This is a genomic window from Nocardia sp. No.11 (genome assembly GCF_038752175.1).
Taxonomy (GTDB): Bacteria; Actinomycetota; Actinomycetes; order Mycobacteriales; family Mycobacteriaceae; genus Nocardia; species Nocardia canadensis.
In genome coordinates this window covers 1-56,257 of record NZ_JBCGFB010000006.1, presented here as the reverse complement: position 1 = coordinate 56,257, position 56,257 = coordinate 1, and the positions used below count along the sequence as shown (strand labels likewise).

General features: G+C 67.5%; 55 protein-coding genes and 5 pseudogenes. 24 read left to right on the top strand and 36 right to left on the bottom strand.

Annotated elements, in window-relative coordinates; genetic code table 11:
* Positions 1–18 precede the first annotated feature (18 nt).
* The 3 genes from V8688_RS03505 to V8688_RS03495 form a co-directional block, all read right to left on the bottom strand.
* The gene (locus tag V8688_RS03505) at positions 19–216 is read right to left on the bottom strand and encodes a hypothetical protein (RefSeq protein WP_342800154.1); all 198 of its coding nucleotides are present in this window, start codon (positions 214–216) and stop codon (positions 19–21) included.
* A 273-nt stretch (positions 217–489) separates the two neighbouring features.
* A complete protein-coding gene (locus V8688_RS03500; protein ID WP_342800153.1) occupies positions 490–1,875 on the bottom strand; it encodes an ammonium transporter in 1,386 nt (461 codons plus the stop codon).
* 116 nt (positions 1,876–1,991) lie between these two features.
* Positions 1,992–2,408, bottom strand: coding sequence for a hypothetical protein (locus V8688_RS03495; RefSeq protein ID WP_342800152.1), 417 nt, complete (start codon positions 2,406–2,408; stop codon positions 1,992–1,994).
* A 245-nt stretch (positions 2,409–2,653) separates the two neighbouring features.
* Here V8688_RS03495 and V8688_RS03490 point away from each other — a divergent pair, with 245 nt between their 5' ends.
* On the top strand, positions 2,654–4,174 hold the full coding sequence (locus tag V8688_RS03490) for an alpha/beta hydrolase (RefSeq protein ID WP_342800151.1): 1,521 nt from the start codon (positions 2,654–2,656) through the stop codon (positions 4,172–4,174).
* Positions 4,175–4,186: 12 nt separating this feature from the next.
* Here V8688_RS03490 and V8688_RS03485 read toward each other — a convergent pair whose 3' ends face one another.
* On the bottom strand, positions 4,187–4,840 hold the full coding sequence (locus V8688_RS03485; protein ID WP_218719114.1) for a response regulator transcription factor: 654 nt from the start codon (positions 4,838–4,840) through the stop codon (positions 4,187–4,189).
* Positions 4,837–6,006 (bottom strand): histidine kinase, encoded by a 1,170-nt coding sequence (locus tag V8688_RS03480; RefSeq protein ID WP_342800150.1) that lies wholly within the window; start codon positions 6,004–6,006, stop codon positions 4,837–4,839. Before V8688_RS03480 ends, V8688_RS03485 begins: the two co-directional genes overlap by 4 nt.
* A 168-nt stretch (positions 6,007–6,174) precedes the next feature.
* Between V8688_RS03480 and V8688_RS03475 the strand changes: the two genes are divergently transcribed.
* The gene (locus V8688_RS03475; protein ID WP_218719113.1) at positions 6,175–6,402 is read left to right on the top strand and encodes a DUF6480 family protein; all 228 of its coding nucleotides are present in this window, start codon (positions 6,175–6,177) and stop codon (positions 6,400–6,402) included.
* A gap of 109 nt (positions 6,403–6,511) precedes the next feature.
* On the opposite strand, the gene V8688_RS03470 is transcribed toward V8688_RS03475, so the two are convergent.
* The 3 genes from V8688_RS03470 to V8688_RS03460 all read right to left on the bottom strand — a co-directional run bounded on the left by V8688_RS03470 (position 6,512) and on the right by V8688_RS03460 (position 9,006).
* Positions 6,512–7,165: an MBL fold metallo-hydrolase gene (locus V8688_RS03470; RefSeq protein WP_342800149.1), complete on the bottom strand. Its 654-nt coding sequence runs from the start codon at positions 7,163–7,165 to the stop codon at positions 6,512–6,514.
* 389 nt (positions 7,166–7,554) lie between these two features.
* Positions 7,555–8,097 (bottom strand): STAS domain-containing protein, encoded by a 543-nt coding sequence (locus V8688_RS03465; RefSeq protein ID WP_342800148.1) that lies wholly within the window; start codon positions 8,095–8,097, stop codon positions 7,555–7,557.
* 348 nt (positions 8,098–8,445) lie between these two features.
* Positions 8,446–9,006 (bottom strand): hypothetical protein, encoded by a 561-nt coding sequence (locus tag V8688_RS03460; RefSeq protein WP_342800147.1) that lies wholly within the window; start codon positions 9,004–9,006, stop codon positions 8,446–8,448.
* A gap of 253 nt (positions 9,007–9,259) precedes the next feature.
* Between V8688_RS03460 and V8688_RS03455 the strand changes: the two genes are divergently transcribed.
* Positions 9,260–9,640, top strand: coding sequence for a hypothetical protein (locus V8688_RS03455; protein ID WP_255587951.1), 381 nt, complete (start codon positions 9,260–9,262; stop codon positions 9,638–9,640).
* An 89-nt stretch (positions 9,641–9,729) separates the two neighbouring features.
* Positions 9,730–10,284, top strand: a complete 555-nt coding sequence (locus V8688_RS03450; protein WP_342800146.1) for a type 1 glutamine amidotransferase domain-containing protein — start codon at positions 9,730–9,732, stop codon at positions 10,282–10,284.
* A 33-nt stretch (positions 10,285–10,317) separates the two neighbouring features.
* Here V8688_RS03450 and V8688_RS03445 read toward each other — a convergent pair whose 3' ends face one another.
* A complete protein-coding gene (locus V8688_RS03445; protein WP_342800145.1) occupies positions 10,318–10,941 on the bottom strand; it encodes a hypothetical protein in 624 nt (207 codons plus the stop codon).
* Positions 10,942–11,031: 90 nt separating this feature from the next.
* On the opposite strand from V8688_RS03445, the gene V8688_RS03440 reads away from it, so the two are divergent.
* Positions 11,032–11,469 carry a hypothetical protein gene (locus V8688_RS03440; RefSeq protein ID WP_218719107.1) on the top strand — a complete coding sequence of 146 codons (438 nt, stop codon included), beginning with the start codon at positions 11,032–11,034 and terminating at the stop codon, positions 11,467–11,469.
* A 68-nt stretch (positions 11,470–11,537) separates the two neighbouring features.
* Here the strand turns inward: V8688_RS03440 and V8688_RS03435 are convergent, their stop codons facing one another.
* Positions 11,538–12,143, bottom strand: coding sequence for a hypothetical protein (locus V8688_RS03435; RefSeq protein WP_342800144.1), 606 nt, complete (start codon positions 12,141–12,143; stop codon positions 11,538–11,540).
* Between V8688_RS03435 and V8688_RS03430 the strand changes: the two genes are divergently transcribed.
* Together V8688_RS03430 and V8688_RS03425 are read left to right on the top strand one after the other, a co-directional pair.
* Complete coding sequence (locus V8688_RS03430) at positions 12,136–12,312, top strand: hypothetical protein (RefSeq protein ID WP_255587950.1); 177 nt, start codon at positions 12,136–12,138, stop codon at positions 12,310–12,312. The genes V8688_RS03435 and V8688_RS03430 overlap by 8 nt on opposite strands.
* Before the next feature lie 416 nt (positions 12,313–12,728).
* Positions 12,729–13,238, top strand: a complete 510-nt coding sequence (locus V8688_RS03425; protein ID WP_255587949.1) for a MarR family transcriptional regulator — start codon at positions 12,729–12,731, stop codon at positions 13,236–13,238.
* Here the strand turns inward: V8688_RS03425 and V8688_RS03420 are convergent.
* The 3 genes from V8688_RS03420 to V8688_RS03410 all read right to left on the bottom strand — a co-directional run bounded on the left by V8688_RS03420 (position 13,223) and on the right by V8688_RS03410 (position 15,885).
* Positions 13,223–14,212, bottom strand: coding sequence for a hypothetical protein (locus tag V8688_RS03420; RefSeq protein WP_342800143.1), 990 nt, complete (start codon positions 14,210–14,212; stop codon positions 13,223–13,225). The genes V8688_RS03425 and V8688_RS03420 overlap by 16 nt on opposite strands.
* 86 nt (positions 14,213–14,298) lie before the next feature.
* Positions 14,299–14,595, bottom strand: coding sequence for a hypothetical protein (locus V8688_RS03415; RefSeq protein WP_218719105.1), 297 nt, complete (start codon positions 14,593–14,595; stop codon positions 14,299–14,301).
* Between the two features lie 48 nt (positions 14,596–14,643).
* Positions 14,644–15,885, bottom strand: a complete 1,242-nt coding sequence (locus V8688_RS03410) for an oxygenase MpaB family protein (protein WP_218719104.1) — start codon at positions 15,883–15,885, stop codon at positions 14,644–14,646.
* A gap of 434 nt (positions 15,886–16,319) precedes the next feature.
* Here V8688_RS03410 and V8688_RS03405 point away from each other — a divergent pair, with 434 nt between their 5' ends.
* Positions 16,320–16,781, top strand: a complete 462-nt coding sequence (locus tag V8688_RS03405; RefSeq protein WP_218719103.1) for a DUF4383 domain-containing protein — start codon at positions 16,320–16,322, stop codon at positions 16,779–16,781.
* Positions 16,782–16,869: 88 nt separating this feature from the next.
* Here the strand turns inward: V8688_RS03405 and V8688_RS03400 are convergent, their stop codons facing one another.
* Both V8688_RS03400 and V8688_RS03395 read right to left on the bottom strand, forming a co-directional pair.
* Positions 16,870–17,472, bottom strand: coding sequence for a chloramphenicol phosphotransferase CPT family protein (locus tag V8688_RS03400; RefSeq protein ID WP_218719102.1), 603 nt, complete (start codon positions 17,470–17,472; stop codon positions 16,870–16,872).
* 304 nt (positions 17,473–17,776) lie between these two features.
* Positions 17,777–18,187 carry a Rid family hydrolase gene (locus V8688_RS03395; RefSeq protein ID WP_342800142.1) on the bottom strand — a complete coding sequence of 137 codons (411 nt, stop codon included), beginning with the start codon at positions 18,185–18,187 and terminating at the stop codon, positions 17,777–17,779.
* A 78-nt stretch (positions 18,188–18,265) separates the two neighbouring features.
* Between V8688_RS03395 and V8688_RS03390 the strand changes: the two genes are divergently transcribed.
* From V8688_RS03390 to V8688_RS03375, 4 genes are all read left to right on the top strand, one after another.
* Positions 18,266–18,643 carry a helix-turn-helix domain-containing protein gene (locus V8688_RS03390; protein WP_342800141.1) on the top strand — a complete coding sequence of 126 codons (378 nt, stop codon included), beginning with the start codon at positions 18,266–18,268 and terminating at the stop codon, positions 18,641–18,643.
* Between the two features lie 144 nt (positions 18,644–18,787).
* Positions 18,788–19,138, top strand: a complete 351-nt coding sequence (locus tag V8688_RS03385; protein ID WP_342800140.1) for a hypothetical protein — start codon at positions 18,788–18,790, stop codon at positions 19,136–19,138.
* Positions 19,139–19,238: 100 nt separating this feature from the next.
* Positions 19,239–19,541 carry a hypothetical protein gene (locus tag V8688_RS03380; protein WP_342800139.1) on the top strand — a complete coding sequence of 101 codons (303 nt, stop codon included), beginning with the start codon at positions 19,239–19,241 and terminating at the stop codon, positions 19,539–19,541.
* Between the two features lie 46 nt (positions 19,542–19,587).
* Positions 19,588–20,421 (top strand): histidine phosphatase family protein, encoded by an 834-nt coding sequence (locus V8688_RS03375; RefSeq protein ID WP_316574497.1) that lies wholly within the window; start codon positions 19,588–19,590, stop codon positions 20,419–20,421.
* Positions 20,422–20,517: 96 nt separating this feature from the next.
* Here the strand turns inward: V8688_RS03375 and V8688_RS03370 are convergent, their stop codons facing one another.
* The 6 genes from V8688_RS03370 to V8688_RS03345 all read right to left on the bottom strand — a co-directional run bounded on the left by V8688_RS03370 (position 20,518) and on the right by V8688_RS03345 (position 29,570).
* Complete coding sequence (locus V8688_RS03370) at positions 20,518–22,827, bottom strand: arylsulfatase (protein ID WP_342800176.1); 2,310 nt, start codon at positions 22,825–22,827, stop codon at positions 20,518–20,520.
* Positions 22,828–23,361: 534 nt separating this feature from the next.
* Complete coding sequence (locus V8688_RS03365; protein WP_342800138.1) at positions 23,362–24,600, bottom strand: helix-turn-helix domain-containing protein; 1,239 nt, start codon at positions 24,598–24,600, stop codon at positions 23,362–23,364.
* A 136-nt stretch (positions 24,601–24,736) separates the two neighbouring features.
* The gene (locus V8688_RS03360) at positions 24,737–26,899 is read right to left on the bottom strand and encodes an elongation factor G-like protein EF-G2 (RefSeq protein ID WP_342800137.1); all 2,163 of its coding nucleotides are present in this window, start codon (positions 26,897–26,899) and stop codon (positions 24,737–24,739) included.
* Between the two features lie 323 nt (positions 26,900–27,222).
* A complete protein-coding gene (locus V8688_RS03355; RefSeq protein ID WP_316574495.1) occupies positions 27,223–28,449 on the bottom strand; it encodes an AraC family transcriptional regulator ligand-binding domain-containing protein in 1,227 nt (408 codons plus the stop codon).
* Positions 28,450–28,533: 84 nt separating this feature from the next.
* On the bottom strand, positions 28,534–28,890 hold the full coding sequence (locus V8688_RS03350) for a DoxX family protein (RefSeq protein WP_218719094.1): 357 nt from the start codon (positions 28,888–28,890) through the stop codon (positions 28,534–28,536).
* A complete protein-coding gene (locus tag V8688_RS03345) occupies positions 28,887–29,570 on the bottom strand; it encodes a TetR/AcrR family transcriptional regulator (protein WP_342800136.1) in 684 nt (227 codons plus the stop codon). Before V8688_RS03345 ends, V8688_RS03350 begins: the two co-directional genes overlap by 4 nt.
* Positions 29,571–29,767: 197 nt before the next feature.
* On the opposite strand from V8688_RS03345, the gene V8688_RS03340 reads away from it, so the two are divergent.
* On the top strand, positions 29,768–30,016 hold the full coding sequence (locus tag V8688_RS03340; RefSeq protein WP_218719092.1) for a tail fiber protein: 249 nt from the start codon (positions 29,768–29,770) through the stop codon (positions 30,014–30,016).
* Positions 30,017–30,191: 175 nt separating this feature from the next.
* On the top strand, positions 30,192–30,707 hold the full coding sequence (locus V8688_RS03335; RefSeq protein WP_218719091.1) for an OsmC family protein: 516 nt from the start codon (positions 30,192–30,194) through the stop codon (positions 30,705–30,707).
* Between the two features lie 55 nt (positions 30,708–30,762).
* Here V8688_RS03335 and V8688_RS03330 read toward each other — a convergent pair whose 3' ends face one another.
* Complete coding sequence (locus tag V8688_RS03330; RefSeq protein ID WP_342800135.1) at positions 30,763–31,776, bottom strand: LuxR C-terminal-related transcriptional regulator; 1,014 nt, start codon at positions 31,774–31,776, stop codon at positions 30,763–30,765.
* A 272-nt stretch (positions 31,777–32,048) separates the two neighbouring features.
* Between V8688_RS03330 and V8688_RS03325 the strand changes: the two genes are divergently transcribed.
* The 5 genes and pseudogenes from V8688_RS03325 (at position 32,049) to V8688_RS03305 (ending at position 37,473) form a co-directional block, all read left to right on the top strand.
* Positions 32,049–33,521, top strand: coding sequence for an FAD/NAD(P)-binding protein (locus V8688_RS03325; RefSeq protein ID WP_342800134.1), 1,473 nt, complete (start codon positions 32,049–32,051; stop codon positions 33,519–33,521).
* Positions 33,522–33,588: 67 nt separating this feature from the next.
* The gene (locus V8688_RS03320; RefSeq protein WP_218719088.1) at positions 33,589–34,086 is read left to right on the top strand and encodes a MarR family winged helix-turn-helix transcriptional regulator; all 498 of its coding nucleotides are present in this window, start codon (positions 33,589–33,591) and stop codon (positions 34,084–34,086) included.
* A gap of 37 nt (positions 34,087–34,123) precedes the next feature.
* Positions 34,124–35,617, top strand: a pseudogene (locus V8688_RS03315) (MDR family MFS transporter); the annotation flags it as partial.
* Positions 35,618–35,749: 132 nt separating this feature from the next.
* Positions 35,750–36,655, top strand: a complete 906-nt coding sequence (locus V8688_RS03310) for a carboxypeptidase-like regulatory domain-containing protein (RefSeq protein ID WP_342800175.1) — start codon at positions 35,750–35,752, stop codon at positions 36,653–36,655.
* Entirely contained in the window at positions 36,652–37,473 is an 822-nt protein-coding gene (locus V8688_RS03305) for a YceI family protein (protein ID WP_342800133.1), read from the top strand. Before V8688_RS03310 ends, V8688_RS03305 begins: the two co-directional genes overlap by 4 nt.
* Before the next feature lie 53 nt (positions 37,474–37,526).
* Here the strand turns inward: V8688_RS03305 and V8688_RS03300 are convergent.
* Positions 37,527–37,946, bottom strand: a pseudogene (locus tag V8688_RS03300) (CGNR zinc finger domain-containing protein); the annotation flags it as partial.
* Position 37,947: 1 nt separating this feature from the next.
* Between V8688_RS03300 and V8688_RS03295 the strand changes: the two are divergent.
* A pseudogene (locus V8688_RS03295) lies at positions 37,948–38,391 on the top strand (epoxide hydrolase); the annotation flags it as partial.
* Positions 38,392–38,414: 23 nt separating this feature from the next.
* Here the strand turns inward: V8688_RS03295 and V8688_RS03290 are convergent.
* Complete coding sequence (locus V8688_RS03290) at positions 38,415–39,746, bottom strand: hypothetical protein (RefSeq protein WP_342800132.1); 1,332 nt, start codon at positions 39,744–39,746, stop codon at positions 38,415–38,417.
* A gap of 268 nt (positions 39,747–40,014) precedes the next feature.
* On the opposite strand from V8688_RS03290, the pseudogene V8688_RS03285 reads away from it, so the two are divergent.
* Positions 40,015–40,446: pseudogene (locus V8688_RS03285) on the top strand (alcohol dehydrogenase catalytic domain-containing protein); the annotation flags it as partial.
* Positions 40,447–40,614: 168 nt separating this feature from the next.
* Here the strand turns inward: V8688_RS03285 and V8688_RS03280 are convergent.
* Positions 40,615–40,851, bottom strand: a complete 237-nt coding sequence (locus V8688_RS03280) for a hypothetical protein (protein ID WP_342800131.1) — start codon at positions 40,849–40,851, stop codon at positions 40,615–40,617.
* A 428-nt stretch (positions 40,852–41,279) separates the two neighbouring features.
* Here V8688_RS03280 and V8688_RS03275 point away from each other — a divergent pair.
* Positions 41,280–41,534, top strand: a pseudogene (locus tag V8688_RS03275) (helix-turn-helix domain-containing protein); the annotation flags it as partial.
* Positions 41,535–41,806: 272 nt separating this feature from the next.
* On the opposite strand, the gene V8688_RS03270 reads toward V8688_RS03275, so the two are convergent.
* The 3 genes from V8688_RS03270 to V8688_RS03260 form a co-directional block, all read right to left on the bottom strand.
* The gene (locus tag V8688_RS03270) at positions 41,807–42,664 is read right to left on the bottom strand and encodes a type II CAAX endopeptidase family protein (RefSeq protein ID WP_342800130.1); all 858 of its coding nucleotides are present in this window, start codon (positions 42,662–42,664) and stop codon (positions 41,807–41,809) included.
* 207 nt (positions 42,665–42,871) lie between these two features.
* The gene (locus tag V8688_RS03265) at positions 42,872–43,528 is read right to left on the bottom strand and encodes a response regulator transcription factor (protein ID WP_342800129.1); all 657 of its coding nucleotides are present in this window, start codon (positions 43,526–43,528) and stop codon (positions 42,872–42,874) included.
* Complete coding sequence (locus V8688_RS03260) at positions 43,525–44,664, bottom strand: sensor histidine kinase (RefSeq protein ID WP_342800128.1); 1,140 nt, start codon at positions 44,662–44,664, stop codon at positions 43,525–43,527. Before V8688_RS03260 ends, V8688_RS03265 begins: the two co-directional genes overlap by 4 nt.
* A 159-nt stretch (positions 44,665–44,823) precedes the next feature.
* On the opposite strand from V8688_RS03260, the gene V8688_RS03255 reads away from it, so the two are divergent.
* Positions 44,824–45,303 carry a DUF6326 family protein gene (locus V8688_RS03255; RefSeq protein ID WP_218719083.1) on the top strand — a complete coding sequence of 160 codons (480 nt, stop codon included), beginning with the start codon at positions 44,824–44,826 and terminating at the stop codon, positions 45,301–45,303.
* A gap of 12 nt (positions 45,304–45,315) precedes the next feature.
* Here V8688_RS03255 and V8688_RS03250 read toward each other — a convergent pair whose 3' ends face one another.
* From V8688_RS03250 to V8688_RS03235, 4 genes are all read right to left on the bottom strand, one after another.
* Positions 45,316–46,188, bottom strand: a complete 873-nt coding sequence (locus V8688_RS03250; RefSeq protein WP_342800127.1) for a lysophospholipase — start codon at positions 46,186–46,188, stop codon at positions 45,316–45,318.
* A gap of 66 nt (positions 46,189–46,254) precedes the next feature.
* Positions 46,255–47,010 (bottom strand): helix-turn-helix transcriptional regulator, encoded by a 756-nt coding sequence (locus V8688_RS03245; protein WP_342800126.1) that lies wholly within the window; start codon positions 47,008–47,010, stop codon positions 46,255–46,257.
* Positions 47,011–47,275: 265 nt separating this feature from the next.
* Entirely contained in the window at positions 47,276–48,706 is a 1,431-nt protein-coding gene (locus V8688_RS03240; protein WP_342800125.1) for an NAD(P)/FAD-dependent oxidoreductase, read from the bottom strand.
* Positions 48,706–50,439, bottom strand: a complete 1,734-nt coding sequence (locus tag V8688_RS03235) for a DUF3556 domain-containing protein (protein ID WP_342800124.1) — start codon at positions 50,437–50,439, stop codon at positions 48,706–48,708. The genes V8688_RS03240 and V8688_RS03235 overlap by 1 nt, the downstream gene beginning before the upstream one ends.
* Positions 50,440–50,540: 101 nt before the next feature.
* Between V8688_RS03235 and V8688_RS03230 the strand changes: the two genes are divergently transcribed.
* Complete coding sequence (locus V8688_RS03230; RefSeq protein ID WP_316574482.1) at positions 50,541–51,173, top strand: TetR/AcrR family transcriptional regulator; 633 nt, start codon at positions 50,541–50,543, stop codon at positions 51,171–51,173.
* A 525-nt stretch (positions 51,174–51,698) separates the two neighbouring features.
* On the opposite strand, the gene V8688_RS03225 is transcribed toward V8688_RS03230, so the two are convergent.
* From V8688_RS03225 to V8688_RS03210, 4 genes are all read right to left on the bottom strand, one after another.
* Entirely contained in the window at positions 51,699–52,829 is a 1,131-nt protein-coding gene (locus tag V8688_RS03225; protein WP_342800123.1) for a helix-turn-helix domain-containing protein, read from the bottom strand.
* 132 nt (positions 52,830–52,961) lie between these two features.
* Positions 52,962–54,242 carry a lipase family protein gene (locus V8688_RS03220; RefSeq protein ID WP_342800122.1) on the bottom strand — a complete coding sequence of 427 codons (1,281 nt, stop codon included), beginning with the start codon at positions 54,240–54,242 and terminating at the stop codon, positions 52,962–52,964.
* A 984-nt stretch (positions 54,243–55,226) separates the two neighbouring features.
* Positions 55,227–55,628, bottom strand: a complete 402-nt coding sequence (locus tag V8688_RS03215) for a cold shock domain-containing protein (protein ID WP_342800121.1) — start codon at positions 55,626–55,628, stop codon at positions 55,227–55,229.
* A 322-nt stretch (positions 55,629–55,950) separates the two neighbouring features.
* A complete protein-coding gene (locus V8688_RS03210) occupies positions 55,951–56,217 on the bottom strand; it encodes a hypothetical protein (RefSeq protein WP_342800120.1) in 267 nt (88 codons plus the stop codon).
* Positions 56,218–56,257 lie beyond the last annotated feature (40 nt).

Below are 56,257 nucleotides of genomic sequence, written 5' to 3'. Positions count from 1 at the left end.
CGACCGACCAGTGCTCCCTCACCTGCGTCCCCGTTCGGCGAGCACATCGGCCGCGGGCACTGGCGGCGAGATCGGCGGGCAGCGCGAGCGGTTCGACGATCGCTTCGAGGCGGGCCCGAGAAAGAACGGCACCGAGTACCGGTCGACTCCGGCGGGCGGGCTGACCACGCGATGCCGGGTGGCCGTCTGATAGCCCCGGGTGGCGATCTCGAGCATCTCGCCCCGTCCTGTTGCAGCAGCGCGAGGTATCCGTAGTCCTTGTGGGCGCCCACCCCTGGTCGTCGCCGGAGGTGCCCCGGCCCGGATAGTGGATGATCTTGCCGTGGGTGGAGGCCTCCTCGTCGAACCACCGATCGATGTATCCCTCTGTTCCATCGGCGGGGCGAAGACTCCCGCGCGACCGCCGCCCCCGACAAGGGCTTTCGTTCACCGTGAACCCAACACCGATCACCCCACGCAGGCCCCGGTACGCATTCCGGCAACCCGCGGTCACCAGAAGTGGTCGTTGGGCCGCGGAGCGGGACGGGGCACCGGGACACGTGGGGGCCGGGACACCGGCCGAGGCTGGACCGGAGCGGGGGCCAACGCACCGGGCGGGGTGGTCGGGCTGTAAGCGGACTCGGCGTGTTCGGATTCGTCGATGCCCTCGGCCTCGGATTCGGAGTCGACGCGCAGGCCGACGAGCCTGTCGACCAGCCACGCCAGCAGGAGGGTCACCAGGAACGAGTAGGCCATGACGGCCACCGAGGCGATGGCTTGGCGCTGCAACTGGACGAATCCGCCGCCGTAGAAAAGGCCGTTGCCTCCTGCGGGGTTGACCGAGACGTCGGCGAACAGCCCGACCAGCAGGGTGCCGACCACTCCCCCGACCAAATGGACTCCGACCACGTCGAGGGAATCGTCGTAGCCGAAGGTGTATTTCAGGCCGACGGCCAGTGCGCAGCAGATGCCCGCGGCCACCCCGATGCACAGGGCGCCGACAGATCCGACGAATCCGCACGCCGGCGTGATCGCGACCAAGCCCGCGACCGCGCCCGAGGACGCGCCGATGGTGGTGGGTCGCCCGTCTCGGAGTTGTTCGACGACGATCCAGGCGAACGACGCCGCGCCTGCCGCGATGGTGGTGTTGGTGAACGCGAGGGCACCGAGATCGCCTGCGGCCAGCGCGGATCCGGCGTTGAAGCCATACCAGCCGAACCACAGCAGCGACGCACCGAGCAGGGTGAACGGCACATTGTGTGGGCGAGCGATGCTGCGCGGCCAGCCGTGACGTTTGCCGATCACCAGCACCAACGCCAGCGCCGCCGCGCCGGCGTTGATGTGCACCGCGGTGCCGCCGGCGAAATCGAAGGCCCCCAGCCGGTTCGCGATCCACCCGCCGACCTCCGAGGAGGTACCGGAGGAGTCGGTATCGGTGAAACCGCTGACGTGGAAAACCCAATGCGCCACCGGGAAATACACGACGCTGACCCAGAGCGCCGCGAACACGATCCACGACCAGAAACGAGTCCGACCGGCGATCGCACCGGTGATCAGCGCCGTCGTGATGACCGCGAACATCAACTGGAACATCACGAACGCCATGGTCGGAATCTGGTGGCCGGCCGGCCCGGACAACGTCCCCTGAGTCGTGCGCAGCAGCGCGTGCGACATGTCGCCGACGAGCCCGTACCCGGCATCGTCGCCGAATGCCTCGCTGTAGCCGTAGAGCAGCCAGAGCGTCGACACCACACCCAGACAGCTGAAGTTCATCATCAGCATGTTGAGCACACTTTTGCTGCCCACCATGCCGCCGTAGAAGAACGCCAGTCCCGGTGTCATCACCATCACCAGCGCGGCGCAGGCCAGCACCCACGCGGTATCTCCCGAATTCACATTCGTACCTCTTATCCGACGGGATTCCGGCACAGCATCGAGAAGCGCTGTTTCCCGGAACAACCCGCGGTGTTTCGAGTCGATGAATTCAGCGAACCAGGTCGGGCACAGCCGGTTCAGATCCGGCGCATCGTGGCGTCGTAGGCAGCCTCGGCCATGTCCGGACGGTCCGGGTCGGGCAGCCAGGTACCGGTGATCGTGGCACCGTCGGTGCTGATGGTGCCGGTGTAGGTCATGCCGAGTCCGGCATGCACGATCGTGTCACCCCGACGGCTCCACCGGTAATTCAGCGGGGCGCCGGAACCGGAATACACGTGCGCGGCGAAACCCGAGTCGGTGTCGTCCGGCCAGATCAATTCCAGGCTGTGGATCTCGGTGTTCCCGACCAGCATGCGGCCGTCGAGTTGCAAGAGCCCGCCGTCCAGGAGGCGGGTCGCGGTGAGAGTCCCGGTGATGTCGTCGTGATCCGCGGTGTGGCTACGCCCGGTCAGTTCCCACGCGCCGAGCAGTACATCGAGATCGTTGCCAGTCATTTCGCATCCTCATTCGGGTAGGTTGTCCGGCCCTGCCGCCGGCCGTCTTTTCCTAGGTCGAATGGGAGCCCGGAAAATCGACAGACCGCGTACGCCAGAGCGTCCAGGGCGAATCGCACCACCGATGGCCAGGTATCCCCAGCGACGGAGTCCACAGTCGTTCGCCGGGTAGATGCCGGCGGCCACGCCGCTTCCTAACGTCGACTGCCATGAACGAAATCAGGATCGACCGCTACTGGAAAACAATGGCATCGGCAGTCTCGGTGCTCGTCTCCACGGTGATGCTGACCGGTTGCGGTCCCCAGCAGGCCGCGTCGGGAAGCCCCGATCACATCATCGACTGGCACGATTGCCGCACCAGCGCACAGGACACGGTCGGTGCCCGACTGGCCGCGGCGGGAGCACTGTGCGGAGAGTTCCAGGCACCGCTGGACTACGCCGATCCCACGGGTCGGAAGATCACGATCGCGGTAGCGCGCCGACCCGCGTCCGACCCCGCGCACCGGCTCGGCACCCTGGTGGTGCAGACCGGCGGACCGGGACCGTCCCGGGACGGGGTATCGATGCTCATCGACGGGCCCGAGGGCGGTCATCCGGCAACGGCGGCCCTCGCGGAGCGCTACGACCTGATCGGCATGGATCCCCGGTTCTTCGGCGCCGCGTCACCGCTGGAATGCGGTTGGTCCACGAGCGCCTATCTCGGTCTCGCGCAGACCGCGCCGGCGGACCGGCCGGGGTTCGACCGCACCGTCGCACAGGCGCGCGAGCTCGCTCGCCTGTGCGAACCGCAGCGAGAGCTGCTGCCGCACGCCTCGACCCGGGCGATGGCACGCGATATGGACCTGCTCCGGACGCTGCTGGAAGTACCGAAGATCTCGTATCTCGGCTGGTCGTGGGGCACGTACCTGGGCGCCGTCTATCTCCAGATGTTCGGGGAGCACGCCGATCGGTTCGTCCTAGACAGCAGCCTCGATCCCGGTGCGCCGGGCCCGGACCTGACCCGCGCCACCGCACCGGCCGCCGCGGCGGCGCTCGCGGATTGGGCACGCTGGGCTGCCGGCCGCGATGCCGAACTCGCCTGGGGCACAACCCCGGAGGCGGTGCTCGCGGCGATCGACGCGATGTTCGACGCGATCTCGACCGTGCCGGTCGGCATCGCCGAGGTCACCATCACCGCGGACATGGTCGCGGGCCTGCTGCTCACCGTCGACGACTCCGACACGTCCTACACCGACTTCAGCGCCCAATTGCGGGCGCTGTCCGACGCGACCCTCGGTCACCCCGTCGACCCGCCCGCCGGCTTGGCGGCCAAACTCGCGCTGTACGCCGACTCGACGGTGCTGCCCGAATTCGGTTTCAGCGCGACGGTCGCCAATCAATGCGCCGACCGCGCCGCCCGCGACATCGAGGACACCTACGCCGATATCGAGAGCCACCGCGCCGCGGAGCCGATGTTCGGGGCCCTCGCCCGCCGCGTCACCCCCTGCCCGCTGTGGCCGGTGAGCCCCGTCGAGCCCGCGACCACCATCGGAAACCGATCGCCCGCCTTGCTCGTCGGCGCCGAGGGCGACCCGGTCGCCCCCGTCGCCGGACAACGCGCGATGCGCCAGGCACTCCCGGCGGCCCGCGCGCTCACCTTGGACAACGCCTTCCGCCACGGGGTCTACCTGTTCGATCGCTCGGCGTGTATCGACAACGCTGTCGAGGGGTACCTGTTGGACGGCACCCTGCCTGCCACCGACTCCCACTGCGCGCGGGATCGGTAGCGCTGCGCTGATTCAGCCGACGGAGCCGGACCCGAGTCCGGCCTCGTGGGCGAGAATCACTGCCTGGACCCGGTCGCGCACACCGAGCTTGCCGAGGATGTGGCGGACATGGGTCTTCACCGTGCCCGCCCCGACGGCCAGCGTCGCCGCGATCTCGGCATTGGACAGACCACGGGCCATGACCCGCAGCACCTCGGTCTCACGCTGGGTGAGGACGCCGACCTGGCGGCGGGCGGCCAGGTTGACCGGCGGGGCGAGGCGGTCGAGCAGGCGGCGGGTGGTGGAGGCGGCCAGCACGGCATCACCGGCGTGCACGGTGCGGATCGCGGCCAGAAAGTCTTCCGGCGGAGCGTCTTTCAGCAGGAACCCGCTGGCGCCGCCACGCACGGCGGCCACGGCGTAGTCGTCGAGGTCGTAGGTCGTCAGCACCAGCACCTTGGGCTGATGTTCGGTCGCCAGCAAGCGGCGGGTCGTCTCGATGCCGTCCAGATGCGGCAGCTGGACGTCCATGACGACAACATCCGGCGCGACGCTCGCCGCCACCGCGAGTGCGGACAACCCGTCCCCGGCCTCTCCGACGACACGCAGGTCGGGTTGGGAGTCCACCACCATGCGCAAGCCCGCGCGGACGAGAACCTGATCCTCGACGAGCATCACCGTGATCATCGGCTCTCCCACGGGATTCGGGCTTCCAAGAGGTGGCCGCGCCCGGGTCGCGGGCCGAACTCGAGTTCGCCGCCGTAAGCCGCCAGCCGCTCGCGCATCCCGATCAGCCCGTAACCGGCGGGGCCCGGAACGGTGGCGGACCCGTCGTCGGCGATGCGAACACACAGCCGGCCCCGGCCCGAACGCACCGAAATCTCGGCTCGCGCATCAGGTCCCCCATGCTTGACGATATTGGTCAGCCCCTCCTGCACGATGCGGTACACGACCAGATGCACGCCGGAGTCGGGCTCCGCACCGGCCATCTCGATCGTCAGGTCCACCGTCAGCCCGGCGCCACGAACCTCGTCGACCAGGGCGGGCAGGTCCGAAATACCCAGTGCGGGTATGGCATCCGGTCCCCCGCCGTCGTCCTCACGCAGTACTCCGATCGCTCGGCGGGTCTCGACCAGCGCCTCTCGACCTTGAGCGCCGATGGCCTGCAACGCCTCGATCGCCCGCTGCGGCTCCGCGCGCGCGGCGTATCGGCCGCCGTCGGACTGCGCGATGATCACCCCCAGTGAGTGCGCGAGAATATCGTGGATGTCGCGTGCGATCCGTGTCCGTTCGGACAGCACCGCCAGCCGGGTCTGCTGTTCGATATTGGTCTCGAGCAATGCCGCGCGTTCGGCCAGCGCCGCGAACTCCCTTCGCCGGGATCGCTGCCAGGCGCCCCCGAGCCAGGCCGCGACCACCGTGCTCGCCAGAAACGCGCCGACGATCAGATGCGCCAGCGCGGGCATCGGCAGCTGCGGCCAGCTCCAACCCCCGAGAATCGCCCCACCCAGGCCCGCGGCCAGCCCGATCCGGCTCCAGTACCACCGCCCGTACGCGGCGAGGGTGTACACCATGATCGGCACCGCGACGTCCGCCACCAGAGCTCCGATCGTGGCCCGGACCGTCGCCCATTGCGCCAACGCCACCACCGCCACGGCGACCGCCGCCCATTCCGGCCATCGCCTGCGAAACGCCACCGGCACGAGCAACGCGACCGTGAACCCGAAATGCGCACCCCCGGCCCCCACCAGCACCCCGATCAGCGCGCACACCACCCCCAGAACCAGCGCCGAAACCCCATCCACCAGCGCCGTCCGCTGCCGCATCCAGACCACGACCCGCTCGTCGACCACCCGATCACCCTAGATCGGACAGCACACCCCGGCCTCCCCCTGTGGTGTGACATCCGGTCGCCTGACCTCCACCTTCCGGAACATGCCGTCGTCGGGCGTTACCTCCGCGATTGAAAACGACGACAGCGTCTATAGCGGGGAGAGGGAACCCGAAGAAGAGAGGTGCGAATGAACTCGACAGACCCCGACCCAGCCAACACTCCCGATCTGGAACCGGGAGGCGGCGTGCCACCGGGATCGACGCCGCCGGAATCCGCCCAGACCTCGGGGCTCTCTGCGCCGGAGCCGCGCACCAGCCGCCATTTCCCACCGACCGGGGTGGCGGCTGTCATCGTGGCGGTGCTGTTGGTGGCGGTCTTCGTCGTCGCCGCCGTAGGAGTGGTACTCGCTCGGTGAGGAAAGGGACCATTCTCATGCCACCCGCGAACGGACCTCCTCACGAGGAATCCGACAGGAGATCGCCTCGTCGCCGATTCCCGACGCTGGTTCGGTCCGTGGGAGCGCCTCAGACCGTGACAGGCACGCCGACGTCGAGGCGCTGGTAGCGCACCGTCTCGGGCAGCAGGCCGGCCAGCTGGTCGGTCAGGGTGCGGCCGATGTCGTTGAGGTCGCCGTCATGGATGGGGACGACCAGGTCCGGCCGGGTCTCGGCGACATAGTCCACGGCATCGGCGTACCGCATCCACGGCCCACTCACCGGCAGGAACAGCACATCGAGCGCGGTACCGTCGGGCAGCGCGGGGAAGGCGTCACCGGGATGCAGAATCCGGCGGTCGATCAGGTAGGCGACGTTGGGTGAATCCGGCAGGGTCGGATAGATCGCGGCGTGCTCACCCACCATCGCCCGGACCGTCAAGCCCGCGACCTCGAAAACGGTGTCCGCTGGTGCTGTTTCGAGCTGCCGGGCCTCGACGCCGGCGGCGAGCAGCTTGTCGATCACCACCTGCGGAGCCAGCACCCGGGCGCTCGGCTGTGCGGCCAGCGCCGAGGCGATGCGTCCGCCGTCGACGTGGTCGTCGTGATCATGGGTGATCAGGTAGGCCGCCACGTCCTCGAAGGCCGCCGGTGGCGCCAAGACCCCCGGGTCGATCACGACCACACCGTCTGGCCCCGCCAGCCGCACCGTCGAATGCCCGAGCGACGCTACCGACATGCTCATCGTGCTTCTCCCGTCGTCACGAAAACGCACTTGCCCCTCGGCGGCCGCGGGGGCCCGTCGGGTCGGCAGCATCGGTGCCGACGCTGCCGGCTCACAGGATCAAGGCTAGCTGTACCTCGAGTGGCGAACTCTGCGCGACGCGACACCGGTATCGGCGGGCGGCGTTCCGGCAGGGGTCGCCTTGTGTCCGCGCCTGCGGGTGGAGCCCGCGGTCGGGATGACGTGGTCGCCCATGACCTGGTCCCACCACGATTGCAGTGGGCTGGGATCAGGCCAGGACACGAACGAGGCATCGCCGAAGGGGGCCGGGTGGTCCAACTGCGCTGGTCGATGGTCGAGCTCACGGGACATGACGGTTCTCGATTGCGGGAAGAGCGGGCGAAGCGGCTTCAAGAGCGGGCGGTCGGGGTGGAAGTGAACCACGGCCGTCGTCGTCGCCGCGTCCGTCCTTGCGAATGCCCAGGGTGGTGGCTACCGCTGATGCTCTGCGCCAGCGGAGGCGCATCGGTCTTGGTCGCGGCCAACGCGGCAACGAATTCGGGATAGACCGGCAGCCACTGGCTCAGCCCGGCGATCTCGGTGACCCGGCCCGCCATCGCATACGGGTGTGCGTCGACCACGCTCACCGCCACACCTCGTCGGCGCGCGTACCCGGTGCACTCGGCCATCGTCAGGACCGCGCGCAACGACAGGAACTCGACATCGGTGAGGTCGACGATGAGATATCTGCCGCCGTCGGCGGAGGTGGCGCTGATCGTCGAATGCAGCAGCCGCTGCCAACGGGTCAGGGTATAGGCGTCGATGCTGCCGCGCACCGCCAGCACAGCGGTGTGCCCGCACGGTTCGGTCTCGGCGTGCAACCGTCGGCCCGCGCCGACCGGATCGGCGGGCGTCGACTTCAACCAGTGGCGTGAATGGCGGGACGTGTTCATCGATTTCTCGAATTCTTCGGCACCGGCAGACCTGCTACCGCCCGTCCGGCCCTGGTGCGATGTCAAGGCCGGCCGGTAATCCCCATTTCAGCACATCGGCTTGGAGCAGGCAATCGATCGTGACTCACTTGTGGCTGTTCGCGCAGGTACAGGTGGCCGTTTGCCGCCGTTGATTGCCTTGACGAACTTTATCGGTTCTCGACGTGTGGTGCGGCCGGGTGGGGGTATCGCGGCCGTAGGTCGTCGCGACCGCCCGGGCGGATCGCCGATCGAGAACGCGCCCCGTTCAACAACCCAGCAGCGGGGCGCGTTCGCCCCACGAGACGGTCAGCTCGGCCGCGTGTAGTACTAGATCGTGGCGAATTGTGCGTCACGAGCGATGGTGAGCGTGGGGTAGCCGTGCACCTCGTCGCCATAGGGGAGGCTGGCGAACAGATCGATCGCGTTCGTACAGTCGAACTTCCAGTCGTTGTCGCCTGTCCTCGTCGCCGGGTCGAAACCCAATTGCTTCTTCAACTCGGCGCAGGTCACCGGGCGCAGCGGTTGGCGATGCGTGGGATCTGTGTACATCGACCGGTAGTCCGGGAGTTGTTCCGCCGGCGCGACATAGCTGCCGACATAGCCGCACATCCCTGCCAGGGGCGGACAGCCGAAGCGCCGCATGCCGACGAATTCGAACGAGTCGGGAATCTGTATCCGGCGCCGTTCCATGAGTCGTTGCGACTCCGCAGCGGACAGATCCGTGTCCAGCTGCGAGATGACCAGGACGTTGGCACATCCCCAGAGCAGGGCCCCGCACGCCACCAGTGCCGAGACCGACCAGAACCACCGTAGAGGCGAGCGTCGAATCACGATTTCCGCACTCGTCACCGGAGGCATGGCGGGGAAAGCGCCAGGATGCTCGGTCATCGGGGAAGGCCTCCGCGGTCGGTATCGCCGGCGGCACCACGGGAACCCGCACTCGCGCCCTGGAGTCGTCTGCGGGTCCACCCGGTAGCTCCGCCGACCGCGTTGATCGTACCCGAGCGGTCCGCTGTTCGACCTGACGCGGCTGCGCCAACGCCCTCCGGTCGCCAGCGGGCGACTCCCGCTGCGCCCGAGAGCATCCAGGCGCCGATGGACCGAGCGCGCACGCACCGCTCAGGGCCCCGTCATGTTTGGCATGCCCATCCTCGGTAACCCGAAGGGTGAGGTGATGGTCATGGTCGATACCGACAGCCGAGTCGGTAGGCAGGCGCTGTTCTACTCGATCGTCGTGATCGCGCTCGCGGCGCTGACCGCCGTGGTCGCCGCGATCTGGGCCGGCGGCCGGGCGGCCTGTGCCGACGCCGCTACCGCGCTGTGCGATTCGGCGGCCGAGACCGCGGTGCTGCTCGGGCCCACCGTGATCCTGCTCGCGGGCGGGGTGGGCGCCTTCGTGCGGACCTATGTGGAATGGCGGCGGGGACGACGCTGGCCCTTCTGGCAGGGCGCCGGATGGTTCCTGTTCGTTCTGATGATCGTCTATCTGGGTATCGGCGCGAGCGCGGTCGCCAGCAGCTGATCCGGTCCCGACCGGGCCGCCGCCCACCGCGCTGTTTCGCCGGGCGGAGTCGGGTAAGCGCCCCGCAGACCCCGAACGAGGAGATCATGATGTCCCAGCACGCACTGACCGGAAAGCACGTCGCCATCCTCGCCACCGACGGTGTGGAGCAGGTGGAGCTCGTCCAGCCGCGCGCCGCGGTCGAGGGCGCCGGCGCCACCACCGAACTGCTGTCCCTGCGCTCCGGCACGGTCCAGGCGATGAACCACGATGTCGAACCCGGTGACACCTTCCCGGTCGACCGCACAGTCGCCGAGGCGAGCCCGGACGACTACGACGCCCTGCTGTTGCCCGGCGGGACCACCAACCCCGACAAGCTGCGCCAGGACGCCGCCGCGGTCGGTTTCGTCAAGGAGTTCGTCGCCACGGGCAAACCGATCGGCGTGATCTGCCACGGACCGTGGACGCTGGTCGAAGCCGATGCCGTGCGCGGCCGCACGCTCACCTCCTACCCCAGTGTCCGCACCGACATCCGCAATGCGGGCGGCACGGTCGTCGACGAAGCGGTGGTCACCGACAACGGCCTGGTCTCCAGCCGCAACCCCGACGACCTGCCCGCCTTCTGCGCCAAGATCGTCGAGGAGTTCGCCGAGGGCGAGCACTGACCCACGCGGGTGCGGGGTCGGTGCTCGCGATGGTCACACCGGGCGATGGCGTACGTCGGGCTTGCGCAGGTGCGGTTCGGGCGTGGCCGTGTCGTCGGGGACGACCACCTGATCGTCGACGACGACACGATCACCACCGGCCCCCACGACCGCTTCCCGGCGCGCGAACGCGATGTCACGCGCGCTGCGCACCGACAGCCGGCCCAGCGAGGTGGCGGCGAAGAACAGGATCAGCGCGCCGAGCCCGTAGAAGTACGTCAGGTGCAGCAGCGCGCGTTTCAGATCGCCGGTGGCCACGGGTTCGCCCAGATCGCCGAGCCGGAGTAGATCGGCGAGGAACGGCCCGATCACGAACCACGTACCGGCTGCCACGGCCAGCCAGCCACCGGCACTGGCCACCACCCGGTTCCTGCTCATCAGCATGAGCAGCCCGCCGGCGATCGCGACCACACCGGGCAGCACCTCCAGCCAGCCCCGCGCCGAAGTCCACGCCCAGGGATCGTCCGGGGTGAACGCGAAATCGAAGTACGGTCCGAGGAAGGGTATGAGCGCGCCCCACACACCGAGCAGCAGAACCGCCAACCCGCCCACAGCGCCACGACTGCGGGGAATCCGCACGCGGCTGCCGCCCGAGTCGTTCTCGTCGATGTAATTCATGGTGCCTCCGATCATCGACAACAGGGATACCTCGCCAATACCCCCTGCCGGACGGGATACGCAGCTCGCCACCGGCGATAGCCTCGGAACATGACCGACAACACTCAGCCTGCCCAGCGTCACCAGCGGCCCGCCGGCGTCGACACCGCGACCGTGGCGGCCGTCGGAAAACTGTCCGAGGCGTTGGAGACCACCGAACGTGCCCGCGGACACCTCTACAGCTTCCACCAGCTCACCGGCGGCGCCGATCTCGCGCTCGGTGCGGCCGTGGACATGCTGCGCGAGGCCGGGCACGTCCACCTCGCCGAGAAGCTGGCCACCGAGTTGGTGGGCCGCAACGTCCTGCCCGGCCGCTGGACTTTCCAGATCGTCGAGGAATACGACGAGGGCTACTACGCGCAGTTCCGGCGCATCGAACGCGAGATCCGCGGCGAACTCGTCGACGGGCGCACTCACCTCTACGAGGCCGAGATGAAAGAAGCCCGTCGCACCCACGGCCATCCCGGTCACGAAGCCACCCCGGAGTGAGCAGCGCTCGGACGTCGCAGGTCCGCGCGCCCTCGCAAACAATTCGACAGCTTTCCGGAATTAACTATTCAGAGTAAATATCTAATCGCGAATAATGATAATTCCGAGAGGCCCGGATTCACGATTTCGACCCCGGAAAGAGAAGAGCGCGCTATATTTTTCGAACACCCCCATTTGCGGCTCGACAACCCGTCACACCGCTGCTCGATATTTCTGGAGATCGCCATGAGATCGACCTCTTCGCTCTTTTCCGCCGGATTTCTCGCACCGGTGGCCGTCGCCACCATATTCTGCCTGGCCGCACCGGTAAATGCCGCCCCGGTCAGCGTGAATTGGAGCTGCCGGGGCACCGTCCTCGGTATCGGCCAAACCTCGAGCATGAACACCTCGGTCACCGGCACCGCGCCGAGCTCGGTGGCCTCGGGTTCCGCGGTGGCCATCACCATCACGCCGGGCGCCTCGTCGGTGCCCAGCTCGGCGTCCGGCTTCACGGTGAACAACATCAGCAACCTGAAGATGACCATTCCGACGCCCGCGAATTCGACCCTGGTCTCGGCGACCGCCTCCGGCGGGACCGTGGCGGGCACGGTCGCCACGTCGGGCGGGAATGTCGTTCTGACGGTGCCGGGTCCGATCGCGGGCGGCACCAGCTTCACGCCGCCGGCGGTGACCATCAACGTCACCGCCGGTGCCGCCGGAACGCCGATCACCAGCAAGTACGCGGGGACCAGCTATGCCAGTCCCGGCATGACGATGACGACCAACGTCTCCTTCGTGGGCAACGTCGCGACGTCGTGCTACCCGAACCCGTCCCCGACCCTCACCACCACCAATGTGACCTGACCCCGCGCGCGGTCGCGGGCGTGAGCATGTCCACGTGCGCGGCGACACCTCGGGGGGGGGGGGGGGGGGGCCCCCCCCCCCCCCCCCCCCACGACTATCGCCTCCGATACTGCTTGCCCCACTTAGCGTTTGGCGCACAGCAGCCACTTCGACCGAATATTTCGATGCGCGGTGTCGCATCCCCGGCTATGTCGTACAGTGCATGTCCGGCACCGCCACGAATGCTCCGACGGCCGGAGCGGGTGCCGCTTTCGTGATGTTCGTCAGCCGTGGTCCGAGCTGCCGGTCGATCGATTGACAGGAGCCACCATGCCCGATCTCACACCCCGACTCCCCCGGCCGGAATCGGGCGCCCGGCGATCGAGCCCGCCCTGATCGGTGAGTTCTGGTGAGCGGTTCCATGTTTCAAGTGATCGATGGGAAAGCCTGTGTGCCCGACGACAAGCCAACCCGCCAGGATCCCGGCCGAGCTCAAAAGGGCGCTGGAGTTCTATCACGGATCCGTCGAGGATCTGATCCGCGAGCTGATCAGAGTGCTCGGCGTGAACGAGACCGATCGGCGCGCACTGGAGATCGTCCTGCTCGAAGACGAGAAATCCACGACACCCGGCAGGCTGGCCGAACGGCTCGGACTCACCTCCGCCGGTGTCACGATCATGCTCAATCGCCTGGAGAAGCAAGGCTATATCGCGCGCTCCCTGCACCCGACCGATCGTCGGCGCGTGATCGTGATGGCCACCGAACTCGCGGCCCATCGGGTACAAGAACTCGTCGTACCGATGATCGTCGAGAGCTACAAGATGCTGCTGAACTATTACGACACCGCCGAACTGGAAACAATCGCCGACTTTCTCACCCGGGCCGGCGAGTTGCAGCGAATACACCGGCAACGGTTGCGCGAGGTCGATCCCTACTCGAATCCCTGACAACACCCACGCCGACCGCGCTGTGCCGTCGTCGATAACCACGCTCGGCACCGGGGAGAAAGCAGGAGCTGGATGCACACCGTCGACAACACCGAAGAACCTGGGCGATCCGACCGGCCCGACCCGGTGTCATCGGCCGAGCGGCTTCGACGACGACTGACGCGCGCAGGCGTGGCGGCGGCGTTGGCGGCCACGGTCATCGGGACGACCCTCGCCGTCCGGGCGGACCCGGACCCGCCGGCGCGGGCGAACGAGGCGAAGAATCTCTCGTGCGAACCTGCCGTAGTCCCGCCCGATTCCGGCGTGGCCGCCGGCGAGCCGGGCGCACTGCTCCCGAACACAGTCTCCGACACACAGAGCGAGGTCTTCACCCCAGGCGACATCGCCGACGCAGACACCTCGACCACTGATCTCTCGCTCGACCCCGACCCCGAGTCAGAGCCGGACCCGGAGCCGGCGCCTGCGCCTGTGCCTGTGCCTGCGAGCACAGTCGACGAGACGGAGACACCGACGACCCCGCCGTCCGAGACCGCCTCGGACGACTCGCCGACGATCTCGGTGAGCGCGAGTTTCTCTGCCACAGCCAGTGTTTCGCTCGAGAGCACGTCCAGCGCGCCGTCCCCCACGACCTCGACATCCACGTCGGCGGTCCCCCAGACGACGACTGACGCGGGCACCACCACTCCGAGCACGGCGCCGACCACCACCACGATCACGGGCTCGACCGGTTCGCCTACGACGACCACGGGTCCGGCCGGAAAAACGACGACCACGGGTCCGGCCAGTTCGACCACGGGCCCAGCAGCTTCGAGCACGCCGACCACGGGCCCGACCGGTTCGACCACGACGTCACCGACATTGTCCACCCCACCACCGGCGCCGACGACCACCCCGACACGACCCCCGACGACGACCGAGCTCCGGCTGTCGCCGAAACCTCCACCCCCGACGACATCGCGCCCGACTCCGTCCATCGCGCGCCCACCGGCCCGGCCACCCAAGGCGCCGCCGACGGGATAGACGATCGCGTCGGCGGCGCAGGCCTGCCGGTGACGTCGATTCAGTACCGGGTGGGGCTGCAGGGATTGGACGATCCGGCGCCGACAGCCAGGTCGCACACCCCGCCGGTAACCATCTGGATCGGGGTGATCGCCATCAGCACGAGGAATCCGATGAGATCACCCCGCTGAGCGAGTTCGACCGCGGATTGCGCAGCCCTGGAGGCGGAGTCGACGACCGACGAACCGGTGCCGGCATCGGCGACGGGAGCGGTCGGCTGGGCCGCCGCACTCGGGGCGGGGCCTAGAACGGCCGCCGACGTGAGTGCGGCAGCGGCGAGAAAAAGCGTTGGACGCATCGTGCGTCTCCTTACTTCAGGAATCGGAACGGCAAGACAGGGAACGGATCAGCGGTGCGGCCGACTCATGTCGCGGTTCATGGTCGGGATCTCGATACTGATCGGCATCTGCAATTCGGCCAGGTAGATCAGGGCCGCCTTGCGCAAGAACTCGTCGAACAGCCAGTACGGATCGCCGATCGGGGGCACCGCGGTGAGCAGACCTTCGCGGACCGCGATGAACGGGCCCCAGCTGAAACGCAGCAGCGGATCCCAGACCGGTTCGCGGGGAATGGCCAGCCCGTCGGCGATCTTGTCGCCCAGCAGAAAGCGGGTGAACGCGCCGAGGACCGGCTTGCTCAGGATGGCGAAGTCGATATTGGCGCCCAATCCCAGCAGCCGGTCGGCGAGCTTGACCCCTTCTGGTGTCACCGCCAGGATCGGGTCGAGAACCTGCGCGGCCTGACCGTTGGCCTCCGGCCAGGAGTTCGGGATGTACTCGTCGCGGACCCCGAGGAGAGACGCGGCCACCTGCCAGGAATGCAGGAAGCCCTCGGACTCGTTCGCCGGCATCGGCACGTTCCAGGAGAGCAGGTATTTCATCACCGTGGTGGCCAGGCTGTGCCAGGTGACCATGATGTCGTTCTGGCTGATCGGCGTGTCCTCCTCGGCGGAGTGCACCCAGTGCGGCGACTGCGGCAGCAGGTGCCGCACCGCGGCGTGAACCAGGCGGGTCTTCACGCACGTGACGATCATTTCCCCGTCGGGGGCATAGGAATTCGCGGTGCCGATGTCGTAGCCGAGCTTGGCGGTCTTGGTGATGCGGTCCTTGAGATCGTGGCCGCCCTTGGAGTAGTAGACCGCCTTGGCCTCCTTGGGAATGACGGTGCTCATCATGCCGCTGGCGAATCCGTAGAGCACCCCGAGATAGAGGCCTCGCTTCTTGTTGAACTGGATCGCCGCGTCGAGCTTGCCGGGGTCGGTCCACGGCGGCAGCTTGCGCGCGTTCTCCATGAAGTCCCGGAGATCGGCGGGCAGTCCGGCCGGGAGTGGTTGTCCGTTGGTCTTCCAGGTCCGGAGCAGTTCGTTGACCCGGGGGACGTCGCCCCGGTCGATCAGCCCGGGAATCAGGGCATCGGCTTCGGGATCCCACACCGTCATCGGGTCCGCGCCCGAGCCCGAGCCCGCGATGGATCCCTCCGGTGACCAGCTCCACGGTTGCGAGCGTGCGGGCGCGGCGACGGCGAAGGCGCCCGCCACTCCCAGCATCCCACCGAATTTCATGGCATTACGCCTGCTCAGTGCGTCCATGACGCCACTCCTCGTTGAGTATCAAGCAATCCGACCGTCGTCGCACGATGCGTACTCACGCACCGAGTCTGACGGAATGAATATTAACTTAGCATCGCGGTCGCCGTCGGGAGCACGTTCCGATTCACGCTCTCCAACAGTCGAACTATTGCCATTTGCGCAGAGAATGACCGGACATTTTCGGGCAAAACGTCACTTCCCCCGTTCACTCGCCGCTCCGCGACCTGCCCTCAACTATCGGAACGCAAAGTAACTTATCGCCCGTGAGCGCGTCGGGACACTGGCTGTCTTCGCCGCGCCGGTAGAGCGGCCGCCGTCCTGTGACCACGGGATTCGCTGTTTGACCAGCCACGACACGGGCAAGCGACAGTCGTCCGAACAACCGCAGGCGGGTCGGCCCGCGGGTCGGCCTGTCACAGCGAAAGGAGACAGCTGTGTCCACATCCGTAGGACGTAGCGGAACCGCACGTTCGCTGGTCCAACTGGCGGCGCTCGTCGTCGGAGCCGTCTTCCTGGTGGTGGGCATCCTCGGCTTCGTACCGGGTATCACCACCGACTACGAGGACCTGCAGTGGGCCGGTCACGAGTCCGGCGCGAAACTGCTCGGCGTCTTCGCCGTGTCGGGACTGCACAACATCGTGCACATCGTCTTCGGCGTGGTCGGCCTGGTCGCGGCCGCCACCGCCACGGCGGCCCGCGCCTACCTGGTCGGCGGCGGCGTCGTCTATCTGGCGCTGTGGCTGTACGGGCTCCTCGTCGACGAGCACAGCGAAGCGAACTTCGTGCCGCTCAACGACGCCGACAACTGGCTGCACCTCGGCCTCGGTCTCGGCATGGTCGCCCTGGGCTTCGCTCTCCCCCGCCGGACGACGACCACCACGACGCACCGTCCGTGATCGAGCACCACGCTCAAAACGCACCGGGGCGGTCCCGGCGCATTCTGCCGAGCTGAGACCCGACCGCACCGGTCGGCCTCGACGCCCGTCACTCGAGCGGGCGGCTCCCTCGCCCCAGCACGACCCTGGCCAATTCGGCGGGTGTCGCGGTACTCGTGTCGACGACCGTGTCGTAGGGGTAGCCGTGGTCGTGCACTGTACCGAAGTGGCCTCGCGCCAGCCCGATTGTCTTGCCACGCAGCAGTTCCCGCTGCTCAGCCACTGCCAGCGGGCAGGTGACACCCACCAGCTGCACGTCCAGTCCCGCCAGTGCCTCCATCCAGATCGGCAGCAAGTCCGGAGACAGCAGCATCTCGTCGATGACCAGATGATCACCGCCACGGGCGAACTCGGCAGCCGCAGAACACGCCGACCGCAACATCCGGTAGCCGACGTGCCCGTAGCGGATCACCAGGAGGGGGTGACCGCCCGCATCCTGCTCACTCCGGTCATACCAGAATCCGTCGCGACTGAGCGGACCGTCGCGTCCGCCACCCCACTTCGGCGGCACCAGGCCGAACAAGGTGTCGATCCCCCAGTACACGAACGGGACGTCGCTTTCGTCCTGGATGGCCCGGGCCAAGGTGGTCTTTCCCGCGCTCGAGACACCGTTGAGGAAGACGACCGGCGGCGGACGACCTGCGCTTCGCATTCCCCCACGCTAGCCGCTCACCGAAATGTGCACTCTCCTATCATCTTTCAGATGAAGGGTACGGCGTCGAGGCGAGCCGATACGGACGTGTGAGAATGCGCCGTGGCCATGTCACCTGGGCGCCCGTGCTCGCCCGGACCGGGGTCAGCATCGTCGCCGCAGCGGCCATCCAGGACTGACGCTGGCGCCCCACCTCATCCCGCTGACAGTGCCCGCGCAGGCCCGTCCGCCGCAGGGCCGGGCAGTGAGCACCATGAGCCACAACCACTTCGGCGACTTCCGGCACGACCTCGGAGTGGGAAGGTCAGTCGAGGACGGCGGTCGCCTCGACTTCCACACGCACGTCGGCCTCGAAAAGGTAGTCGACACCGATGAGCGAGGCCGGAGGCATCGGAATCGGCAGTCCGATGTCCGCGGCGACCGACTCCACGCCCGCCATGAAATCGCCTATCTGATCGGGACTCCACCCGGTGACGTAGAACGTCAGGCGCACCACATCCGAGAACGAGGCGCCCGCCCCTGCCAAGCCGAGGGCTGTGTTGCGCAGCGATTGAGCGATCTGTCCGGCGAGGTCACCGGGTGCGACAGGAGTCCCGTCGGCCGGCCGGGAAACCTGCCCGCTGACGTGCACGTGCCGCGATCCGGTACCCACCGCCACGTGGTGATACGGGGTCGGCTGCAGCATGCCCTCGGGCGTGAAGTGCTGAACGGTCATGGTCTCGCCTTCCGTTTGACTAAGTATCGCTAAGCTACCTAGTGGAAAGAAGACACTGCAACGAAACCAGGTTTCAGCATGGATACCGCCGGGGAGATCCGCATCGACACCGCGCACCGCGAGTTGCTCGATCAAGTGCTCGACAAATGGTCGCTCAGCGTCCTGAACGAACTCTGCGAACGCCCGTCCCGATTCAACGAACTACGCCGCGCGATCCCCGCGGTCACACAGAAGTCGCTCACCGCGACCCTGCGCCGACTGGAGCGCAACGGCGTGATCGAACGGATCGTCATCGACACCCGTCCGATCGCGATCGAGTACCGGATCACCCCACTCGGCAAGACACTGCGCCAACCCGTCGACGTACTGCTGGAATGGGCGGCTGAGCACATGCCTTCGATTCACCGCGCTCGCGCGGCCTACGACGCACGCGAGGACACCGCAGAACTGGCTTGACCCCACACTCGACCGGCGCACGGGTAGCGGGCGCACGCCTCCACGAACCGGCGCTCGAAAGCGCGGCTCCTCTCGCGATTCCCCGAGGCCGGAGTCGATTCCCTCCAGCTCGCCTCGGCGTGCCGGCCCTGGTTCACTGTGGGTGTGCGTGGACTCCTGGGGCTTCGAGAGCGAACGAGACCCGACGATTGGTGGGGCGACGCGGCACTGGGCTTCCTGGTCGTCGCGGTGGCGGACCTGGTCTGGATGATGAACCGGCCCGGTGTCGAGCTGCCGACTGTCGTCGTCACGATCGGCAGCTTCGCAGCGCCCGCCGCCATCGCCATCGCGGTGTCGCTGGCTGGTGTGGTGGTCAGTCGCAGAGCAGGTCTTCGACCGTGGTTGTCCGCTGTGGCGCTGCGTCTTTCGCTGAGCTTCGTCGCGCTGTGCGGCGTCGGCGCCATCGCCTATGTCGTGCTGATGCTGCGCGGGCTCGACGCCCTGTCCCGGTTCTGATCGTGTGGGTAGCCGAACACCACTGATGGAGTCGGAGGCGCCCGTCTTCCGACCCAAGACCCACCCGATATGACGGGGGGAGGAACTATTCGGTGTTGGCGTGGTCGATCTCGGCCATAGCCTGCCGATCAGCGCCGACCAGCTCGATCAGGCCGCGGCGGCCCACCGGCTCACCATGCCCACCCTGGCGATCGGCGCCCACCCCGTCGGCGACGCGTTGGAGCGACAGCTCCGACCCATCACCGATGACCTCGTCGGTCAGGTCATCCCGGACTGCGGCCACCTCATCCCGCTCGACAGGCCGCACGAACTGCTCGACCTCATGATGCCGTTCCTCATCGCTGAACGACCGGCAGTCGATATCCCGAAGCAGTACACCCCATACACGCAAGAGGCGGGATAGGCACCGAAATCGGTGAACACGGCCATTCAGCGAGAAGGCCGCCGAGATGATCCCGGTCACCGGGAGACCCTCCCGAGGTGCTGTCGAGCCGACTTTAGTGTCCCGAATCGGGCCACAGCGTTCCGTCCCGATCGGCCCGGTTCTCGACGACGAAGGAGTCCTTATGAGTCCGCTGAAATCTCGCCTGTCCGCGACAGTCACCTCGATAGTCGCGGTACTGACACTCGTCACGGCGGGCGGTGGAAGCGCGCTCGCTGCGCCGGCGACCGGTGAAATGACCCTGACTCTTGTCCGTCACGGCGAATCGACGGGCAATGCTTCCGGCCTGATCGACACCACCGTCCCGGGACCCGAACTCACCGCCAAGGGCTGGGAGCAGTCCGCCGCGGTCGCCGAACTCCTCGCCGACTGCAAGTTCGACGGCGTGTATGCCTCGACGATGATCCGCACCCAGCAAACAGCGGCACCGACCTCGCAGCTGTGTGGTCTTCCCACCGTGATCGAAGACGGCATCCACGAGATCGAGGCCGGCATCTACGAGGGCACGCCCGAGCGCGATGCCGGCCGCGACTATTTCGCCGCACCGCTGCAGTGGATTCAGGGCAACCTGGACGCGCGAATCCCCGGGTCCATCAACGGCCACGAATTCAAGAAGCGGATGAATGATTCCATCCAGGACATCCAGGACCGCGGCAGCAAGCGCGCGGCCGTCTTTTCCCACGGCGGTGCCATCATGGTCTGGACACTGATGTCGGTGTCCGATCCTGATCCGAGCAAGCTGCAATCCGATCCGTTGCACAACACCGGCCGCGTTGTCGTGAAGGGCAGCCCGGCGAAGGGTTGGAAACTCGTTTCCTGGGACGGCCACTCGGCAGGCTGAACTTCGGCCCGCGTCCCGCGCAAGCGTCAGGAGCCCGCAGCCCCGGGCTCCTTTCGCTTGTCGCACTTGCGCGTTCGGGCAAGGTATCGGTCAGGTCTACTGCCTCGAGATCGCGACCCTGGCGACCTCGGCGGGGTCGATGAGGTGTGAGTGGTCGTCCGTGCCGACGTCGATCTGGACCACGCTGATGCGGCCGGTGAACTTGCTCGCGCCCGCGTAGTCCTGACTGACCGGGAGCCCGTAGTCCTCGCCGATATCGGTGGTCTCCTCGGCCGAGAACACCATCGGCTGAGTCTGCTCGACCCGGCCCTTTCCGACCGGAGTGCCGTCATAGAACAGCGTCACGTCGCCCCCCTTGGCCAATCCGCCTCCGTCATAGGCGAATTCGGCGCGGACCTGATGGCTGCCTGGTGAGAGGACCTCGCTCGCGGTCGTGATGAACTCGGTCATTCCGAGCAGGTTGTAGACGAACGCCGCGTACCCGTCCTTGAAGTACAGGGCCCAGCCACCGAACCGGCCGCCCTGGGCGATGACCACGCCCTCGGTGGGGCCCTCGGTCGCGATCTCGACCGAGGCGGTCACGCTGAAGGAGCGATTCTTGATATCGATGACGCTGTGCTCGCTGAGTCGCTTCATCCCGGGGAACAACACTTGCGTTGTCCCCTTGATCAGTTGCGGGCGCCCGGCGATGGTCGGGTTGATCCGCTCGAACCGGCGGTCGTCGATCGGCAAGACGTTGTACTTGACCGCCTCGATCAACCACAGTCGCTGGAGCGCGGCGAGTTTGTCCGGATGGTCGGCGACCAGGTCCCGCGCCTGCGTCCAATCGGTGTGACCGTCGTAGAGTTCCCACACATCGTCGTCGAGGGCGGGGAGTTCTTCGTTGGGCAGCCATGGCGTGCTGTGCCGGGTGACCGCGCTCCAACCCTGGAAATAGATGCCCCGGTTGCCCGCCATTTCGAAGTATTGCAGGTTGTGGCGTTCGGCGACGTCGTCGGATTCGAAGGTGTAGTTCATGGCAGTGCCCTCGATAGGCGATTGCTGAACGCCCATCACGAAGGTCGGCTCGGGAATTCCGGCCGCGGCGAGAATGGTGGGTGCCACATCGATCACATGGGTGAACTGCGAGCGCACCTCACCTCGGGCGCTGATCCCGTCGGGCCAGTGCACGACGGCGCCGTTTCGAGTGCCACCCCAGTGCGAGGCGACCTGTTTGGTCCACTGGAACGGCGTGCACATCGCCCACGCCCACCCCACCGAATAGTGGTTGTAGGCGTCGGTGCCGCCGAGTTTGTCCTTGACCTCGGCCATGAACTCCGGCGTCTCGATCGCGGCGAGACCGTTGAAGTTGGCCATCTCGTTGAAGGCGCCGTTGACGGTTCCCTCCGCGGAGGCGCCATTGTCGCCGATGATGTAATAGATCAGCGTGTTGTCCAGCGCGCCGATGGATTCCACCGCGTCGACGAGTCGGCCCACCTGGAAATCCGTGTGCTCCAGGAACCCGGCATAGACCTCCATCTGCCGTTCCAGCACCGGTTTCAGCGCATCGCTCATCTCGTCCCACGCCGGGATCACGGCCGGACGCGGGGTCAGCTCGGCCTCGGCGGGCACCACCCCCAGTTCCTTCTGCCGGGCAATGATCGCCTCGCGCTGGGCATCCCAGCCACCGGCGAACTTGCCCGCGTACCGGTCCGCCCATTCGGCGGGCACATGGTGGGGCGCGTGCGTGGCACCCGGCGCGAAGTAGACGAAGAAGGGCTTGTCGGGCGCCAGCGCCTTCTGGGTGCGCACCCAGTCGATGGCGCGATCGGCGAGGTCCTCGGTGAGGTGATATCCCTGCTCCGGAGTTTTCTCGGGTTCGACCGGGGTCGTTCCTTCATACAGGGCCGGGTAGTACTGGTTGCTTTCACCGCCGATGAATCCGTAGAAGTATTCGAAGCCACCACCGCCGGTCGGCCACGCGTCGAAGGGCCCGATCGGCGACGTCTGCCACGGCGGCACCTCGTGGCATTTGCCGAACTGCGCGGTCGAGTAGCCATTGAGTTTCAAGGTCATCGGCAGCGCGGCCTTGGTGTTGGGGCGCACCCCCGACGAACCGGGCGCCGCCGTCGCCGTCTCGGTGATCATGCCCATCCCGACCGAATGATGATTACGGCCGCTGAGCAGAGCGGCCCTGGTCGGGGCGCACAACGCTGTGGTGTGGAAACGGTTGTAGGTCAGGCCATTGTTCTGCAGTCGTTCGGCGGTCGGTGTCGCTGCGGGTCCGCCGAAGGCGCTGGCCGCACCATAACCGACGTCGTCGAGCAGGATCACCAAGACATTCGGTGCGCCTTCCGGCGGCAGCAGCGGCTCGATGGGCGGAAACGTCGTCTCGGGATCCTTGGCGTCATAGGTCACCAAACCCAAGTATTGGCGATCGGGAATCGGAAGATTCTCACGTCCCGAACTCGACTTGTCCGCCACGGTGGACTCCTTGTTCTGCGATGTCGGTGGAACGCCTGCGACGCTCTCGATCGAACGTAGGACCTGGTCGACCGGCGCGGATCACCCGAAGCGGGTGAACCCGACGGATGCGGCGCAGCACGGACCGCTCGCGCCGTGACGCCTTCTGCGCGTTCTGTTCGCGGCACCAACGAGCCCGGCGGCAGGTGGAGCACATTCCACCCCGGGACGGTCGTCGGTTACCCGTCTCCACTGCGATCAAGGACGCACTGTCGGGCACCGCCGACGCTTACCGGGTCGGCTGCCCGGTGAGCCTCGATCAGCCTGCTTCGGTCCAGCAGGGCAATCGAGACCTGGTCGACCCGGTGGTGCGGCAGGTTGCAAGCTACCCGAACCAGCGTCTTGTGCTGTGGAGTACGAAATCGACTGGCACGTTCATACGCGCTACCCCCGCCATGTCGACGCCGCAGCCGATTTCGTCACCGCGGTGCCGAATTCCTAGGCCTGGCCATGAGACTGGGAGGAGACGAGCCGGTGCACGGTGAGCGCTGCCGCCAGCATGCGCGAATCCGTGGGCTCGGCCGGGTCGAGGCCGGTGAGTTCGGCGATGCGGCGCAGCCGGTAGGTGAAGGTGTTCGGATGGACATGGATGCGACGCGAAGCGGTCTTGCGGTCCGCGCCGTGTCGAAGATGAGCCTCCAGCGCCTCGAGCAGATGCGGGCTCGCGAGCAGCGGAATCACGCGCTGCGCCAATCGTTCTCGCGCCGGACCCGGCCGGGTGAGCTGGTACTCCAGCAGCAGGTCGTCGAGCCGGTAGCTGCCTCCCGGTCGACCGCACAGCCGGGCCAGCTCGGCCAGTTCACCCGCGTCCACGGCTGCCGCCGGAATACCCTCGCGGCGCACGGTGGAGAATTCCCCCAGGTACACCGTGACCCCGAACTGCTGCGTCAGCCGAGCGGCCAGCTCGTCGAGTCGCGCGGCGTCGACGACGTCGGACTCGGAACTGTTGCTCAACAACGCGATCCCGCTGGTGCCGTCGAACGTCGCGGGAGTGATGGCGCCGGTGAGCTGGTAGAGCGCGCTCTGCAGCAATCGGATCCGGCGCCGGGTCACCAGGTTGACGGCGCTACCGGTGCGCGCCGGTTCGCTCACGTGGATTGCCAGCACCGTGTACCAGTCGGCGAGGATGGTGTCCGCCCGCACGGCGAGTTCTTCGGCGGGCAGCCCGCGCACCAACGCCGAACACAATTCGCGCCTGGCCTCCCGCTCGGCGTGGTAGATCGACTGTTCGACCTCGGTATAGGTCTCGACCACGGTCATGTTGATACGCCGCAGCAATTCGAGCAGCCGGTTGAAGACCTGGATGAACTCATCCATCCGCGCGGGGTCGGCGACCGCCGCGGCTTCCGCGAGTACCGCCTGCGCCGACCGGTGGATCGCGCTGATCAGCATCGACAGCGGGAGTCTGTCCTCGGCATGGCGCTCGGCGACCGGGGCCACGAATGCGGTGACCTCCGCACGGGTGAATTCGCGGTCGGCGCCGATCGCTTCGAGTACCGCCCGCCCACAGGCATAGATCGTCGGCAAGACCTCGGCGGTGAAGTGACCGTCGGGCAGTTCGGCGGGCGCGGTGGCGTCCAGGCCCTCGGTCAGCATCCGCTCCGCGATCTGCGGCCAACGACCGAGCAATCGAGCCGTCAGCGGGGACGAGGCAGAAACCGGGTGTTGCACGAGCATGGCTCCGATTGTGTCTCCACACAGCGAGACGGGGGATGCTCTGGTGAACCGGTGAAAAACTTGGTTGCTATGACAATTCCGAGAACGCATTCTCGGTTCACGAGTGCAGCTCACGCCCGGGCCACGGCCGCGACAATCATACGGCCCCCGACACCTCGGGGCTTTCCTTGCGTGCCCGCGCGGCCACGGCGGCCGGCATCGGCTCGTGCCGCAGGTACCCGCGGGCGAACGCTCCCGCGCCGTGGGTGAGCGATCGCAGGTCGATGACATACCTGCTCAGTTCGAGTTCGGGTACCTCGGCCCGGATGTGGGTGCGGCCGGGCTCGGCCGGTTCGGTGCCGAGGATGCGGCCGCGGCGGGTGGACAGGTCGCCGAGGACGCCGCCCAGCTGGTCGTCGGGGACCGTGACCCGCACCGCGGCGACCGGTTCGAGCAGCAGGGTTCCGGACGCATCCGCCGCGTCGCGAAGGGCGAGGGCACCCGCGGTCTGGAAGGCGGCGTCGGAGGAGTCCACCGAGTGCGCCTTCCCGTCCACCAGTGTCACCCGCACATCCACCAGCGGATATCCGGGAGTGACCCCGCGCGCGGCCTGCGCCCTCGCCCCCTTCTCCACCGATCCGATGAACTGTCGCGGCACCACCCCACCGACCACCCGGTCGACGAACTCGAATCCTGTTCCCACCGGCAGCGGTTCCGCCTCGATCCGGCACACTGCGTACTGCCCGTGCCCGCCGGACTGCTTCACCAGCCTGCCGCGCCCTTCGGCCGCGGCGGCGAGCGTCTCCCGCAGCGCCACCCGGTACGGCTCCACGTCCACTCGCACCCCGAACCGCCCGCGCAATCGTTCCAGCGCGACATCCCGGTGGGCCTCCCCCAGGCACCACAGCACCAGCTGATGGGTGTGTTCGTTGTTTTCCAGCCGCAAGGTCGGATCCTCGGCGACGAGCCGGGTCAGGCTCTGCGAGAGCTTGTCCTCATCGGCCTTCCCTTGCGCTCGAATAGCCACGGGCAGTAAAGGTTCCGGCAGCTGCCACGGCGCGATCAGGAGGGGATTCTCGGTGCCGGACAGGGTGTCGCCGGTTTCCGCGTGGCCGAGTTTGCTCACGAACGCGATATCGCCGGCGACGGCCTCGGTCAGTGCCCGCTGTTGTTTCCCCAACGGTGCGGTGACCCCGCCGACCCGGTCGTCGGCATCGTGCCCGGGTCCGCAGACGCGGACGGTGTCCTCGCCGTGCAGCGTGCCGGAGAACACCCGCACCAGCGACACCCGTCCCACATACGGGTCGGACGAGGTCCGGATGACCTCCGCGGCGAGTTCTCCCGCCGGATCGCAGCGCAGCGCGGCGGGCGCGGCGCCGTCGCCGCGCGCCACGGCCGACAGCGGGTGTTCGATCGGCGTCGGGAACCCGGCCGTGACCAGTTCCAGCAGTTCGAGCGTGCCCAGGCCCTGTTCCGCGTCCTCGGCGGCTGGTGCCGCGAACAGCACCGGATGGAAGCTACCGCGCGCCACGGCTCGTTCCAGGTCCGCGACCAGGGTGCCGAGTTCGACGGGTTCGCCGTCGAGGTAGCGGTCCATCAGCGTTTCGTCTTCGCTCTCGGCGATGATCGCCTCGATCAATCGATCGCGAGCCGGGTCGATCACCCCGAGCTGGTCGGCGGAAGGCTCGGTGCGCTCGCGTTTGCCGCTGCGATAGTCGGCGACCTGTCGCTCGAGCAGTTCCAGCAGTCCGATCGCGGGCCGGTGCCCGTCGGGACTCTTCTGCCCGTAGACCGGCAAGTGCAACGGGAGCACGGTATCGCTCGCTCCGTCGGTCAGCAGTGCCTGACAGGTCTCGACCAGTTCCGCGTACTCCGCCCGCGCCGTGTCCAGATGTGTCATCACGATCGCCCGCGGCATCCCCACCCGCGCGCACTCCGCCCACAGTTCCCGCGTCGCCCCCGCCACGCCCTCCACTCCGTCGGCCGCCGACACCAGGAAAAGAGCCGCGTCCGCCGCGCGCAACCCGGCGCGCAGTTCGCCGACGAAATCCGGGCATCCCGGCGTATCGATCAGATTGATCTTCACCCCGCCCCACAGCACCGGGACCACCGACACCTGCACGGATCGGTGCTGTCGCCGTTCGACCTCGTCGTAGTCCGACAGCGATGTCCCGTCCTCCACCCGGCCGGCCCGATTCACCGTGCCGGTCGCCAACGCCAGCGCCTCCACCAGCGTCGTCTTGCCCGCACCGCTGCTGCCGACCAACGCCACGTTCCGGATGCTCTCCGGTCGCTGCGCCCCGTTCGTCCGGTCCACCATGTCGCACGCTCCCTCGGATTAGGGACCCGGCTCCTTCGAGCTTCCCACCGCAGGTGGGGGCACGTCCATGGTTTCCGGGTGATCGATGCCGCGACCCCGCACGGGAGGTGGTTTGCCGGGGCAACCGGTGCGACACCGACCGCCCACGGACACCCCCCTGCCGCCACCTGTCGCGGGAGTATGCACACCGCGACCGGCACAGGCCGCGGGCACCAAGACCTATGTCCCGCGTGACGCGTATCGAGCCCGGCCGCAGTAGACGTTCGACGTCGGGAATCAATCGCAGCGAATCGCTATCCTGTCCAGTGGGCTGCCTGTCGTCCTCACCCCGCGGCGAGCTCGTCGCGAACTGCCAAGGCCGGCAGTCCATGCCAGCGGCGGACGGCCCGGCGCAGCGCGCGCTCATCGCTGTAGCCGACGCGGCGGGCGATCGACCGCATCGACAGGTCGGGATCGCGCAGCAGGTCCAGCGCGCGTTGCCGACGGACTTGTTCGACCTCGCTGCGCCAAGTCGTCTCATGTTCGGCCAGGCGCCGTTGCAGGGTGCGCGGGCTCATCACCAGCCGCTCGGCAACGGCTTCCAACGAGACGATGCCCTGCTCGAAGACGATGTCGAGCGCGACCCGGAAAGCGTCGTACCAGCGCAGCACCGGTTTGGCGGCGGCCAAGGTCAGCTCGGCGTGGTTCTGCAGAATCTTGCCGAGGCCGGGCTGGCATTGCGGCAGCGGCGCGTGCGCGTCGTCCTCGAGCAGGATGATCGAATTGACCGGCGCCTCGTAGTCGATCCGCGCGGTGCCGAAGAACTCGACCAGCCGGCGATGCTCGCGAGGCGCACGATGCGACAGGCTCACCCGCAGCGGAACGACCGGACGGCCGGTGGCCTCGCGCGACCGCTGCAGGAACAGCGCCAGCACGAAGATCTCGATCGCCTCGACCACATCGGGCACCGCGGGACCGGTCGCGTGCCCGATCGTGAACTGGCTGCCGCTCTGCAGCACCCGTGTCTTCTCCGCGCCCGGATCGCCGATCACGTCCAGATAGTTCAGCGCCTGCGGTGTGGTCTCGATCAGACTGGCGCCGGTCGTGTACAGGTAGTCCCACAGTCCGAGGGTGCCCACCGGCGCTTGCTCGGCGACATGCACGCCGATCGCGGTTCCGGCATCGCTGAGTGTGAGTTGCTCCCACAGAGCGATCATGGTCGGCGTCGACACCCGGGCCAGATCATCGGCCAGCACCTCCGGCCGCAGATCCGGCAGATGCGCGAACTGACCCCGATTCATACCCAGGTCTTGTACGACGCCCGAAACCAACCGGGCCAGGCTGGAAGCCACAGTGCCGTCATTCGCGGCACGAGATCTGCCCGAAGTCACCACAATCCTCGATCGATCAACCTTCGAACCGTCTCCGCGTCCTCGGGAGATTCGAGAACTCAGCAGCGTGAAGAGTTCCGAGGTGACTGTAGCGCCAGATTCGCTGAGGGCCCGGTCTCCAGTTCCCGCCTCTCGGGGACGACCAGCCCACGCACTCGGCCCGATCGCGGCGGTGTTCATCCGCTGACTTGTGCGAAGGCTGCCCGGAGTCGTCGCAGGCCACGATCAGGTGGCACCGAGTCGGATTCCGGGCAGCGCTGCCGCTCACACCACGTACGTGATCGTCGCTACCACCGCCAGGGCCAGCATGCCGAGGCAGTTGATCCAGAACTCGTATCCGAGGAACCGGGCGCGATAGTGGGCGTAGGCGGCGCACACGAAATAGCCGATCACACCGACCGCGGTGGCGAATCCGACACCCGGATACTTCAGTCCGACAAGGAGACCCGCGGTGGCCGCCAGTTTGATGGTGATGAGCGTCCACCACCAGTCGCGTGGAAACCGGACGCCGTCGAGGCATCGCTGGATGAACATCGGCGGGCGCACGGACATGAGCGCGTCCGCGAACAGCGAGAGCGCGAGTAGCGCTGGTAGCCACCAGGGTTGGGGAGCGTGGATCATGGGTTTCCTTCCGGAGGCGTGATGACGAATTCGATGGTCTGTCGCAGTTGTTCGGCCGCGTCGGGCATCGCGATGGCACCGCTGGCCGCGGTCATCAGCAAACCGAGGTAGGCGAGATAGATGGTCCGAGCGCCACGACCGACCTGACTGTGGGGCAGCGCTGTTCGGGCGAGCACGGTTTCGAGTTCGCCCAGCAGGGCGAGTGCGAGGTCTCGAAAGATCACCGACTCATGGTTTCCGCGGACGAGGATCGCCAGGTACTCGCGTGAGAGCTCGGAGTCGAGCGCGAAATGTCCGACGAAAGGAGCGAAGAGGTTCAGCACGTCCTCGGCGGTCGCGGTCGTCGCCGAGGGCGCGAGCTCGGTGTGCCTGCTGTTGTGCACCGAGGTGATCCAGTTGTCGTAGATCGAGACGAGCAACGCGTCCTTTTCGCCGGCCGCCATGACAGTCCCGGTGCTCACCTTCGCTTCGGCGGCGATCTGCCGAATGGTGGTCGCTTTGAAGCCCTGGGCACGGAAGAGCCGTTCGGCTGCCGCCAAGACCTTCTGTCGCGTCGCCGCTTGTTGCTCCGACCGCGACTGAACATGTTCACTGAACATGTTCAGAATGCTAGGCCATGGTTGGTCGTGAACGCAAACGCGGGTCCTCGGCCGGTCGATCGCCGCCGCACTGCCGAGCATCGGGCGATCCACCGCCTCGTGATCACCCGACGCTGGGACCGATCCACCGGGCGAGGATCAACGCTCGCGGGCACCACCCGATCGACAGGCGCGCAGGTTTGCCCCCGAAACGAGGTCTGCTGTAGAACTGATGCGGCCGCGTCGTCGGCCGTCGTCCGATCTCGTCAAATCAGTTGCATGAGAGGACTTTTCAGCACATGGATCCGATTCTCGGTCAGATCGCGCTCTTTCCCTATCCCTGGACGCCGATGGGTTGGGCTCCGTGCGAGGGCCAGATCGTGAAGATCAACGACTACCAGGCCCTGTTCAGCCTGCTCGGCAACACCTACGGCGGTGACGGTCGGGAAACCTTCGCCCTGCCGAACCTGAAGGTCGCCGCCGAGGGGTTGGGCGGCACTCTGCACTACGCGATCGCCACCGAGGGCATCTACCCTCAACGCACCTAGTCCGCGCGGGCGTCGAGCACCCGGCTCCGTCGCTCAGGGGTCGGGTGTCGCGCTTTCAGCGCATGCCCATGATGTCGCAGCCGGCCTGACGCACCTGGTACCGCGCGCGGTACCAGGGCCACGGTTCAGCGCGGCGCGCGCGCCTCTGCCCGTCGCGGCGGCCTACGCTTGACAGATGACCACGGCGGCGGAGTTGAAAGCCCGGCAAGCTGGCGTGAAACAGCGCTACCGAGACGACCCGGCGGCCGCAGTCACTCCCCTGCGCGGCGGCGGTTCGTTCGCCGACCCCGGTATCACCTGCACGGTGCGGACCTTCGCCGGTCCGGTGCGCGCCGGCCTGCACCCGGCCACCGGCGGTGACGGTTCCGATGCCTGCTCGGGCGACATGCTCCTCGAAGCGCTGGCCGCCTGCGCGGGAGTGACCTGCCGCAGCGTCGCCACCGCCATGGCGCTGCCCATCACCGGCGCCGAGGTCGAGGCCACCGGCACCTTCGACGCCACCGGCACGCTCGGCATCGACCGGACCGCGGACGTCGGGATATCGCCGATCACTGTGACGATCACGGTCACGACCTCGTCCGACGTGGACCCGGCCGCGCTGACGAAACTCGCCGACCTCACCGAACGGTATTGCGTGGTCGGCCAGAGCCTGCGACATCCGCCGGCGATCCGGGTAGTGCGTGCCGGGTGAGCGAACGGCGAAGGCCGGCCACCCTTCGATCGACGCGAATCCGGCCGATCCGCCGCTAGGCGCCCTTTTCCCCGTCGAACACGCGCGCGGTTCGGGTAGCGGCGAGTGGCGCGTAGTGGTCGGTGAACAGTGTGGCGACGAGCTCGCCCCGGCTGGTGACGCCGACCTTGTCGAAGATCGCTTTGACGTGGTCGCGCACGGTGTGGGCAGACAGGAACAAGGTGGCCGCGATCTCGCCGGTGGACCGGCCACGCGCGATCAGTTCGGTGACGTCGAGCTCGCGCCGGGTGAGTTCGTAGGCGGCCACCACCAGCGAGGCCACCTCCGACGGCGTGGCGGGCTCGATTACCAGCGCCGTCATTCCCGGCGCCCCGGCGAGGTCGCGCAGGCAGGAGGCGTGGCAGACCAGCCAACGGCCGGTCGTGCCGCGGATGCGGATCCGGGAATTCTCGCCGGTGATCCGGGCCCGGCCCGCGGTGCTGAGAATCCAGACGGGCAGCGGCAATTCGATGCCTTGCGCGGTCGTGGTGGCAGGGCCGGCCGGCATCTGGGCAAGCAGGTGTCTGGCCTCGTCGTTGATCGAGACCAGGCCACCCTTCGGGTCGAACAGCAACATGCCGGGAGCTGCCGTGCGCCCCGGCGCAACGGGGCCGAGTGACTGGGCAAAGCTGCGCAGCCGGCGGGCCATCGGCGTGGACAACCCGCTCAGCAGCGCGATATCGCTGTCCTGGAACGGCTTTCGCCCGCGTTCCCGGAACAGGCTCAGCTGACCCCATGGCTGCCCGTCGACGCGGAACACAGCGCGCAGTTCGTCGTCGAAACCGCGCGGGCACATGAAATTTCGATACAGCGAGCTCAGCCCCGGGTCATCGCCGGTCGCCGCGCGCAGACCAGCGACCGGAACCGGCGCCCGCGCCAGATCCCGGAAAAGGTTTACATGTTCGGAGAAGAGCTCTGATTCCCAATAGGTGCCACAGCCGCCTTCGTGGAGGTTCTCCACCCGGACGGGCGCGGTGGTAAGACCGTTGATCGGATCGGTCGCCACCCAGACCGCGGCGTCGAACGGCATTATGCGGCGTAACCGCGTCGAGGTCTCGGCGAACAGCGCGTGCGCGTCCGCCGCCTGCTCGATACCAGCCAGGAGTCGGCCCATCCCGAGCGCAGTCACACCCATGCCCGCAAGCTTGCCGTCCCGGACAAGCGACCGCCATCCCCCATCTGCGGGGTCATCGACCGACCGCGTGCGAAATTCCCACGACGGCGCTACCCCTCGAACGAGGGATGTTCCACGCGCGGCGTGCGGGCGACGCTGGTCCGGTCTCAGTGATCGGAAGGAACACAATGGATCTCGGCATTATCGGTGCGGGCGCGGCGACCGTCGGGCTGCTCGACGCACTCGCGGCCATCGAGGGCGCGCCCGGCGCCATCACCGTGTTCGACGGCTCATCGGCGGTGTGGCGGGGCCGGCCGTACCAGCCGGACCTCGAGGCGGTCCGGGTCAACGCGCCGCCCGCGCTGATGTCGGTGCGCGCCACCGACCGCGCGCATTACCAACGGTGGCTGCGGGACCGGGGCGAAGTGGCCCGGTATCTCGACGAGGACCTAGGTCAGCCGCTGGTTCCCCGCAGCGTCTACGGCGAATACCTGGAGCAGACCGCCCACGCCGCGATCGGTCGACTGCGCCGGAACGGCTGGCAGGTCAGCATGGTGAATTCGCTGGTCGTCGGCTTCTCCCGTCCCGGCGCGAGCGACGGCCGAGCGGTCTTGCACACCGCGAACGGCGGCCGTCATCCGGTCGATCGCGCGGTGCTCAGCGTCGGGAGCGGGCGTCCCCGTGACCAGTACGGGCTCACCGGTGCGCCCGGCTACATCAACGAGCCGTACCCCCTGGCCGCCACGATCGCCGGGATACCGGCCGACGCGCACGTGGCGGTGGTCGGTAGCGGTCTGACGGCGGTCGACATCGCCGCGGCGCTGACGACCGGCAACCACACCGGACCGATCACTCTTCTCTCTCGCAGCGGCGTGCTCCCGTTCGTGCAACAGCGTCCACTCCCGCTCGCACCGAAACACCTCACTCCGGCCAATGGGCTGCGGCTGGCCGCCGCCGGCGTGGTGCACCTGCACCAGTTGGTCGAGCTCATGCGCGCCGAACTCGCCGAGCTGGGACAGGATTTCGAGTCGTTCGCCACCGAGATCCGCGCCGTGGAGGAACCCGTGGCCCGGCTGCGCCGTCAGCTGACCGAGCTGGACAACCCGCATCAGGGACGCCGCCTGCTCACCATGGCGATCCGTGTGCTCGGTCCGATCGTCTGGCCGCTGCTGGCCGAGCCGGACCGGAGCATGCTGCGCTCCGAGCACTTCCGTACGATCAGCAGCCTGAGTTCACCGATGGTGCCGCACAACGCGAAACTCCTACTGCGGCTGCTGGATTCGTGCCGACTCCGGCTCCGTTCCGGCCTCGGCGAGATCGAAGCTCGACCCGGCGGCGGTTTCACCGTCCACGACGACGCCGAATGGCACGCCGATGTCGTTGTCAACGCCGTCAACCCGCCCGCGTACACCACGCCGAGGGAGACCGAGCCCCTCGTCAGCGCGCTACTCGCCGGCGGCGCAGCCGAACCGTCGGCCACCGGCGGCCTGCGCGTCGAACCCGGTACCCGCCGACTGCTGGTCGCGGATCGACCCGATCCCACCTGGCACGCCCTGGGCAATCTGGCCGCCGACTCCATGTTCATCGCCACGAACCCGCCCGGGCTGGCCATGGAAGGTGCCGCCCTCGCCCATCACCTCATCGACTCCACGGCCAGTTAGTTGCTTAGTACAAGTAAGCTAGATATAGTTGTATACCGCAAGCAAATATCTAGGGCTGGGAGTAGGCATGGCAGTGTCCCCCGATACGGCTCAGAGCCTGATCAGGGAGCTCTTTTTCATGGGCCGGGCGATCCGCGCTGCGCTCTCCCACCCCGAGGAAGGGGACCTTCTTCCTGGAGGCGTGGGGGTGCTGGGTTCGCTCGAGGCTCGGGGGCCGTGTCGACAGGTGGATCTGGCTGCGGACTTGTGCATCAGTCAATCGACCCTGAGCAGGCATGTCGCCGAGCTGGTGAACTCCGGCAATATCGCCCGCCATGCCGATCCCCTCGACGGCCGAGCCACCCTCATCCGGATCACCGATCAGGGAAGCGATCTGCTGCGGCGCGTCCGAGAGTCGCGGGCCCGGGGATTGCGCGCCGCGCTGGCCGATTGGACCGAAGCCGACGCCGAAGAGGCCACCGCGGTGGTGCGGAAGCTGAGGAATTCACTGGCGGCCGCTCCGCACCGCACCGGTGTGGGTGAGCATCGACCCGATTCGACAGAAAGTCAGGAAGTGGATGTCTAGTTCAGTCGAGACGGAGACTCGGCGCGCCCCCACCGTGATGACGCACCGTCAGGTCTTGGAGGCGATGACCGGGCTGCTGGCGGCGTTGTTCACCGCGCTGCTCAGCACCACGATCGTGTCGACCGCGCTGCCGACGATCATCGGGGACCTGGAGGGGTCGCAGACCGCGTACGCCTGGGTCATCACCACGGCGCTGCTGGCCAATGCCGCGTCCACCCCGATCTGGGGCAAGTTCGCCGATCTGTTCAACAAGAAGCTGCTGGTCCAGTCGGCCATCGTCGTCTTCGTCCTCGGTTCGGTGATCGCGGGCTTCGCGAGCACTGTGCCGATCCTGTTGGCGGCACGCGTCGTCCAGGGCATCGGCATGGGCGGATTGACCGCGCTCGTCGTCGCGATCATCGGCTCCATCGTCTCGCCGCGGGAGCGCGGACGCTATTCCGGCTACATGGGCGCCGTGATGGCGGTGTCGATGTCGGGCGGACCCATCCTCGGCGGCGTCATCGTCGACAGCCCGCTGGGCTGGCGCTGGTGCTTCTTCGTCTGTGTGCCGCTGGCTGTCGTCGCGCTGGTGCTGCTGCAGCGGACCCTGCGGTTGCCCACCGAACGCAAGGAGGGGGTGTCGATCGACTGGTTCGGCGCCGCCCTGCTGACCGCGGGTGTGTCGGTGTTGCTCATCTGGGTGTCGTTCGCCGGCAAACCGGACTACTACGACTGGTTCTCCCGCGAATCCGCCCTGTATGTCGGTGCCGGTGTGCTGCTGCTGCTCGCGACCGTCGTGGTCGAATCGCGCGTCGAGTCACCGATCATCCCGCTGTCGATCGTCACCGAGCGCACCACCGGTCTGGCGATCATCGCCTCGATCGCGGTCGGTGTCGGCATGTTCGGGTCGACCACCTTCCTGGGCCAGTACTTTCAGACCGCGCGCGGCTACTCGCCGACCATGGCCGGCGTGCTGACCATCCCCCTGGTGCTGGGCATGCTCGTCGCGTCGACCGGTTCGGGACAGCTGATCACCCGGTTCGGGAAATGGAAGTCCTTCGTCGTCACCGGCGCCGCGTTGCTGGTGGTCGGGTTCGGCCTGCTCTCGACGATCGATCACGCCACCGATCTGTGGCTGGTGGGTGCCTACATCGCCGTTGTCGGACTCGGCGTCGGCATGATGATGCAGAACCTGGTACTCGCCGTGCAGAACACGGTGAGCGTGCACAATATCGGCGCCGCGTCCAGCAGTGTCGCGTTCTTCCGCACGTTCGGCGGCGCGATCGGCGTCTCCGTATTGGGTTCGGTGCTGGCCACCCGGGTGGGCGAGCTGTCGGCGAAGGGTTTCGCCGAGCTCGGCGTGACGACCGGTTCCTCGGGTGGCAGCAGTCTGAATCTGCACGCCCTGCCCGCACCGATCGTCACGGTCGTGCGCGCCGCCTACGGCGATGCGACCGGCCGGATCTTCCTCATCGCCGCGGGGGCGGCGGTCGTCGCGCTCCTGGCGACCGCCGTGCTGCCGAACCGCCCGTTGCGCAACACGATCGACATCGATCCGGCCCTCGATCCGACTGCGACAGCGCCTGCGTCGCAAGATGACGCGGCTGATGCTCTGGATGCCGAACTGGCCGCACTCGCCGAGTCGAGCCAGCCCGGGGAGCGGGTCTGGGAGGGCGCCGAGCGGGTGCTGTCCGAGGCGGACCCGGTATCGACCACCGCGGCCGGGCGGCATGCGACAGCCGTACAGAACGGTCATCGGGCCGCCGCGGTCGATGTGTCGTCGCGGGCCGCTCTGCCCACCGCCACGGCGTCCGGGACGGACAGCGGCACGGTGAACGGTCGCGTCCGCCGCGAGGACGGCCGGCCGCTGCCGGGTGCGGTGCTGACATTGATCGATCAGAGCGGCCGTCAGGTCGCGCGGGCGAGCAGCGCCACCGATGGCGGTTATGCGATCAGCGCGCCGACGGCGGGCGGCTACGTGTTGATCGTGTCGGCGATGGGACACCAGCCGACCGCGGTCACGGTGTCGGTCGGCGAGCGGCCCCAGCGCTTGGATCTGAGCCTGGTGGGCTCCGGTGAGCTGTCGGGAGTCGTCCGTACCGCCGACCACGGATCGGCCGTGCCGGGTGCCACCATCACCGTGACCGACCTGCGTGGTGAGGTGATCGGGGCCGCGGTCACGGGCGGCGACGGAGCCTATACGTGCCACGGCGTGGTGGCGGGTGTCTACACCCTGGTCGCGGCCGCCGAGCACATGCGCCCCAGCGCGATCACCTTGACGGTGCCCGCCAACGGAGCGCTCCGCCACGACATCGAGTTGTCCGCGATGACGGTACTCACCGGATCCGCGCGGGCCGACGACGGCAGGGCCGTGCCCGACGCGCTGGTCAGCGTGCGCGACGCCGCGGGTGAGGTGACCGCAACGGTGCGCACCGATGAAAACGGCCGCTATGTCGTGCCCGACCTGCTCGAAGGGCAGTACACCGTGACCACCCGTGGGTATCCGCCGGTGACGGATCAGGTCACCGTGTCCGGCGCCGAGGTCACCCATGACGTGCGGCTCGGCTACGAGCCCGAGGACCGCCGATGAGTGGGCTGACCGGCCACGTCCGCACAGCGGAGGGCTGGCCGGTGCCGAACGCGGTGCTCACGGTAACCGACATGTCGGGGCGTCAGATCGCCCGCACGGCGGCCGACGAGACCGGGGCGGTGTGCACCGGCCCCTTGCCCGCGGGAACGCACACCGCGGTGCTCACCGCGGTCGGGTTCGAACCGGTGGCGCGGATCGCGCAGATCTCCGCCACCGGGACAGGCGCGGTCGGTGAAGTGGTACTGGCACCCGCGGCGGGGACGGTGACCTCGCCCCCGCCGGGACCGTGGACGATCGATCCGCTGCATTCGACGGTGATCGCCACCGCGCGCCACCTCGGTATCGCGAGCATCAAGGCCCGATTCGCGGAGGTGAGCGGGCGGCTCGATATCGCCGAGCCGTTCGAGCGGTCCACCGGGCACGCCGAGATCAAAGCGGCGGGCATCGACACCGGTGTCTCGATGCGTGACGATCACCTGCGCTCACCGGAATTCCTCGATGTCGACAGTTATCCGACGATCACGTTCACCGGTCTCGGGTTTCACCGCACCGGTGCCGACACCTGGGTGATGCCGGGCGAGCTGACCCTGCACGGACAGCGTCGCCCGATCGATCTCGCGGTGACCTACGGCGGCTTCGGGGAAGATCCGTGGGGCGGCGTACGTGCGGCGTTCCACGCCGAAACACTGTTGCACCGCAACGATTTCGCGATCGACTACAGCGCGGTCGTGCGCGCGGGAGTGGCCGCCGTCGGCACCACCGTCAAGATCGAACTCGACATCGAGGTCGTCCGAGGCGAGCAACTACCCGCAATGTAGAACCGAGGATGGCGCGCCGCCGTTCGAACCCTCGAATTGTGTTCAGCCTCTGACTATTTACGCGGATTGGCGTTGAAGCGTGCCTTCTTTCCGCGATTCCCGCAGGTGTTCATATCGCACCACTTGCGGGTGCGACTCCGGCTGGTGTCGAAGAAGGCTGCCCGACAGGTCGGCGCTGCGCACAAGGCCAATCTCCCGTCTCGCTCACCGGCGATGATGCTGATCGCGTCGGCGGCGATGACACCCAGGGCACCGTCGACGCCCGAAGCCGAGCCGAGTTGCCACCGACGGTTACCCTCGGCCGTCAGCACGGCCGAGGCCCGTCCCTGGACGCTGAAGTCATTGATGACCTGGACCGCGGACACGGGAAGGACGTCGCGGATCGCGGCCGCTGTCGCGGCGACGTGAATCGACTCCCTCAGTTCCCGAGCACGGTCGAGCTGGGCGGTGGTGCAGGAGTCCACCCCGAGTCCATACGCCAAGGCCACCCGACCACAGACCATCGGCTACTCGCTCGTCGACTCACCGGTGGGTCTACTCGCCTGGATCCTCGACAAATTCGCCGAGTGGAGCGATACCGAGGACAGCCCCTTCGAGCCCATCTCCCGAGACCGCGTCCTCGACGATGTCACCCTGTATTGGCGGCTCACACGCACCGGCGCGTCGGCGGCCCGCATCTACTACGAAAGTCACAACTCGCTCGACCCCGAACTCCGGGTCGAGGTCCCGTCGGCCCTCACCATGTATCCCCGCGATACCGACGATTGTCCGCGCCCTTGGGCACAGCAGCGGTACCGTCAGATCGTCCGATGGACGACGCCCACCGCCGGGGGCCATTTCCCGTCGCTCGAGGTTCCCGAATTCTTCGTCGAGGACCTGCAAGAAAGCCTCGCGGCGGTACCGGCCGCCAATCGGTGAACGCGCTGGACCCCGACGGGGAATCAGTCCTCGGAGCTGAGCCGCGAAGTCGGCTCGGCCGGACCTTCCGCGACGCTCCCGGCGATAGAGGTCGCCGCCGAGCCGGCACCCAAGGCTTCGACCGCACCGCCCACGGTCAAGGATTTGATCGTTGCGCCCTTGTCGACCTCGAGGGCTACCACGTTGTCACCGTGGGTACGCAGGGAGCCGCCGATGCGCACAGAGTCGATCGTGCCACCTGATTTGACGGAGAAGGCGATCGCTTCGAGCGTGACCTGGACTCCACGGACCAGGCTCAAACCCTTTCCGCCAGTGGTTTCGACGTCGTGGTGCACGGTCAGCGATCCGAGTGGCTTGCTGATCTGGATGCCGATCGAACCGTCGCCGGTGGTCTTGATCGAATGGAAAGTCGCTGTCGCGAGCGTGCCGTCGTAGAGGTTGAATCCGCGAGCGCCGGGGCCGGTGGTCAGGATCGGCGCCTGGAGATCGAGTGTGTCGAGGTGGCCGAAGTTCACGAATCCGATACCGGAAGGGCCGGTCGAGGTGATCTCGGCGCCGGCGATCCACTCCGTCACCCGACCCCAGTTGTCGAGGACCATGTCGTTCTGCCCATGGGTGGTGACCGGCCCGGTGTTTTCCACCCTGTCCACGATCGCGCCGGACACAACGAACACTGCGCCACTGATCTTGTCGGGTGTCCCGGGCGCGATTCCACCGTCGGTGACGACTGCGCCCGTCTCGATCAGGTCGGCGGTGAAACGGCCGCCGATACCCTTGCCGTCCCGGTCGCCGTATCCGGCCACGAACACCCCTGATCCCTGGACCGGGGTCCGGTCGGTGCCGATCGATACTCCGCGCAAGGTGGCGGTGAACGACGACGCGGGATCCTTCTGGCGGTTCCACAAAGTCAGTCCGCCTTGCAGAACGTCGACACCGAAACCGTGGGGCTGCTCGGCGCGCCCGCGGACGTCGGCGTCTCGGACATGCAACCCCATCGTCTCGACTCGGATCCGGGTCGTGTCCGCCTCCGCCGAGAGATACACCTGGCCTACGGTGGTGACGTTCTGCAGGCGCAGTGTCCCCGCATCCGGAACCGAGGTGTCGTTGTAGACCGCGACCTCGTAGCTCGTGGTCGTGATCGTGATATCGCGCAGGGTGTTGTCCCGGGTCAACCGGACGCCTTTCCCGAGAAACACCAACTCACCACCACACAGGGTGGTGCCCGCCGGAAGCGTGATCGAGGGTGACCCGACGATCGTGCCCGCGATCACGATCTCGGCCGCACCCGCGTCGATGGCGGCGGCGAGCTCAGCGGCGGTACTGACAGTGACAGAATCCGAAGCGGTCTCAGTCATAGCTCGTTTCTACCGCACCGCTGGCCGACTGTTTCCCCGGCAGACCAGCGCCACGCCGATCGCGTACCAGCTCCTCGTCAGGAACTGCGTTCTCGGACGTGGAAGCGAGCCGCGAGACGATGCGCGACCGCACCGACGCCGGCGAGACCCCAGACCGAGAGTCCGGAGTCGATTCCATCCACTACGCGCGGAGGTGGCGATCGGGGTCATCGACGAACACCGACGGGCTGCGCAGCTCGGCGCACCCGGACCCTGAGAGGTCGTCGTCGACGTCCGAGCGACCGCCGTCTGTCACCCCGGTGCGGGCGTCTTCTCCGGAAAGCTCCCCGCGCCACTGCCTTTGGTGCCGGGTCACGAAGGCGCCGGGGTAGCCACCGAGGTCGGCGATGGCTCCCAGCGCACCGCCGTGCCCGCCGGAGCGACCATCCGCGTCTCCGACCAGGTGCCGATCGCTTCGGCCGACCTACTCGGCTGCGGAGTGCTCACCGGATTCGGGGGCGCGATCAAGACCGGTGGGATGCGGGTCGGTGACGCTGTCGCGGTCGTCTGTTGCGGCGGTGTGGGTCTCAACGCCGCGCAAGGCGCGCGCATCGCGGGGACGACCACGATCATCGCCATCGGTGTCCGCGCCGACCGGCTCGCCCTGGCCACCGACCTCGGCGCGACCCCTACCCCGACGCGGGTGGCGGCGGGCCGGTAGAGCGAGTTTCCGATGCGGCTCGAGCTCAACCGGCCGGGCGAGCTGCGGCTCGACGAGGCGTACGAAGAAATACGGGCCGCAACATCCGCGATGTCATCGACTTCGAAGGCCGACACCGAGACCGGCTGAGCGTGCGTCGCGTCGGCCACGCAGCTTTCTGGCCTGGTACTACACCGAGCCAGACGCCCTGCCGAGGCGACCCAGCAGGCGTCGCTGCGCACTTTCGGTTTCCGGAACCGAGATCGGCGATCCGAACTCGCCGGACGCAGACAGCAGCGGACCGATCAGCTCCACTACCGGCAAGACCACGGCCACGACCTCGGCGTCCATCGTGTCCTGCGCGCCCACCGCACGCGCCAGATCCCATGTGTGCGTGATCAAATCGACCGTGAGCACCCGAGCCAAGTCACGACCGTAGCCTGACCGCCGAACGGCGACAGCTACGGCGCCGACCGCTCCAGCACCTGCGGCAGCAGCAACCCGACTGCACGGCCACACAAGCCCGCGACCAGGCGGCCACCGGCCCGTCCGCCGATCCTGGGATCGGTCGCCCGTGCAGTCGGCGAGCCATCTGCTCATGGTTGGCCGTCACATGGTCGACCAGCGCTCGGACCTCCCACTCCGGGCAGGGAGTGGCCAAACCCCACTGATCGGCCTGCACCTGGTCGAGGCAGATCAGGAATCGCTCGGACTTGCAGTTTGCAAGTGACAGCCTTGTAGACCTACTTGCAACAGACAAGACACTCTTGTGAAAGCAATCACCTTGGCCCTCAACGACATCGGGGTCGAACCGACGGATCCCCTACGCTCCCCCCTGCCCGCTGGCCGCCGCCTTGGACCTGGTCGGTGACCGCTGGACCCTGCTGATGATCCGCGACCTCCTCGGCGGCAAACGCCGCTACAGCGAGTTCCTGGCTTCCCCCGAACGGATCACGACCAACGTGCTGGCCGACCGGCTCCGCCGGCTCGAGCGCGCCGGGCTGGTCCACACCGTCGCCTACCAACAGCACCCACCGCGGCACGAATACCACCTGACCGACTCCGGCCGCGCCCTTCTCCCCGCCATCCGAGCCTTGGCGCACTGGGGCGCCGACAACATCGTCGGGGCGAGCGACACCACCACCGCCTCCGCGACTTTCGGTCTCGCACCCGACTCCCGAACTCCCCGGCAAGCACCACCCGTGTCTGCGGAATCGTCAGCCGACCAGGGACCGCTGCCGAACGTAATCCGCACGGCTGCAAGCCCGTTGGCGCTCACACCTGCGGTGAGCATTGACCCGCATCGCTTCATCGGCGGGAACCTCTTCCAAGCCACGTTGCTCGCCGGCGAACGGCACTCACACCGCAGGCCTGGTCAGGATCATCGAGATACTCGCTCTTCGCCGCCGCCGAGCTGGGCGCGAGCTTCGACAGCTCCCTGGACTACCGGCGCCGGGTTCGCGCGCATCAGCCACAGCGCGGCGGCGAGTGTCAGCACCCAGCCGATCACTTCGATGAGCAGGTGATCTGTCGCGTCGGGGACCGATTGCAGCAGGTACACCCGGACGCTGTTGATCGCTCCGTGCGTCATGACCGCCGGCCAGACACTCCCCGACCGCCAACGAAGCGCGAGCAGCAGCGGCGCCCACGGCAGCATGCCCGCGAAATAGATGACGAGGTCCGCCGGTGGGCGGTCTCCGATGACAGCGATCACCGGCAGGTGCCAGACGATCCAGACCGCACCGCTGACCAGGGCCAGCGGCCAGAATCCCCAGGACGCGGCGCGGGTCGCCAGCCAGCCGCGCCAGCCGAATTCCTCTCCGACAGCGAAGACCGACTGCAGGACGAAGACCGGAACGACCCATACTGTCGCCGCCAAGATCTCGTCGAGCGGATTGAGCGGCCAGATCCCCGATGCCACTGCGATGCCCGCCTGAATGGCGGCGATGGCGGCGATGAGACCGATGCCGATGCCGGCCCACGTGGGTGTGTCGCGCCACCCGGTGGCGAATGTCTCGCGGAACGTTCCGGGTCGCCGGACGAGCCACAGGATGATCGCGGCGAGTAGCGGGGTCAGTTGCAGGATCGGAACGATCAGGTTGTTGAAATCCGTGGAGACGAGCCGAAAGACCATCGGAACGGACAGCGTGTAGCACAGGACAATGGCGATCCCGAAGAACCACGCGACATCGGTGAAAGTCGATCCGGTCGAATTGCCGCGCGCACGGATTGTCGTCATGGCTGCCCGCCGCCTCTGGCAACACGATCCGGCCCTACCCGTCCTCGCCCCGGCGTCGACAATGGGCTACACCGACCAGAATTCGTTGTCGAAAAGCACGCATCATGGTTCATGCACGGACCGTAGCAACAGGTTTCGGACTTCGAATCCCGGAAAGCCCCGGAAATCTACCCTGAAAAATCCCCTACCCGACGTCCTCCGCACCCGCTATTCGGCTCGCCCGCGTCTGGTGTCGTAGGCCCACATCGCGATCTCGACGCGGTTGCGGGCGCCGAGCTTGCTCATCAACGAGGCGACGTGGGTCTTGACCGTGCTCAGCCCGACGAAGAGTTCGATGGCGATCTCGGCGTTGGTCCGCCCGCGCGCCACCAGCGCGAGCACCTCCTCCTCGCGCTCGGTGAGCGGGTCGATGGGCTGGACCGGTACCACCGGCGCCTGGCCGGCGAAGGTCGCCAGCAGCCGGCGGGTGACGTTGGGGGCGATCAGGGCGTCCCCGTTGGCCGCCGCGTGGATGGCCTGGACGAGCAGCTCCGGCCCGGCGTCTTTGAGCAGGAAGCCGCGGGCGCCGGCGCGTAGGGCGCCGAGAACGTACTCATCGAGGTCGAAGGTGGTGATCACGACGACCGCCATCGGGTCCGGGACGCCCGGCCCGGCGAGGCGTCGCGTCACCTCGACGCCGTCGAGCCCGGGCATCCGGATGTCGACCAGCAGGACATCGGGACGCAGCCGAGTCGCCAGGTCGAGCGCTGCGAGCCCGTCCGCCGCCTCCCCCACGACCTCTAGGTCGGGTTGCGCGCCGAGGATCATCACCAGCCCGGTCCGGACCAAGTCCTGGTCGTCGGCTACGACCACACGAATGCTCATGCCGGCGCGTCCACGGGCAGGACCGCCTCGACCACCCAACCACCGTCGCGCCCCGGCCCCGCGAACAGCGACCCGCCCAGGAGCTGGGCACGTTCGGCCATGCCCAGCAGACCGAATCCAGGTGCCGGGACCGGCCCCGGCACGGTCTGTCCATCGTCGCTGACCCGCAGCCTGACGGTGTCGCCGTCGCGGCGGACGTCGATCGCGACGCGGGTCGCGCTCCGGGCGTGCCGTACGGCATTGGTCAGCGACTCCTGCGCGAGCCGATAGAGCGCGGCGTCCACGGGACGTGCCAGCCGGGTCGACGAACCGTCCAGCGAGACCTCGACGGTGAGCGTCGCGTCGGCGCGCGCCAGCGCAGGCAGGTCCGCGACACCCAGCTGCGGTGCGTAGGCGACGGCTTCGTCCGCACGCAGCACCCGCACCATGGACCTCATCTCTGCCAGAGTTCGCGACGCTTCGGACTCTATCGCGGCCAGGATCTCGACGGCCTTCTCCGGCTGCACGGCGGCGACCACGCCACCGGCCTGTGCTTGCACCGCGATGGCCGAGACGTGGTGGGCCACGGTGTCGTGCAGCTCGCGCGCCAGCGCCACCCGCTCCTGATTGCGGATCTCGCGCTGTTGGCGATGCCAGAGGTCCGCGCGGTAGCGGAACACCGCCGCCAGGGCGACGAACAACAGCACGAGGACGGTTCCGCCGAAAACATCGGCCAAGCCCGCGGAGGAGGCGTACATCCCCAGCGCGACGACGACTGCCACGAACGCCGTGCCCACGACGATCTCCCGTCCCGAACCCCACCGCACCAGCGAGTAGAGCAGGATCAAGACGGCCATCATGGAATAGCGGGCGAGGTCCCCGGCATCGGCCGTCAGCTGCAGGATCGAGAGCAGCCCCGCGATGCCCCACCCGACCAGGGCGGCCGACAGGGGGCGGATTCGCCGCCAGAGCAGGGCGGGCATCAGCCCCAGGGCGAGCACCGCGACAAGGGGTCGCCAAGCAGAGCCCGGCGCAAGGGCGAGTTCGACCAGGGTGGCGGCCGCGAACACCCCCACCAGCAGCCAGTCGAGACGACCGATAGGCGGGGCGCCTCCGGGCCGCGGCTCATGCCAGAGGGAGCGACGGACGGTGACCACGGCTCCAGCCTAGGGATCGGAGTGCCTCGGCGTATCCGCCGAAAGTACGAGACCCAGACCATGCCATCGGCCAGGTGAACTCCGGCCTCCGGGCCGGTGTGCCCGGCGCCGGGCTCAGCGATCGTGGACCTACCTACCCGTCCCACAACGGAGCCCATGATGAGAACACCGCAACCCACCACCACCCTGGACGCCCAGCCGATGCCGGTGCGAGCCAAGCTCGCCGCCGCGTGGACGAGCTTCATGTTCCTGTACGCCTACGTGGACATCCTCAACTTCTTCACGCCCGGCGTCGTGCAGGACATCCTCGACGGCAGGGTCTTCGAGTTCGCTCTCTCCCAGACCTTTTCGACCTCGGCGCTGACCCTCCTGGCCGTCCCGATCTTCATGGTCGTGCTGTCGATGACGCTGCCCGCCGGGGTGAACCGTGTCGCGAACCTCGTCGTGGCTTCGCTCTACGTCCCCGTCACGGTGTTCAACGTGGTGGGCGCGTCCTGGCTGTACTTCTACGGCCTCGGCATCGTCTTGGAACTGATCCTTCTCGGCCTCATCCTGCGGTACGCCTGGAGCTGGCCCCGCACCGTACCTTCGACGACCAGCCCGGACCCCGAAACCGTTCGCGCGCAGCAGCAAGCGTGAACTGTCTCGGGGTCACCCGGGATGACGCTCGGCGTCGGACTTCCCGCCGCCGAGCGTCCGGTCGACCCATGCGATGACGTCGGCCAGGATGGCCGGCCCCTCTGGTTCATCCTCCACCCCGTGGTAGACGCCCGGACAGGTCATCAGCGTCGCCGATGGCACGCGGTCGACCACCCGGCGGCTGGCGGAGAGCGGATTGATCAGATCGGCGTCGCCGTGAACCACGAGGAGCGGTACGGCGACTCGGGTGGCAGCCGATGCCACGCGATCCATCTGTGCCACGACGTCGATCGCGAAGCGTGCCGTCGCCCGCCCATGAACCAAGGGGTCGGCGTGCCGTTCGGCGACGACGTCGGGGTCGCGATTGACACGCTCGAACCGCAGCCCGTTCGGCAATGTCAGGGTGGCGAAGGTGCGTCCGAGGCTCCTGACCACAGCCAGCTTGAGACGCTGCTTCCGCAGCTCCGAGTCGAAAGCGGGTCCGGTCGCCACGACCGCGGCCACGTCCGTCCCCGGCCGGTCCGCCGCGTAGAGGAACGCGTAGAGCCCGCCCAGGCTGTGGCCGTACAGCACGACCGGCGCGCCGCCCGTTCGCCTGCGCTCGTGGGCGATCAGATGGTCCACGGCCCGCGCCGTCGACTGGTATCGGACGTCGCCGCGGCGTCCTTCGGATCGCCCGAATCCTTCGTAGTCCATGGCAAGCACGGAGAAGCCGGCCGCGGTGAACGATCGAGCCGTGCGGTCGTAGCGGGCGGCGTGCTCGCCGAGACCGTGCAAGAGGACGACACTGGCCCGCGCAGGCCCGCTCGGGGCCCAGCGGTGCGAGGTGAGTCGGGGGCCGACGCCGTCCGGCGTAAAGGAGTCGACGATGGGTGCGTTGTTCACGAGCAGTTCCTTTCCGGTCTGCTCGAGCCTCGCCGCTTCCCCTTGCTCCAGGATTGGACCAACCTGCTAGATCGGCAGGATCTCCCAACGGATCGTGCCGAACGCGGTGGGCGGGCCGCCGAAGGTGCGGCGACACGTCCTCGTGAGGTGGGAGCTGTCGGTGAACCCGGCCAGGTGAGCCGCGTCGGTGAGCGTCCGGCCCTGCGCGACCGCCGCGGTCGCCCGGAGCAGCCGGAGCCATCGCACGTAAGCCCGGAAGGTGATTCCGAGCTCCTGGGCGAAGAGGTGGGCCAGTCTGCTCTCCGACAGATGAACGCTCGCGGCGAGGTCGCGAAGCCGAATGGGGCGTGAGTCCAGCTCGGCCTGCAGGCGGGTGCGCGCGGCGACGACTCCCGGATGCAGCGGGAGCGAGGTGTGTCCGGGAGGGCGCAGACGCCCTTCCACGTACGCGCTGTGACCGTCGATCAGGGTCTGTCCCGCGTGATCCCAGGCGTGAGCGTGGGACGGGTCGCCGACCAGCGCGATCAGCTCGGCGCCCAGACACGACTCGGGCTCGACGTGCGCCACGACGCCCCAGGCGTCGACGGCGCTGAACGCGTGCGACTGATCGGCGGGAACGATCGCCGCGGTGGTCCGCCGCTGACGGCCCTGGGGATCCTCGACGACGAACGTCCCCCGATGGGCGACGGCCACCTGCACGGAGTGGTGCGAATGGGCGGGCAGACTTCCCAACGGACCCTCGATCTCGAGCACACCGGGACGCAAGCGCCCGATGCCGGACCACCGCGAGATCAATGGCTGTCGCTCGTCCGGCGCGTGCATCGCCTGAAATATACGCGGCGCGGGCGCGCGGCGACCACCGCCGCGAACCGGCAGTCCGGGCATCGGCACCGTGGACAGCTACGCGGCCGTTCGGTGTGCCGACGTGCTTGCCCGGCGACCCGCCCCGCGCCGGCGAGCGTCAGCACGCCCATCTCCTGGGCAGCGTCCGCTGCCTTGGCAGCACCATGGTGACCAGGGCGGTGTCGACCAGCCATGCAGCAGCCGAACGCCTGCCCCCAGCAACCGGAGCCCCGCCGTGACGGTGTCACCGCCGACGTGGGGCGTGACAGTCGCGGCGAAGCGCCGACAGCGCGGCGAGATGTCCACACATGCCGTGCACCCCGGTACCGGGCGGTGTCGAGGAGGAGCACAGGTAGTGGCCGTCGACACCGAGCCAGTACGGATCCAGCGAAAGCCTCGGGCGAGCGATGAGATTCACCAGGTCGAGGGCTCCGCCGTTGATGTCCCCGCCGACATAGTTCGGGTTCGAGCGCTGCAGCTCCCGCGGAGTGCTGACGTGGATGGCGGCGATACGTTCCCGGAAGCCGGGCGCGAACCGTTCGATCTGGCCGATGACGGCCGCCGTCGCATCGCCGTCGTATCGGTGCGGCACATGCGCGTAGGCGTAGATGGGCACCATGTCACCGACCGCACGGCTGGGATCCATGACGGCCTGTTGAGCGACCAGGACGAACGGACGTTCCGGCATCACGCCTCGGAAGGTGTTCCGCTCGGCCGCGACGACCTCCTCGTAGCTTCCGCACACATGAACGGTCCCCGCGGCTCCGACCGCGGGGTTGGACCAGGGAATCCCGCCGTGAACAGCCATGTCGACCTTGAAGGCCGCCGCGCCGTAGCGATGTCGGCGTAGCGCGCGCCGTACACGCCCCGGCAGGCGATAACCGAGGAGCCGCAGCGGCAGCTGTGGACCGGTATCGAACATCACGTAATCGAAACCGGTCAGTTGGTGTACTTCTTTTATGACACACCGGGTTTCGATGCGACCGCCCAGTGCGCGCAGCACACCGGCCATGCCGTCGGCCAGCCGTCCCGTTCCGCCGACCACGCAGGGCCACCCGTGCCTGTGCGCCACGGCGCCGAACATCAGTCCGATCGCCGAGGTCGGCGGACGAGTCAGCGGCGTCCAGGCGTGAGCGGCGTTGCCCGCGAACAGGGCTCGGGCTTCAGCAGTTCGGAAGGCCTGTGACAGCACGGTGGCGGGCACGATGCCCGCGGCCGCGAAGAGTCCGAACTCGACGGGACGACCGGGTACCTTCACCATCGGCGCCCAGATGTCGGGTGCGAGCGTGTCGTAGTCGCGGCTCAGTCTGCCCATCAGCGCGCGCCAGGCACGCCCGTCGACGCCCAGCTCCCGGGCGGTCCGGTCGATGGACCGGTAGAGCAGCCCGGCACCTCCGCCGTCGAGCGGGTGGGCGAGATCGATGTCCGGCCAAGCCCACCGCACCCCGTGGGATTCGAGATCCAGCGACTGAATGAACGGCGACCCGACGGCGCTCGGCACGATCGCGGCGCAGTGATCGTGCAGTAGTCCAGGAAGCGTCAGTTCGCTGGACCGCAATCCGCCGCCGATGGTGTCGGCGGCTTCGGCGACCGTGACCCGCACGCCGGCCCGGGCGAGCGTGATGGCCGCGGCCAGCCCATTGGGACCCGAGCCGACGACCAGTGCGCTCGACATCAGCGCAGACTCCACGCGACCGACACCGGCACCGTATCGTCCCAAGGCTGACGATCGACGACGTCGGCGACATCGATACTGCCGCGTTCGAACTCACCGGAGACCGCATCGACGAGGCGGTATTGCTGGCGCTGCCGATGGATGGGCTGGGCATCGAGCATCACGATGCGCACTTCACCCGGCTCGAATCCGCAGCGCTTCCGCAGCGCGGCGACGAGCTGCTCGTTGCTCATGTGGCCGTCGCCGAAGTTCCAGCCGAGCACGGTGGATACCATGCGTTCGCCGTCGACGAGCACGTAGTCGTCCTCGTTCAGCCCGGCCATCGCCCGGTGCGCGAGGGTGAACAACCCTTTGCCGTGGGTGTTGAAGGCACGGAAGGCGTATCCCATGTACATCGGAATCTGCGCGGCCTCCTTGCTGCCGTAGAAGCGCTCCAACTGCGCGGCAGGCATGCTCGCGATCGACACCACGTTCTTTTCGATCTTTGCCGATGCCGACGGCTTCACGCACCACAGGGTGGTATCCCAATTGCCGGCGTAGTACCTCATCCCCGCAAGGAAAGACACCTTGCGGGGAAAGAGGTTTCCGATGATGACGATGCACACCAACACCCCCAGCAGAAGCAGAGGCAGTGGGGTGGTCATATCGCCGAGTCCGACGGGTGCCTGCCCGACGAACAGCGCCAGCACGGCGAACATCATGAAGACGTTCCACTCCAGCGGCACGCCCATGGGAATGGAGGACAGGATTCCGAAGTGGAAACCCAGCATGATGATCGCGAAGACCCAGGTCGGCCAGCCACCGTGCGAGAGCAGCAGTCCGACGGGTGCCACCATTTCGACAACGGTCGACAGATGCGCCAACCACCTCGCGATCCAGCTCGGGCGGAGGTCATCGGGGAAGCGCACGAAGAATCGCCGTTTGATCCATCGCGGTCGAAAGACCGGATTGTTGGCCATCATCGTGGAGATCACGAAAGGGAAATGCTTGTTGAGCTTGGAGGTGGCCGCGCCCATCCAGATGACGACGCAGACCAGCTTGGCCGCGAGGATCATGTCGACGCCGTAGCTCGCGAACAGGAAGGCCACGGTGAACGACCCGTACACCTCGCCTCGGGCAGCGAGGAAGATGACTTTGTCTCGCAGGCCGAGAACCGCCAGCAGTCCCAGCACCGTCCAGATCTGCCAGGCGGGCAGCACTCCGATGTCGGTGCCCAGCGCCTGGACGGGGCCGGTGCCGTCGGAGAACAACGCGGTCACCAGTGCCATCAGGAGCGCCGCGTACAGCACGACATCCCACAGCGTGCGGCTGTCGCCCGCGGTCAGCGGGATCCGGTTCGGCCACGGCGCCAAGCGAATCGTCTGGGGACGCAGCCAATACAGAATGGACCCCATCGGCGGGAAGAACCGGTTGTTCAGCGGGCCGAAGCCGCAGCCGAAGCCGACGACCTCGAACAGCATCGTGTACAGCACGGCCTTCTCGAACACGATCGGCTCGGCGTACCAGTCTGCGACATCGGTGAAGCCGTCGATACCGTCGGTGGTCAGCATGATCAACCACGCCGCGAGCACATACAGCGCGATCTTCGCGACGTAGAACAGGTGTAGCACGACGGGTGTTCCGAAACCGACCTCGGCCCAATGCCGGGCCATCGGCATGATCTTCTCGGCGCGAGTGCCTTTGCTCCACTGCTCGAAGTCGATCTTCGGGACTTCCTGCTCGAAGAACCCCATCAGATACTCTCCCTGCGCAACGACATCAGCAATCGAAGACGCCGTTCGACACTTCGAGACCGCCGCCGAGACCCCGCCGGGTACGGGGTGGAAGGGGAAGCATGACCGAGAACGCCGTGCCGCGCCGTGTCCCGTGGCGTGTGCCGACCGGTTCCACCGCGCAGGATCCGCGAGATCGCATCATCGAGGCAGCGTCGCGATGCCTGGAGCGATTCGGTGTCGACCGGACGTCGATCACGGCGATCGCCCGCGAGGCCGGGGTATCTCGCCAGACGGTCTACAACCACTTCACGACCCGCGAAGACATCATTCTCGAAGCCGTGCAGACCGCGGCGACGGCCGCCTCCGAACGCATCCTCGCCACGGCGCGGACCCAGCCCACGGCCGCGGCTTTCGTGGTCGAACTCTGTTTGGCCGCAATGGCAGAATTCCGACGCAATCCGGCCATCTCGCCGCTGATCCCCGTCTTGGATTGGCCACAGACCCGAGCGCATGCGCTCGAACCCGACGTCATCGCAACTGTCCGGCATTTTCTTGAACCGATCCTGTCCTACTTGCCTGAGCGAGAGCCGTTCCTCGACGAGATGACCGAGACCTATCTGCGCTTCGAGCTCTCGCTGCTGACCATTGAGAGCGCCCGATCCCGCTCGCCCGAGATGCTGCGCAGCTACCTGCACCGCGTTCTCGTACCAGCCCTTGGACTGCCTCTGGATTCGCATCACATTGACAGTTAAGACACCCGCTGTCAATGGTGAACTTCGACTGGTCGACTTCTACCACTCCAGGGGGACGAATCGGCCCAGGAGGGCCGGTAGCCACCAATGCGTGCCGAACACTCCCCGGCAAGCCCATCAGCGCCTCGACTACTACCGATCGCTCGGGCTGTGCCGCTCGCCGCCGCCGCAGGCGAAGAGGCCACCCCGACCGGACGTGGCGGCAAAATGCGTCGTCCGAGTTCGACTGCGCCCGCCGGCGGCCGTCGACGGGGCTCGACAAGACTCGGCGAACGCGAGTTTCCGCTCGATGCTCACAGCCGTCGGGCCGTGCAGCTGGGCCGGATCGAAGATCTCCACAGACAATGTCGCGACGCACAACCACCCACCGCCCGATGTGCTCATCCTGGATGGTTGGTGGGGCACGTCAGCAGACACCGACGTCGACGTCGCTGGTGACGACTGCGGTCGCGGACGACGAAGCAGTCGGCTTCGCCGCGGAGAACTGGGCGTGCTCCGGGAGGGCTGTGAATCCGAATCCCGAGATCAATCGGCGCGGCGCCGAGGAGGATCCGCGGTGCGCGCAGGGTAGGTGACGATGCGCTGGGCGACCCGCGCGGCCATCAGAGTGGAAACGCCACTGGGCAGCAGCGGGTCGTAGCCGCTCAGTTCGGCGATGCGGGAGAGCCGATAGGTGACTGTGTTGCGGTGGATGAACAGCACCTGGGCGGCAGCATTGTGGTTGAACTCGCGGTCTATGAACACATCGAGCGTCTCCAGCAGCGCAGGATGGTCCGCGAGCGGATCGAGCAGCGCGGCCAGGGCGGGGAGGGTGGCTCCACCCGCTGCCACGGAGTATTCGAACATCATGTGGCTTCGGGTGCAGATCGTTTCGGGCCGGGCCAGGGCGCGGGCGGTCTCGGCGACGGTCTGCGCTTCGGTGTACGCCCCGGGGATGTCCGCCCGGGTGCGTGCGGTCGCGACTCCGATCCAGCATTCAGGCTGAATAGCATTGTTGGACAAACCGATTCGACTCGACAGCGCGGCCGCTGGATCGTCTTCGTCGGCCGGACGCAGAGGGACGAGCGCGATCCAGCCGCCGTTGTCGCGGTAGAGGAATGTACCTGGGAGCAGCCCCAGCCGGTTACGCAGAGCGGTGAGAGTGCCGGGCGCGGGTTCACCGAGCCGTACCGCGACAACGAGAAACGCCTCCGCGATAGGGATTTCGGGTGCGCCTGTCCCGCCACTGACCTCGCGTCCAGCCAGCAGGTCGGCGGCGATCTCGCCCTGACGTTCCAGGATGTCCCAGCGTGGCTGGCGACTGTCCTCGATCAGGACGGTGGCGATATGGGTGACCACCAGGTTGAGGTAGTTGGTCAGGCGCAGCCCGAGTTCCGGCAGCAGCGGGTACTCGTCCGGTTCGAGGGCCGAGATGGACTGACTCCACAGGAACGCGGTGCCGACGCGATAATTGGTCAGGATCTCCTCGAGCGACATGCCGTCACGGACCAGCCGCATCGCCCGCTCGACGATCGGGCGCGTGTCGTCTCTGGACAGCTCGTGGTCCATGGTGAGCGACTGGAAGAACAGTGCGATGTTGAGTTGGACACTCGGTACGAAGTCCGCGTCCAGCATGGAGTGTGGCAGCAGATCATCGGTTTTGAGGGTGGCGGCCAAGCCGGCCGCTTTGGCGTGCGTCCGCTCGACGACCTGCTGCCACCGCTTGTCGCGCGCGACGCCGGGCTCAGGGGAATACCTCTGGGTCATGTGCCCTCCTAAGACACCGGTCCCAAGCGGCGACCGGTTCACTCAAGCGCCCGGGAAGCCTTCGGGCAGCGGTGCGGGGAACCCGAGATTGAACGTCGGGCCCGGAGGCAAGCCGCGCAAGACGGCACTGGTCCACGCTACCGACGGAATCCAGCCGGTGACGGCATTCACCCCGTGTTCGGGCAGGGGAACGGTGATGAACCGCAGGTTCGCTCCGCTGTCCCAGTACTTGTCCACTGTCGGCAGCACTGTCGACGGTGGCACGACCTCGTCCCAGATGCCGTGCCACCACAGAATCGGGGTGTCCGGAATGTACTTGCCGAGACTGTTGTCTTCCAGCACTCGCAAGATCGCCGCTTCGGATTCCAACGATTTGCCGGGCATGAAATAGGCACCGAGTGGGCGATAGATACCTGACGGGGCGAGGGTGATGACGCAACGGGACTGGAAATCGCGCAGCAGTTGCCGGCCTTCCTCGGTCAGCAATTCCTCGGGGCGGAACACGTCCGGATACTCCCGCGCCAAGGCCGCGAACCCGAGCCACATGGTGAAATTGCCGATACCCGCGAGACCGCTTTGCGGCTGCACCGCGTACCTCGCGATAGCCGTGAGGTCGCCGGGGGTGCCGCCGATAGCCGTGCCGAGCAGCCGCACGTCGGGGGCGTAGGTCGCGCGCAATTCGGCCGCGCGGATCGAGCCCGAGCCACCCCCGGAGTATCCGTACAGCGCGATGCCGGCATCGGTCAGGCCCAGACCCGCATCGTTCTTCACCGCGCGCAGGCTGTCGAGCACCATCTTGCCCTCGGCGTAGGTGTTGAACGTATTGAACTTGCCGTCGAAGTCGGGGACGTTGAGGGCGAAGCCTTGCATCAGCCAGTAGATCGCGAGCGCGGACTCCTTCATCGTTCCGACCTGCAACGTGTAGGACGGATTGCAGGAGGAATCGGTGGAGTCGATGGCTTCCTGGAACGACACCACCGGCCGGGTACTGCCCTGCCACGGAATGCCCGGCACGATCACAGTCGTCGCCGTCACGATCGGATTGTCGTGGACGTCGTTGGACCGAAACAGCAGTTGCTTGGTGTACACCGGGAACGGGATGCCGACCAGGCGAGTCTGAACCTCCCGCGTGCGCACGATCTGCCCCGGCGCGTAGGACGCGAGGTCCTCTGGATCGTCGTACCAGCGGTCTTCCGCGGGCGTCGGAATCGGCAGCAGATCGTAGAGCTGCGGTTCCGCCGGCAGTTGCGGTAACTGGTTCTGGTCTGGAGGGAATGCGATATCGGTGGCATCACCCGCCGCGGTACCGGCACTGACCAGCACAGTTGCCGCGGATATCGTCGCGACAGTCAAGTGCCGCAACCACGTCTTACCCATTGAACCTCCAGCGTCATTGCCATGAAGTGTCGAAAGCCTCCCGGCACCTCAGACAAGAACATCGCATGACACAGCGCGGAGTCTTCGGCACGATCCCAGCAGTGGATGCCGGCATTAGTGCGTGTGCACAATCGAATCCGAGTCGTTTCACCAGTCTTGATCGACATTGCCGACCGGATGCTGCGGGGTTGACGGCGCCGGCAATGCCGGCTGCGGCTGCCACGGAATCAGCCATCGGCGCCGACCGGGGCGGCGAAGTACAGGTCAGTCACCTCGCCGCGGGAACCTGCTCGACGGCACGGCTGTCCCATCCCGGCTGCTGTAAGTCGGGTAGGTGTCGTCGTCGAGTTTGTCCGCGGCACGGGGCGGTTGGCGGGGTCGATGTTCGGGTGCCGCACGAAGCGCCTCGGCTTCGACACCGGAAGGCCCCGGCGCGCTGGCGCCGGGGCCTTGATGTACGACTGAGGGATTGGTTTCACATGAGTTCGACGGCCGTAAGGGCCGATCTGAGACACCGCATCCGACAACTCCCGGGATGCGGGACTGGTAAATGACTGTGCAGTGGCCACCACCTCCAATTTCGTCGGTTCTACCTGCGGTGTCTTGCGGTATTCACCCCCTCCGGCGGTCCGGCCGAGTGCACCGGATTCTCTTCTCCGCCGGAGGGGACGGTCGAACTGTCAACCCGGGCAGTTCGCCTGCCCGGCCATCTGATCTCCACTGGAACGTCAGCGACTATATACCTCTGCCTCGAGAATGTCTACACTCATCAGAACAGATTTACTCCACTGCCGGGGGTCGCTACGCGGGGTGACGTCCCGTGCCGATGCCAGAGCTCGACCGAGCGCCGCCGACAGGTTTCGACACTGCGACCTTGCGGTCATCGTGACCGGGTGGGCGGCGGCATGTCGCACCGCAATCGGCTAGGGGTCAGGCGGCCAGTGCTCGTCGGCAGCGGGTACGGCGTGACCACGACAGCTGCCGCACGCCGGCCCGCGGCAGCGGAGTCGACGCGATGGCGTCGATGTCGGTGGCAGGCTCGTCGTAGGTCAGGATCCGGACGGCCTCCGGGCCGCGGCCGGTGTCGGTCGCGGTGAAGATCACGCGCTGCCCGGCGTGCAGCGTCTTGTAGCCGGGGGTGTCGATGGCGGTGTAGTCGCAGAACACCGCGGGTCCGCCGTGGTCGGGAGTCAGGAACCCGAACCCCTTCTCGGCATCGAACCAGTCGACTCGGCCGGGCTGCCAGGCGATGGCGTCGGCACCGGGGTGCCGGTGCGGGTCCGGAGGGGTATGCGGATCAGCAGGCGAGGCAAGAGAAGTCGTCGTCGGCACAGGGAACGCTCCATGCTTGGTCGATACAGTCGAACAGATAAGCGGGTGTCGATAACGCGGGCGGATTCGCCCGCGTGCACCGCGGTGACATCCAGGCCCAACTCGGGTCGTCGTCGAAGACGAAGGCCTCCTGGTCGGCGAGGTCGGCCAGAGAGGCTTCGGTAAGACACCGGACGGAACCGGAGCCGGTGGCCGAACCCCCGCCAGGGTTCGGCCACCGGACTCGAGGGGAGTCGGATCGAGCTCCTTGGAAGAGTTCTTCGGGAATCGGTCGATACCCATCACCTCCTCGTCGAGAACAGGGTCGGATCGAAACCAGCGGCTACTCCAGCGGCGGAGGACTGCGCTGGGTGGGCGCCACCCGTCTCGTCGGCCACCGGCTTGATCGCAGCCTCGGCGCCGGGGGCCTCGGGCGGAACCCGGGCGAGTCACCCACGCAGGGCGGACACCCTCGCATTCGGGCGCCGATGGCGTCGATCTCGGCGACCAGGGCCGCGTAGTCGGGATCGAGGGCCACCAGCTCGGTGTCGTACCACCACGCCCGCCCGCGGCCGGTGTCGTTGCCGTAGTTGATGATCGAGGTTGACATCGTCGACCTCCACCCCGGCTCAGGCGTCGATGGCCTGGAG

Bases quoted from the DNA above. Each gene is read 5' to 3' on its own strand.
- V8688_RS03340 (WP_218719092.1), top strand. From the start codon at position 29,768: ATGGATCCGATTCTCGGTCAGATCGCGCTCTTTCCCTATCCCTGGACG.
- V8688_RS03410 (WP_218719104.1), bottom strand. From the start codon at position 15,885: ATGGACGCACTGAGCAGGCGTAATGCCATGAAATTCGGTGGGATGCTG.
- V8688_RS03355 (WP_316574495.1), bottom strand. From the start codon at position 28,449: ATGAACACCGCCGCGATCGGGCCGAGTGCGTGGGCTGGTCGTCCCCGA.
- V8688_RS03235 (WP_342800124.1), bottom strand. From the start codon at position 50,439: ATGGGGTTCTTCGAGCAGGAAGTCCCGAAGATCGACTTCGAGCAGTGG.
- V8688_RS03305 (WP_342800133.1), top strand. From the start codon at position 36,652: ATGAGTGGGCTGACCGGCCACGTCCGCACAGCGGAGGGCTGGCCGGTG.
- V8688_RS03240 (WP_342800125.1), bottom strand. From the start codon at position 48,706: ATGTCGAGCGCACTGGTCGTCGGCTCGGGTCCCAATGGGCTGGCCGCG.
- V8688_RS03425 (WP_255587949.1), top strand. From the start codon at position 12,729: ATGGGAAAGCCTGTGTGCCCGACGACAAGCCAACCCGCCAGGATCCCG.
- V8688_RS03325 (WP_342800134.1), top strand. From the start codon at position 32,049: ATGGATCTCGGCATTATCGGTGCGGGCGCGGCGACCGTCGGGCTGCTC.
- V8688_RS03415 (WP_218719105.1), bottom strand. From the start codon at position 14,595: ATGCGTCCAACGCTTTTTCTCGCCGCTGCCGCACTCACGTCGGCGGCC.
- V8688_RS03495 (WP_342800152.1), bottom strand. From the start codon at position 2,408: ATGACTGGCAACGATCTCGATGTACTGCTCGGCGCGTGGGAACTGACC.
- V8688_RS03490 (WP_342800151.1), top strand. From the start codon at position 2,654: ATGGCATCGGCAGTCTCGGTGCTCGTCTCCACGGTGATGCTGACCGGT.
- V8688_RS03450 (WP_342800146.1), top strand. From the start codon at position 9,730: ATGTCCCAGCACGCACTGACCGGAAAGCACGTCGCCATCCTCGCCACC.
- V8688_RS03210 (WP_342800120.1), bottom strand. From the start codon at position 56,217: ATGTCAACCTCGATCATCAACTACGGCAACGACACCGGCCGCGGGCGG.
- V8688_RS03465 (WP_342800148.1), bottom strand. From the start codon at position 8,097: ATGAACACGTCCCGCCATTCACGCCACTGGTTGAAGTCGACGCCCGCC.
- V8688_RS03345 (WP_342800136.1), bottom strand. From the start codon at position 29,570: ATGCTCGGCAGTGCGGCGGCGATCGACCGGCCGAGGACCCGCGTTTGC.
- V8688_RS03395 (WP_342800142.1), bottom strand. From the start codon at position 18,187: ATGACCGTTCAGCACTTCACGCCCGAGGGCATGCTGCAGCCGACCCCG.
- V8688_RS03455 (WP_255587951.1), top strand. From the start codon at position 9,260: ATGCCCATCCTCGGTAACCCGAAGGGTGAGGTGATGGTCATGGTCGAT.
- V8688_RS03335 (WP_218719091.1), top strand. From the start codon at position 30,192: ATGACCACGGCGGCGGAGTTGAAAGCCCGGCAAGCTGGCGTGAAACAG.
- V8688_RS03350 (WP_218719094.1), bottom strand. From the start codon at position 28,890: ATGATCCACGCTCCCCAACCCTGGTGGCTACCAGCGCTACTCGCGCTC.
- V8688_RS03420 (WP_342800143.1), bottom strand. From the start codon at position 14,212: ATGGACGGAGTCGGGCGCGATGTCGTCGGGGGTGGAGGTTTCGGCGAC.
- V8688_RS03245 (WP_342800126.1), bottom strand. From the start codon at position 47,010: ATGCACGCGCCGGACGAGCGACAGCCATTGATCTCGCGGTGGTCCGGC.
- V8688_RS03470 (WP_342800149.1), bottom strand. From the start codon at position 7,165: ATGAGCATGTCGGTAGCGTCGCTCGGGCATTCGACGGTGCGGCTGGCG.
- V8688_RS03440 (WP_218719107.1), top strand. From the start codon at position 11,032: ATGACCGACAACACTCAGCCTGCCCAGCGTCACCAGCGGCCCGCCGGC.
- V8688_RS03290 (WP_342800132.1), bottom strand. From the start codon at position 39,746: ATGACTGAGACCGCTTCGGATTCTGTCACTGTCAGTACCGCCGCTGAG.
- V8688_RS03230 (WP_316574482.1), top strand. From the start codon at position 50,541: ATGACCGAGAACGCCGTGCCGCGCCGTGTCCCGTGGCGTGTGCCGACC.
- V8688_RS03390 (WP_342800141.1), top strand. From the start codon at position 18,266: ATGGATACCGCCGGGGAGATCCGCATCGACACCGCGCACCGCGAGTTG.
- V8688_RS03365 (WP_342800138.1), bottom strand. From the start codon at position 24,600: ATGCTCGTGCAACACCCGGTTTCTGCCTCGTCCCCGCTGACGGCTCGA.
- V8688_RS03505 (WP_342800154.1), bottom strand. From the start codon at position 216: ATGCTCGAGATCGCCACCCGGGGCTATCAGACGGCCACCCGGCATCGC.
- V8688_RS03375 (WP_316574497.1), top strand. From the start codon at position 19,588: ATGATCCCGGTCACCGGGAGACCCTCCCGAGGTGCTGTCGAGCCGACT.
- V8688_RS03460 (WP_342800147.1), bottom strand. From the start codon at position 9,006: ATGACCGAGCATCCTGGCGCTTTCCCCGCCATGCCTCCGGTGACGAGT.
- V8688_RS03400 (WP_218719102.1), bottom strand. From the start codon at position 17,472: ATGCGAAGCGCAGGTCGTCCGCCGCCGGTCGTCTTCCTCAACGGTGTC.
- V8688_RS03475 (WP_218719113.1), top strand. From the start codon at position 6,175: ATGAACTCGACAGACCCCGACCCAGCCAACACTCCCGATCTGGAACCG.
- V8688_RS03265 (WP_342800129.1), bottom strand. From the start codon at position 43,528: ATGAGCATTCGTGTGGTCGTAGCCGACGACCAGGACTTGGTCCGGACC.
- V8688_RS03255 (WP_218719083.1), top strand. From the start codon at position 44,824: ATGAGAACACCGCAACCCACCACCACCCTGGACGCCCAGCCGATGCCG.
- V8688_RS03270 (WP_342800130.1), bottom strand. From the start codon at position 42,664: ATGACGACAATCCGTGCGCGCGGCAATTCGACCGGATCGACTTTCACC.
- V8688_RS03445 (WP_342800145.1), bottom strand. From the start codon at position 10,941: ATGAATTACATCGACGAGAACGACTCGGGCGGCAGCCGCGTGCGGATT.
- V8688_RS03435 (WP_342800144.1), bottom strand. From the start codon at position 12,143: ATGGTCACCGCCGGCGGCGTGAAGCTGGTGCCGCCCGCGATCGGACCC.
- V8688_RS03330 (WP_342800135.1), bottom strand. From the start codon at position 31,776: ATGCCGTTCGACGCCGCGGTCTGGGTGGCGACCGATCCGATCAACGGT.
- V8688_RS03320 (WP_218719088.1), top strand. From the start codon at position 33,589: ATGGCAGTGTCCCCCGATACGGCTCAGAGCCTGATCAGGGAGCTCTTT.
- V8688_RS03360 (WP_342800137.1), bottom strand. From the start codon at position 26,899: ATGGTGGACCGGACGAACGGGGCGCAGCGACCGGAGAGCATCCGGAAC.
- V8688_RS03485 (WP_218719114.1), bottom strand. From the start codon at position 4,840: ATGATCACGGTGATGCTCGTCGAGGATCAGGTTCTCGTCCGCGCGGGC.